Annotated in this window: 52 protein-coding genes (1 of these 52 running past the window's edge); 29 read left to right on the top strand and 23 right to left on the bottom strand. The window is 62.5% G+C overall.

Annotated elements, in window-relative coordinates:
- Positions 1-30: 30 nt before the first annotated feature.
- The 9 genes from C7441_RS02555 to C7441_RS02515 all read right to left on the bottom strand — a co-directional run bounded on the left by C7441_RS02555 (position 31) and on the right by C7441_RS02515 (position 9492).
- Positions 31-1263, bottom strand: a complete 1233-nt coding sequence (locus tag C7441_RS02555; RefSeq protein WP_109611568.1) for an ABC transporter permease — start codon at positions 1261-1263, stop codon at positions 31-33.
- Between the two features lie 12 nt (positions 1264-1275).
- Complete coding sequence (locus tag C7441_RS02550) at positions 1276-1941, bottom strand: ABC transporter ATP-binding protein (RefSeq protein ID WP_109611567.1); 666 nt, start codon at positions 1939-1941, stop codon at positions 1276-1278.
- 2 nt (positions 1942-1943) lie between these two features.
- Positions 1944-2402 carry a hypothetical protein gene (locus C7441_RS02545; RefSeq protein ID WP_109611566.1) on the bottom strand — a complete coding sequence of 153 codons (459 nt, stop codon included), beginning with the start codon at positions 2400-2402 and terminating at the stop codon, positions 1944-1946.
- Between the two features lie 69 nt (positions 2403-2471).
- Positions 2472-4223: an alkaline phosphatase gene (locus C7441_RS02540; protein WP_109611565.1), complete on the bottom strand. Its 1752-nt coding sequence runs from the start codon at positions 4221-4223 to the stop codon at positions 2472-2474.
- A 111-nt stretch (positions 4224-4334) separates the two neighbouring features.
- Positions 4335-5711 carry a UDP-glucose dehydrogenase family protein gene (locus tag C7441_RS02535; protein ID WP_109611564.1) on the bottom strand — a complete coding sequence of 459 codons (1377 nt, stop codon included), beginning with the start codon at positions 5709-5711 and terminating at the stop codon, positions 4335-4337.
- Between the two features lie 41 nt (positions 5712-5752).
- On the bottom strand, positions 5753-6412 hold the full coding sequence (locus tag C7441_RS02530) for a class I SAM-dependent methyltransferase (protein WP_109611563.1): 660 nt from the start codon (positions 6410-6412) through the stop codon (positions 5753-5755).
- Positions 6413-6417: 5 nt separating this feature from the next.
- Entirely contained in the window at positions 6418-7662 is a 1245-nt protein-coding gene (locus C7441_RS02525; protein WP_109611562.1) for a BtaA family protein, read from the bottom strand.
- 4 nt (positions 7663-7666) lie between these two features.
- The gene (locus C7441_RS02520) at positions 7667-8674 is read right to left on the bottom strand and encodes a glycosyltransferase family 4 protein (RefSeq protein ID WP_109611624.1); all 1008 of its coding nucleotides are present in this window, start codon (positions 8672-8674) and stop codon (positions 7667-7669) included.
- Between the two features lie 11 nt (positions 8675-8685).
- Complete coding sequence (locus C7441_RS02515; RefSeq protein WP_109611561.1) at positions 8686-9492, bottom strand: UDP-2,3-diacylglucosamine diphosphatase; 807 nt, start codon at positions 9490-9492, stop codon at positions 8686-8688.
- Between the two features lie 207 nt (positions 9493-9699).
- Here C7441_RS02515 and C7441_RS02510 point away from each other — a divergent pair, with 207 nt between their 5' ends.
- Positions 9700-11061 (top strand): esterase-like activity of phytase family protein, encoded by a 1362-nt coding sequence (locus C7441_RS02510; RefSeq protein WP_109611560.1) that lies wholly within the window; start codon positions 9700-9702, stop codon positions 11059-11061.
- Between the two features lie 61 nt (positions 11062-11122).
- Here the strand turns inward: C7441_RS02510 and C7441_RS02505 are convergent, their stop codons facing one another.
- The 4 genes from C7441_RS02505 to C7441_RS02490 form a co-directional block, all read right to left on the bottom strand.
- On the bottom strand, positions 11123-12145 hold the full coding sequence (locus tag C7441_RS02505; RefSeq protein ID WP_109611559.1) for a histone deacetylase family protein: 1023 nt from the start codon (positions 12143-12145) through the stop codon (positions 11123-11125).
- Between the two features lie 21 nt (positions 12146-12166).
- Positions 12167-12610 (bottom strand): GNAT family N-acetyltransferase, encoded by a 444-nt coding sequence (locus tag C7441_RS02500; protein ID WP_109611558.1) that lies wholly within the window; start codon positions 12608-12610, stop codon positions 12167-12169.
- An 86-nt stretch (positions 12611-12696) separates the two neighbouring features.
- Positions 12697-13647, bottom strand: a complete 951-nt coding sequence (kce, locus tag C7441_RS02495; RefSeq protein ID WP_109611557.1) for a 3,5-dioxohexanoate:acetyl-CoA acetone transferase — start codon at positions 13645-13647, stop codon at positions 12697-12699.
- Positions 13648-13655: 8 nt separating this feature from the next.
- Positions 13656-15026, bottom strand: coding sequence for an aminotransferase family protein (locus C7441_RS02490; RefSeq protein ID WP_109611556.1), 1371 nt, complete (start codon positions 15024-15026; stop codon positions 13656-13658).
- Between the two features lie 343 nt (positions 15027-15369).
- On the opposite strand from C7441_RS02490, the gene C7441_RS02485 reads away from it, so the two are divergent.
- From C7441_RS02485 to C7441_RS02470, 4 genes are read left to right on the top strand one after another with little or no spacing between them, the layout of a single operon-like run.
- Positions 15370-16248: an ABC transporter permease gene (locus C7441_RS02485; protein WP_040692269.1), complete on the top strand. Its 879-nt coding sequence runs from the start codon at positions 15370-15372 to the stop codon at positions 16246-16248.
- Positions 16245-17087 carry an ABC transporter permease gene (locus C7441_RS02480; protein WP_109611555.1) on the top strand — a complete coding sequence of 281 codons (843 nt, stop codon included), beginning with the start codon at positions 16245-16247 and terminating at the stop codon, positions 17085-17087. Before C7441_RS02485 ends, C7441_RS02480 begins: the two co-directional genes overlap by 4 nt.
- Positions 17087-18229, top strand: coding sequence for an extracellular solute-binding protein (locus C7441_RS02475; protein ID WP_109611554.1), 1143 nt, complete (start codon positions 17087-17089; stop codon positions 18227-18229). The genes C7441_RS02480 and C7441_RS02475 overlap by 1 nt, the downstream gene beginning before the upstream one ends.
- On the top strand, positions 18222-19385 hold the full coding sequence (locus C7441_RS02470) for an ABC transporter ATP-binding protein (protein WP_109611553.1): 1164 nt from the start codon (positions 18222-18224) through the stop codon (positions 19383-19385). The genes C7441_RS02475 and C7441_RS02470 overlap by 8 nt, the downstream gene beginning before the upstream one ends.
- Positions 19386-19407: 22 nt before the next feature.
- Here C7441_RS02470 and C7441_RS02465 read toward each other — a convergent pair whose 3' ends face one another.
- Complete coding sequence (locus tag C7441_RS02465; protein ID WP_109611552.1) at positions 19408-20202, bottom strand: helix-turn-helix domain-containing protein; 795 nt, start codon at positions 20200-20202, stop codon at positions 19408-19410.
- 103 nt (positions 20203-20305) lie between these two features.
- On the opposite strand from C7441_RS02465, the gene C7441_RS02460 reads away from it, so the two are divergent.
- Together C7441_RS02460 and C7441_RS02455 are read left to right on the top strand one after the other, a co-directional pair.
- Entirely contained in the window at positions 20306-21868 is a 1563-nt protein-coding gene (locus tag C7441_RS02460) for an ABC transporter substrate-binding protein (protein WP_109611551.1), read from the top strand.
- 97 nt (positions 21869-21965) lie between these two features.
- Positions 21966-23963, top strand: a complete 1998-nt coding sequence (locus tag C7441_RS02455) for a CocE/NonD family hydrolase (RefSeq protein ID WP_109611550.1) — start codon at positions 21966-21968, stop codon at positions 23961-23963.
- 142 nt (positions 23964-24105) lie between these two features.
- Here C7441_RS02455 and C7441_RS02450 read toward each other — a convergent pair whose 3' ends face one another.
- The 3 genes from C7441_RS02450 to C7441_RS02440 all read right to left on the bottom strand — a co-directional run bounded on the left by C7441_RS02450 (position 24106) and on the right by C7441_RS02440 (position 26337).
- Positions 24106-25428 (bottom strand): DUF3422 family protein, encoded by a 1323-nt coding sequence (locus tag C7441_RS02450; protein ID WP_109611549.1) that lies wholly within the window; start codon positions 25426-25428, stop codon positions 24106-24108.
- A 123-nt stretch (positions 25429-25551) separates the two neighbouring features.
- Positions 25552-25947: an MAPEG family protein gene (locus C7441_RS02445; protein WP_109611623.1), complete on the bottom strand. Its 396-nt coding sequence runs from the start codon at positions 25945-25947 to the stop codon at positions 25552-25554.
- 78 nt (positions 25948-26025) lie between these two features.
- Complete coding sequence (locus C7441_RS02440; protein ID WP_109611548.1) at positions 26026-26337, bottom strand: hypothetical protein; 312 nt, start codon at positions 26335-26337, stop codon at positions 26026-26028.
- A gap of 266 nt (positions 26338-26603) precedes the next feature.
- Between C7441_RS02440 and C7441_RS23925 the strand changes: the two genes are divergently transcribed.
- A complete protein-coding gene (locus tag C7441_RS23925; RefSeq protein ID WP_170124980.1) occupies positions 26604-26777 on the top strand; it encodes a hypothetical protein in 174 nt (57 codons plus the stop codon).
- Positions 26778-26990: 213 nt separating this feature from the next.
- Here the strand turns inward: C7441_RS23925 and C7441_RS02430 are convergent, their stop codons facing one another.
- Entirely contained in the window at positions 26991-27395 is a 405-nt protein-coding gene (locus C7441_RS02430) for a DUF1801 domain-containing protein (protein WP_109611546.1), read from the bottom strand.
- Positions 27396-27536: 141 nt separating this feature from the next.
- Between C7441_RS02430 and C7441_RS02425 the strand changes: the two genes are divergently transcribed.
- Positions 27537-27836 (top strand): DUF1236 domain-containing protein, encoded by a 300-nt coding sequence (locus C7441_RS02425; protein ID WP_170124979.1) that lies wholly within the window; start codon positions 27537-27539, stop codon positions 27834-27836.
- Positions 27837-27890: 54 nt separating this feature from the next.
- Here C7441_RS02425 and C7441_RS02420 read toward each other — a convergent pair whose 3' ends face one another.
- The 4 genes from C7441_RS02420 to C7441_RS02405 all read right to left on the bottom strand — a co-directional run bounded on the left by C7441_RS02420 (position 27891) and on the right by C7441_RS02405 (position 30816).
- Positions 27891-28481 carry a DUF1236 domain-containing protein gene (locus tag C7441_RS02420; protein WP_109611544.1) on the bottom strand — a complete coding sequence of 197 codons (591 nt, stop codon included), beginning with the start codon at positions 28479-28481 and terminating at the stop codon, positions 27891-27893.
- Positions 28482-28598: 117 nt separating this feature from the next.
- A complete protein-coding gene (locus C7441_RS24335; protein WP_244916041.1) occupies positions 28599-28739 on the bottom strand; it encodes a hypothetical protein in 141 nt (46 codons plus the stop codon).
- Positions 28740-28838: 99 nt separating this feature from the next.
- Positions 28839-29084 (bottom strand): hypothetical protein, encoded by a 246-nt coding sequence (locus tag C7441_RS02410; RefSeq protein ID WP_109611542.1) that lies wholly within the window; start codon positions 29082-29084, stop codon positions 28839-28841.
- A gap of 319 nt (positions 29085-29403) precedes the next feature.
- A complete protein-coding gene (locus C7441_RS02405; protein WP_109611541.1) occupies positions 29404-30816 on the bottom strand; it encodes a helix-turn-helix domain-containing protein in 1413 nt (470 codons plus the stop codon).
- Positions 30817-31014: 198 nt separating this feature from the next.
- Between C7441_RS02405 and C7441_RS02400 the strand changes: the two genes are divergently transcribed.
- The 18 genes from C7441_RS02400 to C7441_RS02315 all read left to right on the top strand — a co-directional run bounded on the left by C7441_RS02400 (position 31015) and on the right by C7441_RS02315 (position 55340).
- A complete protein-coding gene (locus C7441_RS02400; protein WP_109611540.1) occupies positions 31015-32547 on the top strand; it encodes an acyl-CoA carboxylase subunit beta in 1533 nt (510 codons plus the stop codon).
- A gap of 8 nt (positions 32548-32555) precedes the next feature.
- Positions 32556-34559: an acetyl-CoA carboxylase biotin carboxylase subunit gene (locus C7441_RS02395; RefSeq protein ID WP_109611539.1), complete on the top strand. Its 2004-nt coding sequence runs from the start codon at positions 32556-32558 to the stop codon at positions 34557-34559.
- Between the two features lie 88 nt (positions 34560-34647).
- Positions 34648-36786 carry a methylmalonyl-CoA mutase gene (gene scpA / locus C7441_RS02390; RefSeq protein ID WP_109611538.1) on the top strand — a complete coding sequence of 713 codons (2139 nt, stop codon included), beginning with the start codon at positions 34648-34650 and terminating at the stop codon, positions 36784-36786.
- Positions 36787-36847: 61 nt separating this feature from the next.
- A complete protein-coding gene (gene bktB / locus C7441_RS02385) occupies positions 36848-38029 on the top strand; it encodes a beta-ketothiolase BktB (protein ID WP_109611537.1) in 1182 nt (393 codons plus the stop codon).
- 563 nt (positions 38030-38592) lie between these two features.
- Positions 38593-39300 carry a GntR family transcriptional regulator gene (locus C7441_RS02380; protein ID WP_244916040.1) on the top strand — a complete coding sequence of 236 codons (708 nt, stop codon included), beginning with the start codon at positions 38593-38595 and terminating at the stop codon, positions 39298-39300.
- Positions 39301-39320: 20 nt separating this feature from the next.
- Entirely contained in the window at positions 39321-39740 is a 420-nt protein-coding gene (locus C7441_RS02375; RefSeq protein WP_244916039.1) for a rhodanese-like domain-containing protein, read from the top strand.
- A 3-nt stretch (positions 39741-39743) separates the two neighbouring features.
- A complete protein-coding gene (locus tag C7441_RS02370; protein ID WP_109611535.1) occupies positions 39744-40697 on the top strand; it encodes an ABC transporter permease in 954 nt (317 codons plus the stop codon).
- The gene (locus C7441_RS02365) at positions 40694-41572 is read left to right on the top strand and encodes an ABC transporter permease (RefSeq protein ID WP_109611534.1); all 879 of its coding nucleotides are present in this window, start codon (positions 40694-40696) and stop codon (positions 41570-41572) included. Before C7441_RS02370 ends, C7441_RS02365 begins: the two co-directional genes overlap by 4 nt.
- 82 nt (positions 41573-41654) lie before the next feature.
- A complete protein-coding gene (locus tag C7441_RS02360) occupies positions 41655-43268 on the top strand; it encodes an ABC transporter substrate-binding protein (RefSeq protein WP_109611533.1) in 1614 nt (537 codons plus the stop codon).
- Entirely contained in the window at positions 43265-44299 is a 1035-nt protein-coding gene (locus C7441_RS02355; RefSeq protein WP_244916038.1) for an ABC transporter ATP-binding protein, read from the top strand. The genes C7441_RS02360 and C7441_RS02355 overlap by 4 nt, the downstream gene beginning before the upstream one ends.
- Positions 44292-45296: an ABC transporter ATP-binding protein gene (locus tag C7441_RS02350; RefSeq protein WP_109611532.1), complete on the top strand. Its 1005-nt coding sequence runs from the start codon at positions 44292-44294 to the stop codon at positions 45294-45296. Before C7441_RS02355 ends, C7441_RS02350 begins: the two co-directional genes overlap by 8 nt.
- The gene (locus tag C7441_RS02345) at positions 45293-46153 is read left to right on the top strand and encodes an alpha/beta fold hydrolase (RefSeq protein WP_019170335.1); all 861 of its coding nucleotides are present in this window, start codon (positions 45293-45295) and stop codon (positions 46151-46153) included. Before C7441_RS02350 ends, C7441_RS02345 begins: the two co-directional genes overlap by 4 nt.
- Before the next feature lie 22 nt (positions 46154-46175).
- Complete coding sequence (locus C7441_RS02340; protein ID WP_244916037.1) at positions 46176-47834, top strand: acetate--CoA ligase; 1659 nt, start codon at positions 46176-46178, stop codon at positions 47832-47834.
- Positions 47835-47844: 10 nt separating this feature from the next.
- Positions 47845-49758 carry a CocE/NonD family hydrolase gene (locus C7441_RS02335; RefSeq protein WP_109611620.1) on the top strand — a complete coding sequence of 638 codons (1914 nt, stop codon included), beginning with the start codon at positions 47845-47847 and terminating at the stop codon, positions 49756-49758.
- A 4-nt stretch (positions 49759-49762) separates the two neighbouring features.
- Positions 49763-51196 carry an amidohydrolase gene (locus C7441_RS02330; protein WP_109611530.1) on the top strand — a complete coding sequence of 478 codons (1434 nt, stop codon included), beginning with the start codon at positions 49763-49765 and terminating at the stop codon, positions 51194-51196.
- Positions 51197-51281: 85 nt separating this feature from the next.
- On the top strand, positions 51282-52565 hold the full coding sequence (locus C7441_RS02325; protein ID WP_109611529.1) for a malonyl-CoA decarboxylase domain-containing protein: 1284 nt from the start codon (positions 51282-51284) through the stop codon (positions 52563-52565).
- Complete coding sequence (locus C7441_RS02320) at positions 52558-54069, top strand: malonate--CoA ligase (RefSeq protein ID WP_109611528.1); 1512 nt, start codon at positions 52558-52560, stop codon at positions 54067-54069. Before C7441_RS02325 ends, C7441_RS02320 begins: the two co-directional genes overlap by 8 nt.
- A gap of 98 nt (positions 54070-54167) precedes the next feature.
- Positions 54168-55340 (top strand): MalY/PatB family protein, encoded by a 1173-nt coding sequence (locus tag C7441_RS02315; RefSeq protein ID WP_109611527.1) that lies wholly within the window; start codon positions 54168-54170, stop codon positions 55338-55340.
- 42 nt (positions 55341-55382) lie between these two features.
- Here the strand turns inward: C7441_RS02315 and C7441_RS02310 are convergent, their stop codons facing one another.
- Positions 55383-56081 carry a TetR/AcrR family transcriptional regulator gene (locus tag C7441_RS02310; RefSeq protein ID WP_109611619.1) on the bottom strand — a complete coding sequence of 233 codons (699 nt, stop codon included), beginning with the start codon at positions 56079-56081 and terminating at the stop codon, positions 55383-55385.
- 136 nt (positions 56082-56217) lie between these two features.
- On the opposite strand from C7441_RS02310, the gene C7441_RS02305 reads away from it, so the two are divergent.
- Positions 56218-56973: an SDR family NAD(P)-dependent oxidoreductase gene (locus C7441_RS02305; RefSeq protein WP_109611526.1), complete on the top strand. Its 756-nt coding sequence runs from the start codon at positions 56218-56220 to the stop codon at positions 56971-56973.
- A gap of 8 nt (positions 56974-56981) precedes the next feature.
- Positions 56982-57671, top strand: the 5' portion of a protein-coding gene (locus C7441_RS02300) for an acyl-CoA dehydrogenase family protein (protein ID WP_109611525.1). Its footprint extends 522 nt past the window's final position; 690 of the gene's 1212 nt are visible here — the first part of the coding sequence; it begins with the start codon at positions 56982-56984; its stop codon lies off the right edge, out of view.

Below are 57671 nucleotides of genomic sequence, written 5' to 3'. Positions count from 1 at the left end.
AGGGGATTTCCCGGTCGTTCAACGCGGCTCTTATGAGCGAAGGGCTTGCGCGGGCGTTTGCCGGTAGGCGATGAGGGCCGGCAGGAAAGTGACGAGAGCCGCCGCGATCAGGAACGCGGTGAGCATCCATGCATCGCTCACGTTGAGCTCGACTGGCATGGCAACTCCGCTGGCCTCACCGAGCCGCTGTGAAAGGGCATGGGTTGCGCCATAGCCGATGGCAAAGCCTGTGAGCAGCCCGACAGCCAGCAAGGCAAACGTCTCCAGCCAGACGATGGACAATACCACTGCACGCGGAGCGCCGAAGGCACGCAGTGCCCCGATCTGGCGCCGGCGTTGCAGCACATGCGTGGCGATGACCATGAGGATCGCGGCCGCGACCAGCGCCTGGGCCCCGGTCGCGACAAGCGAAAGCACACGCCGTGCATCCCCAAGCGTCCCGTACAGCCGGGTCAGGACCTCGCCGGGGAAGACCGCGAGCGTGGTGTCGCCACGATATTGCTGACGCAGATTGTAGGCGTCGGAAATACTTTTCGGTTTGATGACGATCGCCGGGACACCGGGATTGGCATCTCCGTCCAGCACCGCGTTGTCGACGGGCTGCGCGGCAAAATCGTCCTCATGGCCGTGTTGGTGCGCGGCCGCTTCGTCGGCATCATGGTGATGGGCCGCATGGGTATCCCAGACCGCCTGGATCGGCACGAGGATTGCGCGGTCCCACGGTGTTCCGGTGCGCGCGAGCCGACCGACGATCCGGTATTGGACTTCCGCATGCACTTCGCCCACATCGCCGGCGTTTCCATGAAACGGGCGGAAGGTGGAGCCGACGGCGCGCTTCACCTCCGCGCCCGCCACCGCATCACCGAGATGATCGAAGGCGGTTCCTTCGGTGAGCCCGCCGAACATGGCGACGGCATCCGCCGTGGTGCCGATGATCGGGTTGCTTTCGACGAAATCTCCGAAGCCGACTGGAACCGCCGCCTCGACGCGCGGATCGGCACGCAATCCGGCAAGTACCTCCGGTGACACTAGCGGCAGCGGTGCCGGCTGGAGAAAGACGGAAGAAAGGACGAGCTGGGTTTCGCTGCCGGGTGCGCCGATCACCAGATCAAATGGAGCGGCCGCCCGCGCGCTGCCGAGCCTCAGCGCGCGCTCCTGCAGCGTGACGGTGACACCCAAAGCGGTCGCCAGCGCCACGAGGATGATGAGAACGACGACGCCAATGCGGTTGCGGACGAGATCGGCAAGGATGAAATGAAACACGATGCGTCTCCGTCAGCCCCTTACCCAGCCGTTTTCAAGCTGCAGGATGCGGTCGAGCCGGCCTGTCAGCCGTGCGTCATGCGTTGCCACGATCAGCGTGGCTTTCGTTTCGCGCGCGAGGTCGAGCAGCAGGCTCGCGACGGCTTCGCCCGAACCGGCATCGAGGCTGGCGGTCGGTTCATCGGCGATGATGACGCCGGGCCGGCCGACCAACGCGCGGGCGACGGCGACCCGTTGCATCTGGCCGCGCGACATGGTTTCCACCGGCTGGTCCGCGCGGTCGATGCCCACGCGCGCAAGCATGTCGAGCGCCCGCGAGCGCATATCGCCGGGCAGCCGGAAACGTGACAGGCGTTGCGGCAGGAGTACGTTGCCAAGTGCGGACAGGCCGGGAAACAGATGGAAGTCCTGCATGACGAGGCCGGCATTGCGCGCGCGCCAGCGGTCGCGCCTGCCCTCGGACATCGCGGCGAGGTTCTCGCCGTCCCACTCCACCTTGCCGGAGCGGACGCGTTCCATGCCGACAGCGATGTTGATGAATGTGGTCTTGCCCGCGCCGGAGGGTCCGGTCAGCGCGATATGGGTGCCAGGCTCGATGAACAGCGCAGGGATATCGAGAGCCGGAGCGGGCAGGCCGGGATATCGAATCTCCAGCTTGTGGACGGCAAGCGAAAGCATGGCTACACGCGGTGAAAGCCTGCTTCGACAATGCGCAGCAGACTGACGAAACCCGATTCCGGATCGGTCCAGGAGCCGACTTCGAGCCTGCCGCGAACTTCGATCAGACCGTTGGCCTGCTCGAAGGTCTGTGCCCGGTCGAGATAGATGACCACGATGTCATCCGGCCAGTCTGCATCCGACGAGCAGAATGGGCACAACGACAATGGTATCTCGGTCAACACGAAGAAATTAGCCTCCGCCTTGAGCGGCGGCGCCATGAACCCGCGCATCGATACGGCCTTGCCACTGAGCTCTTTCACCTTGTCGGAAAAGGTCAGCCCAAGCACGCCGAAACTGGCATAGAGCTGGCCGAAAGCGATGGTGTTGTCGGCTGCGGAGGTTTGACCCGCCTGGAAGGACATTGCCGTTGCGCCCAGCATGGCAAGCATCCGGCGACGATCGAAACACAAGGCTGGCATCGCGGCTTCCTACATGGATTCGGCGAAGGCCCAGGGCTTTGCAGGGGCCTTCGCCTGAACAGGGTGTTCTTACTGCGTCTGTTTCGCGCCGAGCGCGAGCGCTTCGGCAATCACGCGATAGACGTCGCTCTGCTCCATATAGCCTTTGAACTTCTCGGCGCCGGGGCCGCTGGCCTGAAGCACGACGTCATCGACCGCATGGACGCCGGTGTCGCCGCTGGTCGGAATGTTGCCCTGGACGAACACGGCGCCGGGCACGTCCTTGTAAGCCTCGTTGGCGACATATTTTCCATCCTCGTTTCGGATTGCCGGCACGAACGGGCCATCGAGTTTCGGACGGAACGTCTCGTAATGGTCGGGGCCGTTATTGGCGGCCAGGAACAGACGCCGGGAGACATCGATACGGTCGGGGTAGCCGTCTCCGTTCTTGTCCTCATAGTTGGGGAAGCCGGCCTCGGCATAGGTGCCGACCTTCTCGCGCATGCTGTCGGCGTCCTTCTCGTCGTTAACCGTGCCGACGATCGACACGCCATGGGTATGGTCGCCGGTGGCGACGATAAGCGTATCCGGGTTCTTGGCGGCGAATTCGCGCGCCAGGCCGATGGCCTTGTCGAACTCGATGGTGTCGACCACGGCGCGGTCCCAATCCAGCGGATGGGACATCTTGTCGACATTGGCGGCCTCGACGATGAGGACGAAACCTTCGTCGTTGCGCGACAGGACATCGAGCGCGGTCTGCGTCATCTGGACCAGCCCCGGCTGTTCGGGGAATTTGTCGACAGTGCCTTTCTTGAGGAATTCGCGGTCGAGGGTCGTGTCCATATTGCCGGTGTGGAAGAGACCCAGAAGCTTGCCGGTATTGGTGCCGGCCGCCGTCTCAAGCTCGCTTTTCGAGGTTGCCAGCGTATAGCCTGCTTCCTTGTAGAGCGTGATGTGGTCGACATCGTCCTTGCGCTTGGAGCCCGGTTGGGTCTGCGGCAGGAAATAGGCCGAGCCGCCGCCCAGCATCACCTCCGGCTTCAGGTCGAAGATGTGGTTGTTGATCTCGGCCTTCTCGGCGCGGCGGCGTGTATGGGCAAACACCGCTGCCGGTGTTGCGTCCTGCAATTCGGAGGTGGTGACGACGCCGACCGACTTGCCGGTCTGGCGGCGGAGCGCCTCGGCCAGCGTTTCGACCTTGGGATCGTCCATCGGGTCCGCGGTGCGATCGGCATAGACGCCGAGCGCGTTCACGGCCGTCTTGTGACCGGTCATATAGGCCGACATGGTGTTGGCGCTGTCGGTGGCGACCGATTCCGTCGAGGACGTGCCGATAAAGGCGGCGTAGTCGAGGTCGTCCATGTTCAGGCGGCCATTTGCCTTCCCCTCGCTCATGCCCTTTGACATGATGCGCGCGGCGGTGCGGTGCGCGACCGACAGACCATCGGCGACCAGGAAGATCACGTTCTTTGCAACCGGTGCCTCGGGCGTGCCGTAGACTTCCCAGGTCACGGTCTTTTCCTCGCTGCCGGCCTTGGCCACGACGGTGTAAGTGCCGGGGGAGGGGAGCGTCACCTCGTTGATGCGCACGGCCGATGCGTCAACGCCATCTTCCTTTTCGATGAAGGTGAAGGACTTGCCGAGCACTTCGGCGGCAGGCTGGCCGTTCACCGTCACGCTTACATCGCCTTCGGCGACAACGCCGTCGAACTCGACCTTCACATCGAAGGGTGAAGAAACGAGAATCGTCGCGCGATCGAGCGGGAAGACAGTGGCGGCAGAGGCCACAACCGGTGAAAACAGGACCGTCGACGTGATCAATGTAGCGAGCAATTTTCGCATCTCTGCTTCTCCATGCGATTGAGATACGTCCCGCTTAGAACAGGCCTATAACGCCTGTGTGACAGTTGCTCCGAAGCCTGCTCCATTGATGAAGATCGATTGCTGGGTCTGTCAGGCGCTCATCGCGATCGGGAGCGACCAGTCCGATGCGCCTGACACCGCTGGACGGCCTATGCTGTAATAGGTCCATCCCTCGCCCCTCAATCGCTCCGGGACGTAGAGATTGCGTCCGTCAAAGATGGTTCGCGAAGACATGCGCGACCCCATCTCACGGAAGTCCGGGGCTCGGAATTCGCGCCATTCCGTACACAGTACAAGAGCGTCGGCGCCATCCAGCGCGGCATATTTGTCCGGCGCGATCACCAGATCGGATCGGCCACCATAGAGGCGGATTGCGGCGGCATGGGCGACCGGATCGAACAGCCTCACCGTCGCACCGGCGTTCCAAAGCGCCTCGATTATCGCCCGCGCGGGTGCTTCGCGGATGTCGTCGGTATTGGGCTTGAAAGACAAGCCCCAAACGGCAAAGGTTTTGCCCCGAAGCTTGTGCGCCCCGCCATAGTGACTGGTGATCTTGGCGACAAATCGGGATTTCTGGCGCTGGTTGATATCCTCGACCGCCTCGATGAGAGACGCCTTGCAGCCCAGTTGCCCGGCCGTGTGGAGCAGCGCGCGAATATCCTTCGGAAAGCAACTGCCGCCGTAGCCGAGACCGGCATAGATGAAGTCATATCCTATGCGTGGGTCGCTGCCGATCCCCTTACGGACCTGTTCGATGTCCGCTCCGAGATGCTCGGCCAGATCGGCCACCTCGTTGATGAAGCTGATCCGCGTCGCCAGCATGGCGTTGGCCGCGTATTTGGTGAGTTCGGCGGACCGCACATCCATGAAGAGGAGGCGGTCATGGTTGCGGTTGAAGGGTTCATAGATCTCGGACATGACCGACCGCACCCTGGGCGAGATGGTGCCCACGACGATCCGGTCCGGTCGCTGAAAGTCGGTTACGGCAGCCCCTTCCTTGAGGAATTCCGGGTTGGAGGCGACGTCGAAATCGAGATCGGAACCATGCCGGTCAAGGACGGCCCGTATCCGTTGGGCGACCTGGTCGCACGTTCCTACGGGAACGGTCGATTTCACCACCACGACCTTTGGCGCCGCCATATGGCGCCCCACACTCTCGGCCACCGACAACACATGCTGCAGGTCGGCCGCACCGGTTTCGTCCGGCGGCGTGCCGACGGCGATGATCTGCACCGCGCCATGGGCAACCGCCCTGAAGGGGTCGCAGGTGAATTGCAGGTTTCCCAAGGCACTGGTGCGTTGGACGATGGCTGCCAGGCCCGGCTCGTAGATAGGGAGCTCGCCGCGTTCGAGGCTCTCGATCTTGTCGCGGTCGACGTCCATGCACATGACGTCGTGCCCGACATCGGCAAGGCATGCGCCGGTCACAAGTCCTACATATCCCGTTCCGAAGATAGTGATATGCACTGATCGATCCTCTTCCTTGCCGGAGTGCCGACCCTTGTCGATCAGGGTCGCTTGATAACCGCGATCCAGGAAAAGCCCCGGTGAAGCCGCCGGTGGTCACTGGTGCCGCCGAGTTCGGACGCGATCTCCGTTGCCGCTTCGAACAGGTCCCGACGAGGCGTGACGTGATACCAGTGGAACCACTTGTACATCGCGGTCTTTGACCATGCGGGAAGGTCCGCCATGTCGCCGAAGTCCGCGATGTGAAGCTCTCCACCCGGCGCGAGGTGGCGTGCGGCATCGCACATCACGGCTCGCCATTGCGGGATCATCGACACCGCGTAGGATATGAAGATGCGGTCGTAGCTTTCATGTCCGAAGGTCCTGGCCGGGTCGAAGCCGGCGGCATCGGCCCGGGCAAGACGGACCCTGCCGACCAGGCTGTTGCGTGCTACCGCGGCGCTGGCTGCCGAGAGCATTTCCCGCGAAATATCCACGCCGTGAAACCGGGCACCCGGATATTTCCGTGCGGCCTCGACGAGATTGCGCCCCGTGCCGCAGCCGATCTCCAATACTGTGGCGTCCCTGGGCGGCTGCAAGCCGGCAATCATCGGGTCACGGGCAAGCAGATAGTATTTGCGCGTTGAATCGTAGAAGCCGAAGCGCCGTTGCCAGCGGTAGACCCGGTCCATCAGCGCGCCATGGTCGACGGTTTCGCCCATCCTGTTCAGCCCTTGAGAACCTGCAGGTGGAACCCGCCATAGATCGAGGAACGATCACGGCGGTGGAACTCCCTGGACGCGACTTCGCGATAATCCCATCGCCGCAGAAGTGAAGCATCGACACGGCCGAACAGCAGATTTTCCTCGGCCGCGGTGCGGAAGATCGCGCGAGCGCCGGGCGCGGCCGTTCGTGTGATCTCGCGCCAGAGCGCATTCAGCTGGGCGTCCGACATCCAGTCCTGTGCATCGAGCAGGACGAAGCGGTCCACCGAGGCGTCCGGCTTTTCCGCAAGCAAGTCAGTGATGGATATGTTCTCGACGGAAATACGACCGACACGCGCGCGTATGGTCTCGTAATGGCCACGCAGCAGGTAGGGAGGCAGAGATGCATCTTCTCCATCGCTGTAGGTCCGCCCAAACGCCTGCCAGGCAAAATAATTTTCCGAAAACGGGAATTCGCAGGCAAGCCGCTCAAGCCGCTCCCGCAGGACAGTTGCCATGCCGCCGCTTCCGTTCCCCGACAGTGCCTCATATTGCCGGGGCGGGATGCCAAGACCGAACAGTGACGATTTGCGGCTGGTCAACCATCGCACCAGCCGTTTGTCGAACAGGGGCGCGATGGTCTCCTCGAACAGATGCCGCTGCTCCTCCATAGTGCGCGCCTGCAGCAATTGTCGCGGATCAATGCCGTAGAGACGCGCCACGAGATGGCCGCAGCCGATAAACTGCCCAAGAAGGCCGTGACGATAAAGGTGCCGATGGAACATCGAGATCCGGCGGCGGCCTGAAAGCGTTCGCCCTTCCCAGTAGGAACGTGTTTCACGGTCGAGAACGGGACGAATGAAGTGCTCGTATGCATCGACATTCATCGTGTCGTCAGCTCTGCCGTAGAAGCGATAGAACGTCTCGTAATCCGGCAATGCGGAGAGTGCCGCAAGCTTCAGGCGATTGAAGGCGACATGGGCGGGATTGAGATCCACTGCTTCGATACGGGCAGGATCGGCGATGAGATAGGACAGTGCGTTGCAGCCGCCCGAGGCGATCGTGACGATGCGCTGTCCCGGCTCGATCTCCAGCGCCTCCATGTCGACATTCGGGTCTTCCCAGATCTGGGTATAGACGAGCTTCCTGAACAAGCTCGCAAATACATACTCCGCCATGCCTGCCCGCGAGAGCAGCGGGTTTTGGCGCACGGCGTTTTGAAGCCTGCTGGTTGCGTCCGCAGCAGTGAAAGTGGCTGTTTGCGTCATTTCGTTACCGCCTGCCGTGTTTGGGTAAACTGTAATCGACGAACTGCCGGGCGCAATTGACCCAGCTGAATTCCAGGGCCCTCTTCCTCGCGGCTTCGCGAGACAGTTGGAGAGTGGCCATTGCCGCTTCGCGCAGATCCTGTGAGAGGACGCCTTCCTCATGGCCCGCGATAATGTCCAGCGGACCAGTCACCGGAAATGCGGCAACCGGACAGCCGCTGGCCAACGCTTCCAGAATGACGTTGCCGAAGGTGTCGGTCCTGCTTGGGAACACGAAGACATCGGCGGAGGCGTAGATGGTCGCCAATTCCTCGCCCTTGCGGACGCCGAGGAAATGAACTTGCGGGTAGCGCGCCTTAAGCCGCGCAAGGTCCGGCCCATCGCCGACCACCACCTTGCTGCCGGGCAGGTCGAGATCGAGGAAGGCGGGGAGGTTTTTCTCCACGGCAACCCGGCCGACATTCAGAAACACCGGCCGGGGAAAGCCGAGGTCCTGCCGGCGGGCCGGGTTGAACAGTTCCGTGTCCACCCCGCGCGACCACATCCGGATATTCTTGAAACCGCGAGCAGCCAGTTCCTCGCCCATTGACGGGGTGGCGACAAGCACTGCCTGTCCGGCGTTGTGGAAACGCCGCAGCCAGCGATAGCACCAGCTTTCGGGAACCGGAAAGCGCGCGCGGACGAATTCCGGGAAACGCGTATGGTAGCTCGTGGTGAAGCTCCAGCCGTTTGCCAGGCAAACACGCCGCGCCAACATGCCCAATGGCCCTTCGGTGGCGATATGGATTCTGTCCGGCGCGAGCGCGTTCAAGCGGCGCGAAACCATGCGGCGGGTGGCGAGCGTCAGGCGTATTTCGGGATAGGTCGGCAACGGAAGCGTGCGAAAGCCGCTCGGCGTGAGAAATTCAGTATCGACCCCGGTCGTGGCCAATGTCTCGGCAAGCTTTTCGAGAGTATGGACAACGCCGTTTACCTGAGGCCGCCAGGCATCGGTGACGATCAGCATACGCATGGCCGCGACGCCTACGCCACGCGCCGCCACAATGGCGGCTTCGACGGCACACGGTTCGCGTTGAGAACGCGGCTGAAAGCCTGCCAGTGGATGAGTTCCATGCGGCCGTCCTGATGCTCGACAACAGCCGTGCAGCTTTCAACCCAATCGCCCGTATTGATGTAGGTAAAATCGTCGAAGTCGCGCATTGCGGCCGAATGGATGTGCCCGCAGATAACGCCATCGACGCCGTGCCGTTTCGCTTCCGTTGCAAGTGTCTCTTCAAAGTGGCCGATAAAATTCACGGCATTCTTCACCCGGGCCTTTGCCCAGGCTGACAGCGACCAATAGGTGAAGCCCAGCTTGCGGCGCACGATGTTGATGCGCGTCGATAACGCCAGCGCAATCTCGTAGGCCCAGTCCCCAAGGAAGGCGAGCCACCGGGCGTGGCGTATGACCATGTCGAATATATCGCCGTGAATGATGAGATAGCGCTTGCCATCGGCGGCTTCGTGGATAGCCGTCTCGCTGATCTCCACGCCGCCGAAATGGAGGCCGCAGAACTCGCGCAGAAATTCGTCGTGATTGCCCGGCACGTAGACGATGCGAGCGCCCTTGCGCACCTTGCGCAGCAGCTTCTGGACGACGTCGTTATGCGCCTGGGGCCAATACCAGGAGGAGCGCAGACGCCACCCGTCGATGATGTCGCCGACGAGATAGAGTGTCTCGGCGTCATGGTCGTGCAGGAATTCCAGCAGGGCTTCAGCCTGGGCACCCTTGGTGCCCAGATGAACATCGGAGATGAACAGGCTCCGGTAGCGGGCAGGTTGCTCATTCATTCGGGAATCGCCTGGGTGCCACTGGGTCATGGACGCTTTTTCAGCAGCACCCCGTGACACGCTTATGACACCCTTGCGGTGAATCCGCATGGCGCGTCCGCCGGCAGGCTCATGTCACCGTATCATCATCCATTTGAGAATTCCTTGTCACATGCGGCCGCTATGCGCTGCGGGCAGCCTTCAATCACTGCATAAAGGATACTATCAATGCTAAAGACCGTTCTGCTGGCGACCGCTGCCGTTGCCGCCTTCCTGTCCTCGGCCTCGGCCGAAGAAAAGTTTCCGGCGAAGCTCGCAGGTCACAGCTTTCTGCCGGCGCTGACGCTGATAACGCCGCCTGCGGACGCGCCGCACGACGCGTGGGTGTCGGGCAAGTTCACCGGCAAGGAGCGCAACCACAACGTCATGTCGGTGCCGGGCGATGTCGGCGCTGCCTATGGCAGCCATCCGACTGGCATTTCGCTGCCTTTCATCGGCCAGCCCGTTCAGGGGATGTCCGGCTTTGCCATGAACCGGGCCGAGGATGGAAGCATCTTCACACTGACGGACAACGGGTTTGGCGCCAAGGTCAACAGTCCTGATGCGCTGCTGTTCTTCCATCGGATGACGCCGGATTTCACGACCGGCAAGGTGGAGCGCGTCGCTTCGGTCTTCCTGCGCGACCCCGACCGCAAGGTGCCGTTCCGCATTGCCTATGAGGGCACCGAAAGCCGCTATCTGACCGGTGCGGATTTCGATCCCGAAAGCATTCAGTATCTCAATGGCGAGATCTGGATCGGCGATGAATTCGGTCCCTATATCATCCGCGCGACCGAGGATGGCCGTGTCCTTTCCGTCCACCAGACGATGCTCGACGGCAAGGCGCTCACGGGGCCGGATACGCCCGGCACCGTTGTTTCGGCCGCGGCCGGAAAGGATTTCCGCGTCCAGCGTTCGGGCGGCTATGAAGGCATGGCGCTGCAACCGGGCACCGATCTTCTGTGGGGCATGCTGGAAAAGCCGATCCTCGGCGAGAACGGCGAGCCGGAGGGCGACTTCCTGCGCGTCATCACCTTCGACACCAGGAAGGGAGAATGGACCGGCAACAGTTATAAGTTCCGCCTGTCCGATGGAGCCAAGGCGATCGGCGACTTCAACTTCATCGACGACACCCGCGCCCTCGTCATCGAGCGCGACAATGGCGAGGGCGATCCAAGCCTTGCCTGCGCCGACGATGCTGCCGACAAGTCGGCCTGCTACCCGCTTCCCGCGACGGTGAAGAAGATCGTGCTGGTCGATACCGCACAGGTAGACGATGACGGCTTCATCCGCCGTATTGCCCATATCGACCTGATGGACATTGCCGATCCCGATGGCAAGGCCATCCTCGAAACCGACGCCAGGCGCGACCTGACGGGCAAGTTCACCTTCCCATTCTTCACCATCGAGGATGTGATGCGCTACGACGGCACCCACATCCTCGTCGCCAACGACAACAACTTGCCGTTCTCCGCTGGCCGCAAGATAGGTCAGGCCGCCGACAACGAGTTCATCCTGCTCGAAGTCGGTGATTTTCTGGCGCAACGCTAAAAATCAACTGCGGCCGTTTGTAGGGATACAGGCGGCCGCCGTACCGGGCTGGCCCCCGAGATCAACGCGCGCCGAAACCGGTGAGGAATGACGTCAGGTTGTCCGACAGTTCGTCGCACAGATAGCCACCCTCCTGCACGATGACGGTAGGCAGGCGCAGCCTCGCAATCGCCTCGGCAATTCGGGCAAAGCCCGGCGTCGTGACCGACAGGCCGCCGAAGGGATCGCCCTCGAAAGCGTCGAGGCCCAGCGCCACCACCAGCACTTCCGGTGCAAAGGCGCGGATGCGCTGCAAGCCCTTGTCCAGTGCGGCGAGAAACTCCACGTCGCCCGATTTGCGCTCCAGCGGCAGGTTGAGATTGTAGCCGAGCCCCGGACCTTCGCCGCGCTCGTCGGCATGACCCCAGAAGAAGGGATAGAAGCGGATCGGGTCGGCATGGATCGACACGGTCAGCACATCGGGGCGGGCATAGAAGATGCCCTGTGTGCCGTTGCCGTGGTGCAGGTCGACATCGAGGATGGCCACCCGCGCCGCCCGGCTGCGCAGGCGCTGCGCGGCGACCGCCGAATTGTTGATGAAGCAGAAACCGCCGGCGACATCGGCGAATGCGTGATGGCCGGGCGGGCGGCAGAGCGCATAGGCGGCCGGTTCGCCCGACAGCACGGCCTCAGCCGCCTCGACCGCGCTCCAGGCGCTCCACAGCGAGCTTTCCCAGGTTTCGGCCGAGATCGGGCACGACGTGTCGGCCATGTGGTAGCCGGCCTGACCCACGGCGGACGCCGGGTAACTGCCGCCACGCGCTATGGGATGGATGTTGGGGATGACCTCTTGCGACGCGCCTTCGATGCGCTGCCAGCGGTCGTAGATGCGCTCGAGGAAATCGAGATATTCAGGCGTATGAACCGCAGCTATCGGCCCCAGCCCATGCTCGCCCGGCCGCACGATCTCGCAGCCTGCGGCACGCGCCCCGGCAAGCAACCGCTCCACCCGCTCCGGCTGTTCCGGATTGGGTTTTGGCGACCCGCTGGACAAAAAGGCCTTGGGGTCGTGGCGCTTCTGCTCGTCAGCGTAAAAGGCTTTCATGGCTGCTCCTGATTTTCCGGCTCAATTTGTAGTGGTGCGCGCCAGCGCAAGAAAGGCCTCACCGTAGGCGCCGTGGTCGCGGTCGCTGTCGAGCCAGCCGATGCCGAGCCTCTCGTAGAAGCCTTGCGCGGAGACGTTGTCGACATCGACGGCGAGCCTGAGATAGACGCCGCCGCGCTGATGCGACCACCCGGCCACCTCACGCAGCAGACGCTCGCCGATCCTGCGGCCGCGAAACCGCTCGTCGACATACAAATCCTGCACATAGACGCCGGGCCGCCCGAGCCAGGTCGAGAAGATCGGGAAGAACAGGCACAGCCCTGCGAACTCGCCGTCGACTTCCGCGATCAGGCTTGAAAAGGCAGCATCAGTCCCGAAGCCGAAACGGCGGAAATCCTCGACCGTGCTTGCGATCTTGGCTTCCAGACCGGTGAAGCGTCCGAGTTGCAGGATCGCTTCATGCATTGTCTCGGCATCGGCCGGTTCCGCCGGCCTGATGGTGATTTTTGGGGGAGGGGTTAGGGGTGGGGGTGAAAAGCGGGCCGAACTCATCAAAACGCCACCCGGTCGCCGCCCTTGAGGCCCAGCAGGTCGCGCGCTTCGGCGGGCGTCGCCGCGTCCAGTGACAGCGCTTCCAACACCTTGCGGATGCGCCGCACCTGGTCGGCATTGGAGCGGGCAAGCTGACCGCGTCCGTCATAGAGGCTGTCCTCCAGCCCCACCCGCACATTGCCGCCCATGGCGGCGGCCATCGTGATCATCGGCATCTGGTGACGGCCGGCAGCAAGCACGGAGAAGCTGTAGCCGTCGCCGAACAGCTTGTCGGCAATACGTTTCATGTGGGTGAGATTGTCCGGGTCTGCCCCGATGCCGCCCAACACGCCGAACACGAACTGGATGAAGAGGTGGCCCGACACCAGCCCGCGATCGCGGAAATGCGCCAGTGAATAGAGATGGCCGACATCGTAGCATTCGAACTCGAAACGCGTGTCGCAGCCCTTGCCCAGCCGGTCGAGGATCAATTCCATGTCGGCGAAGGTATTCTTGAAGATCGAGCTGCGCGTGGCTTCGAGCAGCTTCGGCTCCCAGTCGTGCCGCCACTCGGTCGGCTTGTCGAGTGCGGGGAACAGCGCGAAGTTCATCGACCCCATGTTGAGTGAGCACATTTCCGGTTCTGCGCGCAGCGAGGCCGCGAGCCGGTCGTCCAGCGTCATCAGCGAGGAGCCGCCGGTGGAGATGTTGATCACCGCCTCGGTCGCCTGCTTGATGCGCGGCAGGAACTGCATGAAAACGTCGGGATCGGCGGTCGGCCGCCCATCTTTCGGATCGCGAGCGTGCAAGTGCAGGATCGAAGCTCCGGCCTCTGCCGCCGCAATCGCCTCCGAAGCGATCTGGTCGGGCGTGATGGGCAGATGAGGCGACATGGTCGGTGTGTGGACCGAACCGGTGACGGCGCAGGTGATGATGACCTTGCGGCGCGATGATTTTGCGGGAGCGGTCATGTCTGGCCTCACCGGTTCACGGGAAGGTCGAGTTCGGCGGCGAGCGCTTCCAGCGTGTCGCCGAGGACGGAAACGATCTCGCCGATCTGCTCGCGCGTGACGATGAGCGGTGGCGCGACCATGAAATTGTCGCTGAACGGTCCGCCGCGTACGCGCCGCGAATAGACGATCAGCCCGCGCTCGAAGGCAAGGTCGATCAGCCGGACATTGGCGTTCAACTCCGGCGGCAGTGGCGTCTTCGTCACCGGGTCGGCGTAGAGTTCGGCGCCCAGCAGCAGGCCCTTGCCGCGCACGTCGCCCACGAAGGGGAAGTGCCTCGTAAGCGCTTCGAGCTCGCCCTTCAGCACCTCGCCCATGGCGGCCGCGTTGCCGATCAGCCCCAGCCGGTCGACTTCGCCCAGCACGGCAAGGCCGGCCGCGCAGGCCACCGGGTTGCCGCCATAGGTATGGCCGTGCAGGAAGCCGCCGGCGGCAACCACCGGGCCGACGATACGCTCGGTGGCGGCCAGAGCGCCGAGCGGCGCATAGCCCGACGAGAGACCCTTGGAGAGCGAGATGATGTCGGGCTTGCAGTTCCAGTGGTCGCCGCCGAGGAATTTCCCGGTGCGGCCGATGCCGGTCATCACCTCGTCGTGGATGAGCAGGATGCCGTAGCGGTCGCAGATTTCGCGGATGCGGGCAAAATAGCTGTCGGGCGGAACGAGGGCGGCCGTGGCAGCGCCCCCGATCGGCTCCATCAGGAAGGCGAGTACGCTTTCGGGGCCTTCCCCGAGTATCTTCGCCTCCAGCATGTCGGCGTAGCGCAGGCCGCGCTCTTCCAGCGAGAGATTGTCGTTGTCGCGATGGACCATCGGCGCGGGGATGAGTGGCATGGGCTGCCCCATCGGCTCGAAGGCTTTGGTCAGCACATCGTCGCCGGTGACGCCGAGCGAGCCGACAGTGATGCCGTGATAGGAAGGCATGCGTCCGATGATCTTCCAGCGCTTCGGCTGGCCTGTCACCACCGCCCATTGCCGGGCGAGTTTCAGGCAGGCTTCCACCGCCTCCGAACCGCCTGACACGAAATAGATGCGCTCGAGCCCATTGGGCAGGCGCGCGGCCAGTCCGCGTGCCAGTTCGACGGCGGGCTCGCTTTCGAAATGGATGGTGTAGGCAAAGCACACCTGGTTCATCTGGCGCTTCATCGCGTCGATGACGGCGCGGTTGCCATGGCCGATATTGACGTTCACCGCCCCGCTCGACCCGTCAATATAGCGGCGACCGGTCCTGTCCCACAGATAGATGCCCTCGGCGCGATCCACCATCGGGCGCGGCGCGCGTGTGAAATGAAAGAGGTTCGGCTTGCGACCAGCCTCGGCCGCTGCGGAATGAACAGTCATGTCAAACCTCCCCCTCATTCGAAGCTTCCAACTTACATGATTGCCTTTGTGTCAGCGTTGCACAACCGGGTAATGGAAATGGAAGTTGTGGATTCCCGGAATGAATTCGCCGCGATCCGAAAGGCTTAAATCGCCTGCACGCCGCCGTTGTGATCAGGGCAGGCTTGCCCTGAGGGTGTTATTGCGGCAGGGCACAACGCTCGAACTTTGCCATCAAGACAAGCGGACGTGATTGGAGAGAAATCTGCATTGCGGCTGTGGACATCGGCTCGCTTATCGCCCAATCTTCATTTCAGGGAACAAACAAGCGCTGCACAGACGGCGCGTCACGATCCGAGTGGGTATGACCAAAGGGTGGAAACTCTACGACCCGCGACTGGCATGGATACTGGTCGCACCGGTATTGCTTCTGCTGCTTCTTTTCCTGCTGCTGCCGATTGCCGTGATGGCGGTCTACACCTTCTTTACTTTCGTCACGGCGGGCGTCGAGACAAGCGAGTTGACGCTTGCCAACTGGACTGAATTCCTGACCGACAGTTACTATCACGGCTTCCTTTTGAAGACCATGCGCGTCGGTGCCATGACCGCGATCATCTGCGCGGTGCTTGGCTATTTCCCGGCCTATTTCATCTGGGCCACCAACTTCCGGCACAAATGGCTGCTGCTTCTGCTGCTCATCGTGCCGTTCTGGATCAGCTTCACCATCCGCACCTTTTCATGGATCCACATCCTCGGCGAGCAGGGGCTCATCAATGTTACGCTGCTGAAGCTCGGCCTGATCGACCAGCCTTTGCAGATGCTCTACACCGAGGGCGCGGTCGTCATGGGGCTCCTGCACTTCCTGCTGCCCTACATGATCCTCAACGTCTATGTGAGCCTTGAAAGCATCGACCGCACGCTGATTTCAGCGGCCCGATCCATGGGCTGCACCAGTGCGCAGGCGTTCCGCGAAGTCACGCTGCCGCTGTCATTGCCCGGCCTCGCAGCAGGTCTGCTGCTCTGCTTCGTGCTCGCCGCCGGCAGTTATGTGACGCCGCAATTGCTCGGCTCGGGTCGCGATGCCTTGTTCGGCAATCTGATCTACGACACCATCATGGGGCAACTGAACTGGCCGATGGGCGCCACGCTCTCAATCGTGCTGTTCGTCGTGCTCGGCTGCTTTGCCGCCACCTATACCCGCTACATGGGCATGTCCCAGATCGTGAAGGGGCTGGGCGGATGAGCGGGGGCCGGTATCAGGACAAGGAAGGCAGATGGGCCTGGCGTCTGACCGGCTTCATCACGCTTTGCGTCTATATCTTCATGTTCGCGCCGATCATTGCCACGGTCGTGCTGTCCTTCAACGCCTCGATGTTCGGCGGCTTTCCGCTCACCGGCTTCAGCCTGCAATGGTATGGCAAGCTCTTGTCCAACGAGCAGGTGCTTGCCGCCTTCAGGACATCGCTGTGGATTGCGCTGGTCACGGCTGCGGTCACGACGCTGCTGGGCATCATCACCGCCTTTGCGCTGGTTCGCTTCGAGTTTCCCGGCAAGGCGACTTTCGGCACGCTGGTGATCCTGCCGGCGCTGGTGCCGGAAACCATTCTGGGCGTCGGGCTGCTGGTTCTCATCAAGGCGGTCGACCAGCCACGCAGTCTGGGGCTGTTGCTGCTTGGCCATATCATGCTGGCGCTGCCCTACGTGGTGCTGATCACGCAGGCGCGCATGGTAGGCATCCGGCGCACCTATGAGGAAGCGGCGCTGTCGCTGGGGGCGTCGCGGCTGTCGTCGTTCCGCGAGATCACGCTGCCGCTGCTTATCCCGGCGGTCGTCGCCAGCGCACTGCTGGCCTTCACCATTTCCTTCGACAACACCTCCGCCAGCCTGTTCTGGCGGCCTGCCGGCGTCGAAACGATGCCGACCCAGATTTTGTCGATGCTCAAGATTTCGATAAGCCCCGAGATCAATGCGCTCGGCACGGTCATGATCGTCGTGACCGTGGGCATTCCGCTGGTTGGCGGGCTTATCCTGCAAAGTCTCACCCGGTTGAGAAAACGTGTCGATGCAAAGGGGAATGCCTGATGAAAATTTCGACGACGAAGAGACTTGAACGGCTGAACGAGCGATATGGGAACGGCGACGTCAGCCGCCGAACCTTTCTGACCCTGACGGCGGCGGCGGCCGCTTCGGCAGGGCTTTCCACGCCATGGATGGGCCGCGCGCTGGCGGCCGCGACGGAAGTGCGCTTCGACGGCTGGGGCGGCGTGGTGCAGGAGGCGATCGATAAATATGCCTTCCAGCCCTACACGCAGAAGACCGGCATCAAGGTGGTGCAGGGCACCTTCGGCGACGAGGACGAGGTCATCACGAAGATCAAGACCTCGAAGCCGGGAGACTTCCAGGTCATCCATTCCTCGGGCGTGAACTACTACATCAAATACGTGAATGCCGGCGTCAACGCCGAAATCAACGAGGCCAACATTCCCAACATGGTGAACGTGCTGGAGCCGATGATCGAACCCTTCCGCAAGATCACGCCCAAGATCGGCGCCGTGCCATACGACTACGGTACCACCGGCATCGCCTACAACAACAAGGTCATCTCGGACGACGAGGCCAGGGAGAAGGGCGTCGGCCTCCTGTTTGACCAGAAATACGCGGGCAAGGTGGGCGGCTATGCCGACATGACCACGCGCGTCTGGTATGCCGCGCTGCAGACCGGTCAGGATCCGAACAACATCCAGGACATGGATGCCGTCTGGGCGAAGGTGCGCGAAAACCGGGATCTCGCCAAGAAATTCTGGAGTTCCGGCGCGGAGCTGATGGACCTGCTTTCCAAGGGCGAGATCGTGGTGACGGACGCCTGGTCGGGCCGTGTTGCCGCGCTGCAGCAGCAGGGTCAACCGATCGGCTATATCGATCCGAAAGGTTCCTATGCCTGGATGGAGGACATGCTCGTCCTCAAGGGCTCGCCCATGGCCGAGTGCGAGGAGATGATCAATTTCATGCTCGAGCCCGCCACCTCCATCGCCGTGGCCGAGGGCCAGAACTATCCGCCTTCGCTGGACCCGACCAAGGTCAAGCTAACCGAGAAGATCGAGAAGCTTCCGGCCTTCGACCCGACTGGCTCGATGAACGCGCTGACCTTCGCAGATCCGGTCTACTGGGCGAACAACGAAGACGCCTGGAGCAAGCAATGGGACAGGATTTCGAAAGGTGCATGACAGCCTCGAAACCCAGACACCCCGGCCGGATGCGGCCGGGGTGCTGCCGGCCACCGCGGGCGGGTATGTCGCACCGCAGCCGGCGGTGGAATTCCGCAATATCGACATCGCCTATGGCAAGTTCGTTGCGGTCCGCAATTTCTCGCTCGCCATCCGCAAGGGCAGCTTTGTCACCCTGCTGGGGCCTTCCGGCTGCGGCAAAACCACGATCCTGCGCTCGATCGCGGGACTGGTCGATATCTCGGCCGGGCAGATTTCCATCGGCGGAAGGCGCGTCGATGACGTGCCGATCTACAAGCGCAATATCGGCCTGGTCTTCCAGAGCTATGCGCTCTTCCCGCACAAGAACGTCTTCGACAATGTCGCCTTCGGGTTGAAATATCGCAATGTGCCGAAGGCGGAGATCGCGCGCAGGGTGGGCAAGGCGCTGGAGATGGTGCGACTGCCGGGCAGCGAAAAGAAGCTGCCCTCGCAGCTCTCGGGCGGTCAGCAGCAGCGCATTGCGCTGGCGCGCGCCATCGTGTTCGAGCCCGAAGTGCTGCTTCTGGACGAGCCGCTTTCGGCGCTCGATGCCAATATGCGCGAGGAGATGCGTGTCGAGATCAAGAAAATCCAGAAGGAGACCGGCATCACCGCCATCTTCGTGACCCACGATCAGGAAGAGGCATTGTCCATGTCCGACCAGATCGTCGTCATGAACGCGGGCACGATGGAGCAGATCGGCACGCCCGAGGAGGTCTATGACACGCCGGCGACCGCCTTCGTGGCCGATTTTCTCGGCAAGGCGAACATGTTGCCGGGCGTCGTTACGGCAATGGACGGATCCAGGGCGACGATCACGCTTCCGGCCGGACAGGTTGTTACCGCCGTTTCGCCGAAGGTTCTTGGGGCAGGTTCTCGCATCACCGTCGTGGTGCGCCCGCAAAAAATGACGGTCGGTGCAGCACTCCCGGTCAATCGTCTGGCCGGGCGCGTTATCTCGACCTCCTATCTCGGCGGCAACGCCATATACGAAGTCGATGTGGGCGGAGGGATGATCATTCGTGCCAACACCCAGATAGAAGGGAGGCTCGCGCGCGAGGGCGATGCCATAGATGTTGGTTTCGACCCGGCAGGCTGCGTCCTCCTGGATGAAAACGGGTTGCGGGTTGCGTAGAAGAGAAGGGCCGTCATCGGCTTCACGGTTGCATGGTTCCAGCCGCAATCAGCGCGGGTTCGGTGAGGAACGATGCGACGACGGATGGTAAGATGGCGGACGTCGGCTTGTAGATGCCGCAAGCGGCGATCAGGCCGCGCCTGTCCGTGCTGGTGCCGAGATGGCGCCAGATCGTGCGCGTAGCGTAGGGCAAATTGTTGTTGCGCCACGATATGCCCATCGTCAGGCCCCGAAGATATCGCCGTTGATGAATCTCGAACGGCATCAGGATCGTTTGCCCGAAGGTTGGCGCCTCGCCACGGGTGAGTTCGGTCAGGAAAATGCGCTGACGCTGGCAGGCGGCAAGGCCGACATAGCGCGAACGCTGCACGACGCCGTTTTCATGGTCCACAATGCGCTCAAGAGACGTCACCTGAACCTGACCGTCCTTCTCCCGCAAATGCGCGCAGGAACACACGATCCGGCCGGGCCAGGAAAGCGATATGTGCCATGTCTGGTAGAAACCCAGATATGCACGCAATGCCCGCAGATCGCCGGGAAATGCGTCATCAAGCGGCCCCCGTCCGGGAGATGCGTGGCGACCCTCCAGCAGCCTTGCCCGAAAGGCATGCGGCGCCAGGTCGAAATCAGCCGGATCGAGACCGAAGGCAGCCGCGATCCGCAAGCGGTTATGTGCGGATGGCAGGGTGCCGGCGTTGAGATAGCGATTGAATTGCTGCCTGTTGACACCGATCGCGCGACACAGATCGGAGATCGACTTCCGCGTACTGCACGCAAATTTCAGATTGCCGTTGAAATTGAGATGTGATCCCTGCATTGCGGTAGCATAAACTTGCTTAAAATAGCGTCAAGCAGCGAAGTTGCGCTGCGCCGATCCGGGCTCATTATCGGCTGCGACAGTTCCGATCGAGAGGATCCAAATGGACGAGTTGGGTAGGGCGTTTAACCTTTCGCGCCGCGGCTTTCTTCAGGGAAGTACGCTGCTGGGGCTCACGGCTGCGACCGGCACGCTGGTTTCGCCGGCCCGGGCGCAAGACCCCGTGCGTGGCGGTGTGTTGCGGATGGGGCTCGAAGGCGGTGCATCCGCCGACACGCTCGATCCGGCGCTGGCGTCGGCGAGCGTTCTCTTCGTGATCGCGCATTGCTGGGGCGATACGCTGGTTGAATCCGATCCCAAGACGGGTGCCCCGCTTCCCTCACTGGCCGAATCCTGGTCGCCCTCGGCCGACGCGAAGGAATGGACCTTCAAGCTTCGCAAGGGCGTGCACTTCCATGACGGAAAGCCGCTGACCGTTGCGGATGCGGTTGCCACGCTGCGCCGCCATGCGGGCGAGAAATCGCAATCGGGCGCGCTCGGCCTGCTGACCGGCATATCGCGCATCGAGGAGAAAGCGGGAGACCTGGTGATCACGCTGAAGGAAGGCAATGCCGACCTGCCGCTCGTGCTCACCGACTATCACCTGCAGATCCAGCCGGGCGGCGGTGTCGATAACCCCAACGCCGCGATCGGCACCGGTCCCTACAAGATGGTGAAGTTCGAACCGGGCGTTCGCGCTACCTTCGAAAGAAACAAGGACGACTGGCGTCAGGATCGCGGCTACGTTGACAGTGTCGAGATCACGGTCATGAATGATCTGACCGCCCGCATCAGCGCCCTGAGATCGGGCGAGGTCGATTTCATCAACACGCTTGCGCCGAAGGTGGTTCCACTGTTGCAGCGGGCGGCGAATGTCGAGGTGTTGCGTACCTCGGGCAAGGGTTTTTACGCCTTTTTGATGCATTGCGACACCGCGCCGTTCGACAATAACGATCTGCGCACGGCACTGAAGCTGGCCATAGACCGCGAGGCTATCCTCAAGCAGGTGGTTGGCGGTTTCGGCACGATCGGGAACGACTATCCGGTCAACGCCAACTACGCGCTTGCGCCGACCGATATCGAGCAGCGCGTCTACGATCCCGACAAGGCAGCATTCCACTACAAGAAATCCGGTCATGAGGGACCGATCCTGCTGCAGACTTCCGAGGCGGCGTTCCCCGGTGCGGTTGATGCCGCGCAGCTTTTCCAGATCAGCGCGGCCAAGGCCGGCATACAGCTCGACGTGCGGCGTGAGCCCAGTGACGGATACTGGACGGAAGTCTGGAACAAGAAGCCGTTCTGCGCTTCTTACTGGGGTGGGCGCCCGACACAGGATGCGCGCTATTCCACCTCCTACGTGTCCGATGCGGAATGGAACGACACGCGCTTCAAGCGTCCGGATTTCGACAAGCTGGCGATGGAGGCCCGAGGCGAGCTCGATGAAGACAAGCGCCGCGTGCTCTATCGGCAGATGGCGCTCATGGTGCACGATGAGGGTGGTTTGATCTTGCCGGTTTTCAACGACTACCTGAACGCGTCGTCGAACAAGCTGAAGGGGTATGTCCACGATATCGGCAACGATCTTTCCAACGGTCGCATTGCGAGCCGGATTTGGCTGGAAGCCTGAGTTTTTCGGGGGGCAGGCATCGCCTGACCTTCATCCATGCGCCTGAGGGCGCCGGCGGCATGCCTGGCATGCCCAGGAATTTTATGTGGTTGGTTTCATGACGAACAATAATTTTCATGTCATCGAGAATGAATGGATTGTGCTGGAAGACGGCACGCGACTGGCTGCGCGCATCTGGATGCCGGATGATGCGGGACAAGCCACGCCGGTTCCCGCGGTGCTGGAATTTCTGCCCTATCGCAAGCGCAACGGCACCGCCCCTCGCGACGAGTCCACCTATCCGGTGTTTGCCGCTGCCGGCATCGCCGGAGTTCGCGTGGACATTCGCGGCAGCGGCGAATCCGATGGCGTGATCGACGGCGAATACACGCCGCGAGAGCTTTCCGATGCGGTCGAGGTGATCGAGTGGATCGCCGCCCAGCCATGGTCGAACGGCAGCGTGGGCATGATGGGCATTTCGTGGGGCGGTTTCAATTGCCTCCAGGTGGCGGCGCTGAAACCGCCGGCACTCAAGGCGGTGATCTCCATCGCCTCGACGGTCGATCGCTATAATGACGATATCCACTACAAGAACGGTACGCACCTGTCGGCCCAGTTTTCCTGGGCGGCAACGATGAGTGCCTACCAGTCACGCTCGCCGGACCCCGAGATCGTGGGTGAGCGCTGGCGCGACATGTGGCTGGAGCGGCTGGAACAAGAGCCTTTCTTCATGGAGGAATGGCTTTCGCACCAGCGCCGCGACGAGTTTTGGCGCCACGGTTCGATCTGCGAGGATTTCGAGGGTTTCCCCATTCCCGCGCTGGTGATAGCAGGCTGGGCGGACGGCTATCGCAACACGCCGCTGAAGGCCGTGAGCGGAATGCCTGGCAAGGCCAAGGCGCTGATAGGGCCGTGGGTGCACAAATATCCGCATTTTGCCTATCCGAAGCCGCGCGCTGACTTTCATGCCGAGGCGATTGCCTGGTGGCGCCGCTGGCTCTGCGATGAAAAGAACGGTGCCGATGCCGCGCCGCAGGTGCGCGCCTACATCCTCGATGGACCCCGCCCGGCTCGCTGGCGCGAGGCGGATCCCGGCTACTGGGTTGCCAAGGATGCATGGAGCGAACCGAAGGCGATGGCCTTGGCGGTCGATGCTTCAGGACGGCTCGAACACAATCCGCGGGATCGTGCCGGCGGCAATGCGCTGCTGCGGTCGCCGCTCGATACGGGCACTGCCGCCGGTGAGTTTTTCACGCTCAAGCCGGATTCCGAAATGGCAAGCGATCAGCGCCCGGATGATGCCGGTTCGCTCACCTTCGACAGCGCGGCGCTCGGCGAAGAATGTGTCATCCTCGGCCAGCCGGTTTTGAGGCTGCGCCTGTCCAGCGATGCGCCGCTCGCCAACCTGGCTGCAAGGCTGGTGGACGTGCATCCCGACGGCACCGCCACGCGCGTCTGCTATGGCGTACTCAACCTTGCCCATCGCAACGGCAATGCCGAGCCTCAGGTGCTGGAGCCGGGCAAGGCAGTCGAGGTGGAACTGGTTCTGGACGCCTGTGGCTATCGTTTCGCGCCGGGGCACCGCATCCGCCTTTCGCTGTCCAGTGCCTATTGGCCGACGGTGTTGCCGCCGCCCTATGACGCCACGCTCGATATTGAACTGGCTTCGGTCGAGGTAAGCTTGCCTCTGCTGGGCGAGCACAGTCGCATCGACCTGCCGGAGCCGGCCAATCCCGATCCCCTCCCGCACTACGAAGAACTGGAAGAAGGCTCATCCGCACGCAGCATCGAACATGACCTGCGCAATGGCGTAACCCGCTACAGGGTCAGCGAGGACACCGGTCTCAATCGCCACCCCGGCAATGGGCTCAGGGCGCGCGACGTCACCGAACAGGTGTGGTCGATCGTGCCGGGAGATCCGCTGTCGATGACAGCCGAGATCACCTCAGTTTGCACTATCGCCCGTGAAGGCTGGGAAACCACGACCCGCAGCACCATGAAACTCTCCTGCACTGAAACGGAATGGATCGTTTCCGAGCATATGCAGGCGTTCCATGACGGAAGCTCGGTGTTCGACCGCGAGCGCAGCGCGCGCATCCCGCGCGATTGCATGTGAAGCAACGCGCGGGCTCGTGGGGGAGGCCCGAACGACATCGTGAAGGGCAGAAGGCCGTTCCACCGGAACAAAGGCAGCGAGAAGCGTGGGGAGCCTGGCTCCTCACGCTGCTATCCATCCGCACTCCTGACCTGGTGCCGGCCTAGTCGTCGGCCTGCGACTTATGTTCCTGATGTGCGTGACGAATCCGCCGGATACCCCACCAGACCAGTAGCACCACCGGCAGGACCGCAAGGGCGGTTGCGGTCTCAGGCGAAAAGGCGTGACTGGCGGCCGACGCGCCCTTGGCGACATAACCGACGAGGCCGACCACGTAATAGGACACAGCCGCCACGGAAAGGCCCTCGACCGTCTGCTGCAGCCGCAGTTGGAGCCGGGCGCGGTTGTTCATCGAGGCAAGCAGGTCGCGGTTCTGCTTTTCGACCTCGACATCCACCCAGGTGCGCAGAAGCGTGGTGGTGCGGGTAAGCTTGCGTGACAGATTGGCCTGCCTTTCCTCGACCGATCGGCAGGTGCGCATTGCGGGAGCCATGCGACGTTGCAGGAAGCCGGCCCAGGTCTGGTGGCCCGGCACCGCCTCCTCCTCCAGCGCTTCCAGGCGTTCGCGCACGATGCCGTCATAGGCGCGACTGGCGCCGAAGCGATAGAGGCTGGCGGCGGCATCGGCCTCGAGTTCGGCCGCCAGTTCCGTGAGGTTGGCAAGCAGGGTCTGGCTGTCGCGCGTTTCACTGCTCTTCATTTCCCGCGTGATCTGGGCAAGACTGTCTTCCATGCGACGCACCTGACCCGACAGCGAGAGCGCCATCGGCAGTCCGAGCAGGGCGAGGGTCCGGTAGGTTTCGATATCGATCAGCCGTTGTGACAGGGCGCCGGCACGGGCTGGGGTCATACCGCGGTCGAGAACCAGGATGCGGGTCAGTCCGTCGGCGTCCTGACGGAAGTCCGTGACGATGGCGGCCGCGCCATTCTCGACCAGGGAATAGCACAGGCTGGCCGGATCGAAGCCGGCAATCAGCTTCTCACTTGCAGGGGTCCATTCGCGGATTTCGACCCGGATTGCCGAAATCACCGTGCCGGGCGGACTGAAACCATTGCCGAAAGGCGAATTTTCCCAAGCGCGGCCGGTTTCGCCAAGCGGGCCTTCCCAGAGATAGGTCGAAAACTCTGTGTGGCGCTCCCAGCGGACCGAACCTTGTCCCCATTTCATGGCATGATGGCGCGCCTGGCGATCTGGCGCAGCGATGCCAAGGCGTCGTGAGAGTTCGCAAAGAACGGCGTGGTCGACGCTGGACCCGGCATCCGTCATGAAGGAAAGCTGGATCAGGGCGCGTGGCGCTTCGACCATAGGATGTGGGCGGGAATGCACTTCACCGAGGGCACCCGCACGCTCGGCATGCGCCGGAAATCCCATGACGCTGCCGGTTGCCCGCGGCAAGAATTCAAGAGACGACGGATTGTCAGTCATCAACCGGGTTCCTCAATGATTGGCTGGATGAGAGGCTGTAGAGAAACTCTCAATCGCATGCCAATGCCAAATCGTTGCGCGCTGATGGGCCGCAGGGCCTCGCCTGGCAGATGGGCCGCCGGCCTAGGAAATCCAGAGGAAGAGAATTCTGCCCAAAGCGCCAAGCAGCAATATGAAAGTCGCCACACTCTGGATGAAGAAACCGGGATATCGCTTCAACGGTGCCGAAAGATACCCGACAAAATAAGCGATCCGGCCAACCAGCCAGATACCACCGAAAATCGCTGCCCATGTCGCGCTCCAGTAGATAGCGAACAGCCACATCGACGGCAGGAAGATCGGTAGCCATTCAAGTGTGTTGGAGTGCGCTCGAATTGCCTGCTCGAGCCGCGGGTCACCGGTCATCCTGGGCGCAAGTATCCCGGTTGCGGAGTGGGTTCTTGCCACGGTAATAGCCATCCCGAAGAGGACAAGACCACATAGCAGGGTGACAATTGCGACGCCGTAATATTGTTCCATAGCCTGCTCCCTCTCTCTGGCCATGCAGACAATCAAACCTTTACACCGGCGGCAACCCGGATTGGCATGCTCCTGACGCTAGTCGCCTTTGGTGGAACCACCGTCCGGGTTGGGCGCTGGCGTTTCTCTCGTGTCGCGCGTCGGATGGTCGGGATCGCCTCGTCCGGTCGAGGTTTCCTTGTCGCCGGGGCGCGGCTCCCTCGATTGTTTGAGCTTCCTGAACTCTTCAGCCGCGCGCTTCTGGCCGTCATCGACGGTTTCGGTCAGACCGGTACCCAGAGGCGGTTTCCGGTTTTTCGCGGCTTCTTGCGAGAAGGCGTCATTCGGATCGGGCCCGGCAGCGGGTACAGGCTTGCGGGCTCCGGTGTGATATTCAGGCTCCCTGGACATGGCCTACTCCATTCCGAAGGATGATCGATGGAGCCACATCGACCTTCGCCGTTTCAGGCGCCATCTTCATCATATCAACAGGTCCTGACCCTAACTGCCGGCGGGGACATCCGTTCCGATAAAAAGAGGTTGCGGGCTCGGGCAGGAATGCCCAAGCCAGGCTCTCGACCCTGAGCTTGGCAACGGCCTTCGTGTCGCAGTTGCGGGATATGGCCTTTCACATGCGAATGGTTAGATTGCGGGAAAAGAAGAAAGGATCGACTCCCATGATCGAAATCATCCGAAAGAGACCGCTTCTGGCGCTGGTAATTGTTGCCGTCGTGGCCGCATTGGTGACTGCGAGCGTCACCATCGGGGTTATTCAAACAGCCACCTTTGTTGCAATGGGCGCCACTGCGGCGGTCATGGGGGCAATCGTCATCGGGTCGGTCGCGAGATAGACGCGCACGATCGGGCTGGCCGCTGCCGGGTTATTCCCCGTGCAGGCCGATAACCGGGGTTCGGGATTTCCCGGTCGCCAGCCCGCCATGTCCGGCAACAGCGTGAAGCGGTTAAACCGGCGCAGTCTCGAAGACTGAATTCCCGAACGACGAAAACGGCATACGGATACCACGCCGTCCCGGACTGCCGGCTTTTTCGTGCTGCCCGGTGGTTCACATCTTTTCGCCGGGCAGAGCGGCCGCCTGCTTCACCCAGTCGGTAAACTGCGCTTCGTCGAACTGGCCCTCGTGAACGTCGAGGTAGCGGACTTGCGGATGCTTTGATGTGCCCAGCGGCATCGGGTCCAGGGATGTGCCCCGAAAAAAGGTCACTTTCACGTATTTCGTGAAGCAATGGAGGCTCAGGAACCAGGTCCCATCCGCGACGCCATAGAAAGGCGAGTTCCATTTGACGGCCTTGCAAACGCCGGGAACGGTACGCGCGATGATGCCGTCGATGCGTTTCCCGAGATCGCTTTTCCAGCCTGGCATGGCGGTGATGTAGGCTTGCACGGGCTCGTCTCCGTAGCCCTTGGCAATCTGCGGATTGCCGCCTGAAAGAAGCTTCGGCTTCATCATGTGGACCCTCTCCGGTTATGCGCAACAGCCGGTCCGCGATGACCGGCCGCGCCGCTCCAGTTCACGTTTCGGAACGAAAGCCACGCACTTCCGTTGGTTTCCTGCGGCCCGGCAAGCCGCTACGAACGAAAGGAGTTCGTCATGAAACCCCGAATTTTGAGTGTCATTGCAGGGGTTATGCTTCTCGGTGGTACCGGGATTGCAGCCGCGCAGGACGTAATTGTCACTCCTGAACAGCAGACGGTGATCAGAGAATATGTGCAAAAGAAGCCGCTTGCGTCGATCAGTTTGCTTGGCGTGGAATTGAATGTCGGCTCTCCTCTCCCTGACACGGTTGAGCTTCACGAGATTCCGGATGTCCAGTATCGGTATGTTGTGGTCAACGATCATACTGTGGTCGTCGACCCCGCAACCAGGAGAATTGTCGCGGTGATCAATTAGCGCGTCCTGTATAAGACGGCGCCCGCCCCGGTTATCCAGGGCGGGCGTTTTGGGCTATGCGAGGATCAGCACGATTTCCAGGGTTTCCGGGTCGACAATGATGATGCGACCGTCAGCGAGTACGAAATACTCGTAGCCTTCATACTCAGGCACGATCTCCACAATCCTGGGTGGAAGCCGGTAAAGGTGGACTTCCCTGGGCACACGCACGCCCAAATCGACCGAAAAGTTGATGTTCGGCGCGGGTTCGACATGCCCCTCGCGCAGTGCTTTCCTGAGCTCTCCGCGCTGCTCCTCGCTGACATGCCCTTTCTCCGCGCGTTTCCCTTGTGAACCACTCTGTTCTTCGGTTTTCTTACTGGTGGCCTTGCCCTGTTCCTTCGATTGCGCTTTTGGTTTCTCCGCTTCCTTGCCCTCTGACTTCATAGGGGGTTTTTCCATGGGCTGACCACCCTTCTCCTCCATCTTCATGGTGCCGCCCTCGGCGCCTTCTTTCTTCATCCCGCCCTTGCCGTATTCACCATCCCCTTTGCCCCCGGATTGTTCCGGAGGCTTCTTGATCGGCGCTTCTGTCTGTGCGGCGGCAAGGCCTGGTGCGATGCCGATGGCCAGCACGATTGCACTTTTGATGAGGATCTGTCTCATGGTCGTTCTCCCATAGACTGATCGCAGCCAACGTCAGGCGTAAGCCCCCGTTCCATCACATTGTGCTTGCGCCACGTTCCGTCTCAGTTCGCCGGGGCCGTCTTTCCGGTTTGACGGTCACGGGAAACGCCTGCCTGTGAGCCCTTTCGGCTTTGTCTCCTCGAATGCGACGTGATGCTCGGCCATCATCTCGATCCAGACAGCCACATTCATCGGGATTTCAGCTTTTCCGGCCAGCCAGGCGTGAACCACGGACACGTCACACCCCAGGCATTGCGCCAGGGTCTCAGGTGTCCAACGGATCACCGACAAGCATTGGTCAAGCCGGTCTGGCATCATTTGTAATGACCGTCGTGTTCAGTGTGCGCGCTTGTCCTTTGCGCTGCCGTTCACAAACTGCCAGTCGTGGCGCTTCGCGAGATAATTGTCGAGCGCATCGGCTAAGGCGGGCTCCTCTGTCGTGCCTTCCAGATATCGCTGCATCAGAAAGCGAGCGGCCTCACGCTCCATTCGCAGCTCGGACAAGGCTGACCGGGCGTTGACAAGGACGCGCTTGATCTTTTCGAGATCCCTGGAAGTCAGAAATTGATGGGTCGTTGGCACGGATGCCTCCTCGTTTCCCCATCTCCGCGAGAGACTCTACCCCTTAATCGACCCCGGATGCTATTAACTTTGACGTACCATCCGGCTTCGGTGGATGGGGTTGAGAAGAGAGGCTCGATCGTGACTACGGGGGTATGGCGCTCGACCGAGCCTCATGCTGCCTCATACGAAGGAAGCCCAGGAAAAGTGCCATATCGACGGCAACCCACAAGCCGGAAGAAACCCGGCTTGTGTAGGGATTGCCCGCAATGATAGGCCGCGCCTGGCGTAATTTTCTTGCGTTCTCGCTGCGGGCAGTCCTGCGTTTCCGGACCGCTGCTTACGCGATCGCATAGGGCACTGCGCCGCGCCTGTTGTGTTCGATGACCAGCCGGCTCTTGAGCGGCGGCACGGCGCGCTGGTGACAATTGGTGCGCTCGCAGATGCGGCAGGAAATGCCGATGGGATCGAAGGCGGCGCGATTGCCGAGGTCGAGCCCGTCGGCGTAGACGAAGTGCTCGGCATGGGCGATTTCACAGCCAAGCGCGATGGCATAGCGTCGCTGTGGCGCGTGGAAGCCGCCGCCGCCCTTGGTAAGTTCGGTGGCGATGCACAGATAGCGCACGCCATCGGGAGTTTCGGCAAGCTGGCGGATGATCCGGCCGGGCGTCTCGAACGCCTGATGGGCGTTCCAGAGCGGGCAGGCAGCGCCGAAGCGGGCGAATTGCAGCTTCGCGGCGCTGTGGCGCTTGGTGATGTTTCCGGCACGGTCCATACGGGCAAAGAAGATCGGCACGCCTTTCGCGCCCGGCCGCTGCAGCGTGCTGAGGCGGTGCGAAACCTGCTCGACGCTCGCGCCGAAGCGGGCGGCAAGCAATTCCAGATCATGGCGCAATTCCTTCGCGGCGGCGAGAAACGACCGGTAGGGCAGGGTGAGCGCGCCGGCAAAATAGTTGCGCAGGCCCATCTTGCAGATCTCCAGCGCCTCCGCGCTACGAAAGTCCGCACGTTCGGCTATTTGCGAAACCGTGGTTTCCACCTCGAGTTCGGCGATCTGGAAGGCGATCTGGAAATTGCGGGTCGAAACCGGCGAATAAGGGCTGAGGAACAGCACGCGCGACTTGGGGTCGAACTGACGGATGATGTCCTCATTTGATCCGCTTTTGGCGATGCGCACATTGTGCCTTTCCTCGATATAGGCGGAAAGGGCGGTGCCGGCTTCGCCTTCCGGCAGGCCGATGCCGGTCGCCAGCTTTTCGGCGGCGACATCGAGATCGTGGATATAATTGTCCACGAAATGGAAGAAGTCGCGCACTTCTTCATAGGGCGTCGGCTCGACCAGATGGGCGCTCCGGCCCAGCGTGTCGTCCAGGCTGGCAAGCTGCTCGCTGTTGTGGCGATAGGCCTGATGTGCCGAGATCAACGCGCGGGCAAAGCCCGGCGCATTCTGCGTCACCAGCTTCAGTTCCTGCAGATTGGGCGCATAGTTTTCGAAGATCGGATCGGACAGCGCTTCGGTGAGCGCCGATAGCAGGCGGTCGCTGTCGCCCTGCGAAATCTCGGCGATGTCGATCTGGAATTTTTCCGCGAGCGCCAGCAGGACCGAGGCCGAAACCGGCCGCTGGTTGTTCTCGATCTGGTTGAGATAGCTGGTCGAGATGCCGATCTGTTCGGCGAAGACCTGCTGCGTGGCCTTGTTGGCCTGGCGCAGCTCGCGCACCTTGCGGCCGATATAGAGTTTGCGAGGTGCCATATTTGCAATTTCACATTTTACAATTTGCATATTTGTATATTACGCCTTTGCGCATTTTCAACCGTTTTCTCGCCCGCGCCTCAAGCGTAAGCCGCTCCCTGCGCTCCATTCCACCGGTTCGGCTGGAGCGATTGCGTTGCAATTCGTGGTGCGGGAGAAACCCATGACGCTCTACCAAGCCGCCTCGGGCATGAACTGATGCGCGCCGTTCTGGAACAGTTGGAGGCGCGCCGCGCCGAAGCCCGCCTTGGCGGCGGCCAGCGGCGCATCGACGCCCAGCACGCCAAGGGCAAGCTCACCGCGCGCGAGCGTCTCGAAGTGCTTCTCGATGAGGGTTCGTTCGAGGAATACGACATGTATGTCACCCACCGCGCCACCGATTTTGGCATGGCGAGCCAGAAGGTGGCGGGCGACGGCGTCGTCACCGGCTGGGGCACCATCAACGGCCGCATGGTCTATGTCTTTTCGCAGGATTTCACTGTGCTGGGCGGCTCGCTCTCCGAGACGCATGCGCAGAAGATCTGCAAGATCATGGACATGGCCGTGAAAAACGGCGCGCCGGTCATCGGCGTCAACGACAGCGGCGGTGCGCGCATCCAGGAGGGCGTGGCATCGCTCGCCGGCTATGCCGACGTCTTCAAGCGCAATGTCGATGCCTCGGGCGTGGTGCCGCAGATTTCGCTCATCATGGGGCCGTGCGCGGGCGGCGCGGTCTATTCGCCGGCCATGACCGATTTCATCTTCATGGTGCGCGACAGTTCCTACATGTTCGTGACCGGCCCGGACGTCGTGAAGACCGTCACCAACGAGGTCGTCACCGCCGAGGAGCTGGGTGGCGCGCGCACGCATACACAAAAATCGTCGGTCGCGGATGGCGCCTACGAAAACGACATCGAGGCGCTGGAGCAGGTGCGTCGGCTGTTCGATTTCCTGCCGCTCAACAATCGCGACGCGTCGCCGGTGCGGCCGTTCCACGACGATCCCGCCCGCGTCGAGATGCGGCTCGACACGTTGGTGCCTGACAGCGCCAACAAGCCCTATGACATGAAGGAACTGATCCTGGCGATTGCCGACGAGGGCGACTTCTTCGAAATCCAGGAAGCCTTTGCGAAAAACATCATCACCGGTTTCATGCGCATCGAAGGTCAGACGGTGGGCGTGGTCGCCAACCAGCCGATGGTGCTGGCCGGCTGCCTCGACATCGATTCCTCGCGCAAGGCCGCGCGCTTCGTGCGCTTCTGCGACGCCTTTTCCATCCCGCTCCTGACGCTGGTGGATGTTCCGGGCTTCCTGCCCGGAACGAGCCAGGAATATGGCGGCGTCATCAAGCACGGTGCCAAGCTTTTGTTCGCCTATGCGCAGGCGAACGTGCCGATGGTGACGCTGATCACGCGAAAAGCCTATGGCGGCGCCTATGACGTCATGGCCTCCAAGCATATCGGCGCCGATGTCAACTACGCCTGGCCCACCGCCGAGATTGCGGTGATGGGCGCCAAGGGCGCTACCGAAATCCTCTACCGATCGGAACTCGACGATCCGGCGAAGATCGCCGAGCGCACGCGCGAGTATGAGGAGCGTTTCGCCAATCCCTTCATCGCGGCCGAGCGCGGTTTCATCGACGAGGTGATCATGCCGCATTCCTCGCGCCGGCGCATCGCCCGCGCCTTCGCCTCGCTGCGCGGCAAGAACGTCGACACGCGCTGGAAGAAACACGACACGATGCCGCTCTGAGGTCCGAGATGTTCAAGAAAATCCTGATCGCCAATCGCGGCGAGATCGCCTGCCGTGTCATCAAGACCGCGCGCAAGCTTGGCATCGCCACGGTCGCCGTCTATTCCGACGCCGACCGCGAGGCGCTGCATGTGAAGATGGCGGATGAGGCGGTGCATATCGGCCCGCCGCCGTCGAGCCAGTCCTATATCGTGATCGACAAAATCCTCGATGCGATCCGTCAGACCGGGGCGGACGCCGTTCATCCCGGCTACGGCTTCCTGTCGGAAAACGCGCATTTCGCCGAGGTCCTGAAAGCCGAAGGCGTCGCCTTCATCGGCCCGCCGCCGGTTGCGATCGAGGCGATGGGCGACAAGATCACTTCCAAGCGTATCGCCGCCGGCGCCGGCGTGTCGACCGTACCCGGCCATATGGGCTTGATCGAAAATGCCGACGAAGCGGTCAGGATCGCCTCCGAGATCGGCTATCCGGTGATGATCAAGGCCTCCGCCGGCGGCGGCGGCAAGGGCATGCGCATCGCCTGGAACGACGCCGACGCCCGCGAAGGGTTCCAATCGTCGCGCAACGAGGCCAGATCGTCCTTCGGCGACGACCGCATCTTCATCGAAAAGTTCGTCACCCAGCCGCGCCACATCGAGATTCAGGTGCTGGGCGACAGCCAGGGCAACCTGATCTATCTCGGCGAGCGCGAATGCTCGATCCAGCGCCGCAACCAGAAGGTCATCGAGGAGGCGCCGTCGCCCTTCCTCGACGCCGCCACCCGCAAGGCGATGGGCGAACAGGCGGTCGCTCTGGCAAGGGCCGTGGGCTATTTCTCCGCCGGTACGGTCGAGTTCATCGTCGATGCGGACAAGAAATTCTATTTCCTCGAAATGAACACCCGCCTGCAGGTGGAGCATCCGGTGACGGAGCTCATCACCGGCATCGACCTGGTGGAGGAAATGATCCGCGTCGCGGCCGGCGAAAAGCTGCGCTTCGCGCAAAACGATGTGAAGCTGAACGGCTGGGCCATCGAAAGCCGACTCTATGCCGAGGACCCGTATCGCAACTTCCTGCCATCGATCGGCCGGCTCACGCGCTATCGCCCGCCGGTCGAAGGTACGCGCGACGATGGTACCGTGGTGCGCAACGACACCGGCGTCTTCGAGGGCGGCGAAATCTCGATGTATTACGACCCGATGATCGCCAAGCTGTGCACCTGGGCCGCCGACCGGGCCACGGCCGTCGAGGCGATGGGCCGCGCGCTCGACGATTTCGAGGTGGAAGGCATCGGTCACAATTTGCCGTTCCTGTCGGCCGTCATGGAGCATCCGCGCTTCCGTGCCGGCGCGCTGACGACCGCCTTCATCGCCGAGGAATATCCGGACGGATTTGGCGGCGTCGAGCCCTCCTCGGAAGATGTCAGGCTGCTCGCCGCCGTCGCCGCGCATGTCCATCTGTGCCGCGAAAAGCGCAACGTCCGGATTTCCGGCGCGCTCGCAAATCATCGGCGCGCGATCGGAGAAGACTGGGTGGTGACCCTTCCCGAGCACGGACTGGCTGTGAAAGTTTGCGAACAGGACGGCGGCTCACTGGTCGAATTCTCCGATGGCAGCACGCTTGCCGTGGCAAGCGACTGGCTGCCAGGCGCAAGCCACGCGATCTTCGCCGTCGGCGCGGCGCGGATGGGCGTGAAGGTCTCGCCGGCGAATTCGGCCTGCCGTCTGCGCTGGCGCGGCATTGATGTTCTGGCTTATGTGCGCTCGCCGCGCGTCGCCGAACTCGCACGACTGATGCCGCAGAAGCTGCCGCCGGACACATCGAAAATGCTGCTCTGCCCGATGCCGGGCGTGATCACGTCCATCGCCGTTGAGGTCGGCGATCAGGTCGAGGCGGGTCAGGCGCTGGCCACGGTGGAGGCCATGAAGATGGAGAACGTGCTGCGCGCCGAGCGTCGCGGCACGGTCGCGCGCATCGCGGCGGCGGCGGGTGCGAGCCTCGCCGTGGACGAACTGATCATGGAATTCGAGTAGGTTTAATCGGAATGCTCGTACTCCTTCGCACCTCTCTGTCCGGCAAGACAGCGGGCAACGCGGCGGGGTAAGCTCAAAGGAGGTCTGCATGACCAATCGCGATCTCTCCCAATGGCGGGATCTCGCCGGGCGCGAAACCAAGACTTCGGCGGACACCCTTGTCTGGAACACGCCCGAGGGTATTGCGGTCAAGCCGCTCTACACGGCGGCCGACCTCGAAGGCGTCGAGCATCTGGACAGCCTGCCGGGCTTCGCGCCCTTCGTGCGCGGGCCGCGCGCCACCATGTATGCCGGCCGTCCCTGGACGATCCGGCAATATGCCGGTTTCTCGACCGCGGAAGAATCCAACGCGTTCTACCGTAAGGCGCTGGCCGCCGGGCAGCAGGGCGTGTCGGTGGCCTTCGACCTTGCCACTCATCGCGGCTATGACAGCGACCATCCGCGTGTGGTGGGCGATGTCGGCAAGGCTGGCGTTGCGATCGATTCCGTCGAGGACATGAAGATACTGTTCGACGGCATCCCGCTCGACAAGGTATCGGTGTCGATGACCATGAACGGCGCGGTGATCCCGATCCTCGCCAATTTCATCGTGGCCGGCGAGGAGCAGGGCGTATCGCGCGGCAAGCTTAGCGGCACCATCCAGAACGACATCCTGAAGGAGTTCATGGTCCGCAACACCTATATCTATCCGCCCGAACCCTCGATGCGGATCATCGCCGACATCATCGAATACACGGCAAGCGAGATGCCGAAGTTCAATTCCATCTCGATCTCCGGCTATCATATGCAGGAGGCGGGTGCGACGCTGGTGCAGGAGCTTGCCTTCACGCTGGCCGACGGACGCGAATATGTGCGCGCGGCGCTGAAGCAGGGGCTCAATGTCGACGACTTCGCCGGGCGGCTGTCCTTTTTCTTCGCGATCGGCATGAATTTCTTCATGGAAGCCGCGAAGCTGCGCGCCGCGCGGCTGCTGTGGTCGCGCATCATGACGGAATTCGAGCCGAAAAAGCCATCGTCGCTGATGTTGCGCACCCACTGCCAGACATCGGGCGTGTCGCTGCAGGAGCAGGACCCTTACAACAACGTCGTGCGCACGGCCTTCGAGGCGATGTCGGCCGCGCTCGGCGGTACGCAGTCGCTGCACACCAACTCCTTCGACGAGGCGATTGCGCTGCCGACCGAGTTCTCGGCCCGCATCGCCCGCAACACCCAGCTCATTCTCCAGCACGAGACGGGCGTCACCAGGGTCGTCGATCCGCTGGCCGGCTCCTACTATGTCGAGAGCCTCACCGACGAACTGGCCAACAAGGCCTGGGCGCTGATCGAGGAGGTCGAGGCGCTGGGGGGGATGACCAAAGCGGTCGATTCCGGCCTGCCGAAACGGTTGATCGAGGAGGCCGCCACGCGCCGGCAGGCGGCCGTCGACAAGGGCGAGGACGTCATTGTCGGTGTCAACAGGTACCGGCTCGAGCAGGAAGACGAGATCGACATTCTGGAGATCGACAATTCCGTCGTCCGGACCGCGCAGATCGCCCGCATCGAGCGCACGCGCCGTCAGCGCGATCCGAATCGCGTGCAGGAAACACTTGCGGCGCTCGAAAAGGTCGCACGCGCCGGCGAGGGGAACCTGTTGGCTGCAGCCGTGGAGGCGGCGCGCGCGCGCGCCACGGTGGGCGAGATTTCCGATGCCATGCGCCGCGCCTTCGGCGACCACGCGGCCGTGCCCAGGGTGGTCGGCAATGTCTACGGCAAGGCCTATGACGGCGAGCCGGAATTCAAGACGCTGGTCGAGCGGCTGGACGAGTTTGCCGGCTCGCTCGGGGTAAAGCCGCGCATCATGGTGGCCAAGCTCGGTCAGGACGGTCATGATCGCGGCGCCAAGGTGATCGCTTCGGCCTTTGGCGACATCGGTTTCGAGATCGTCGCCGGGCCGCTGTTCCAGACGCCGGAGGAGGCGGCGGACACCGCTATTGCCGCAAAGGTCCATGTGGTGGGCATGTCGTCGCTTGCGGCTGGCCACAAGACGCTCGCGCCGCAACTGGTCGCGGCGCTGAAGGAGAGGGGCGCGGAAAACGTCATCGTCGTCGTCGGTGGCGTCATTCCACGCCAGGATTACCAGTATCTCATCGACCATGGCGTGGCGGCGGTCTTCGGCCCGGGCACCAATGTGCTCGATGCGGCCCGCGCCGTGCTCGATCTTCTGGAAGGACGTCGCCGCAACCGGTAATGGTTCGGCCGGACACATGATGAATTGCGCGGCTATTGCAGCCGCTTTGGAGGGCTCAACAATGTCAAATCAGGTCGTCTTCGTTTCCGCCGCCCGCACGGCCATCGGCTCTTTCGGCCGTTCGCTGAAGGATGTGCCGGCCACGCGACTGGCAACGACGGTGCTGCAGGCGGCCGTCTCGCGCGCGGGCATCGAGACCGCGCGGGTTGGCCACGTGGTGTTCGGCAATGTCATTCACGGCGAGCCGCGCGATGCTTATCTCGCCCGTGTCGCGGCGCTTGAGGGCGGTCTCGGCCACGGGGTTCCGTGCCTGACGCTCAACCGGCTTTGCGGCTCGGGCCTGCAGGCAATCGTGTCGGCGGCTCAGTCGATCATGCTTGGCGACACCGATTGCGCGGTCGCCGGCGGTGCCGAGAGCATGAGCCGTGGCGGTTATCTGATGCCCGCGCTGCGCGATGGCCAGCGCCTGGGAGACGCCATGGCCATCGACATGGTGGTGGGCGTGCTGACCGATCCGTTCGGAAACGGGCATATGGGCATCACCGCCGAGAATGTCGCGACGCGCTGCGGCATCGCGCGGGAGGAGCAGGACGGCTTTGCCGTGGTGAGTCATCGTCGCGCGGCGGCCGCGATCGCCGAGGGCCGCTTCCGGTCGCAGATCGTGCCGGTGGAGATCAAGGGTCGCAAGGGAACGGTTGTCTTCGATCAGGACGAGCATGTGCGGGCGGATGTGTCGGTGGAGAATTTGGCGGGGCTGCGCCCGGCCTTCGCCAGGGACGGCAGCGTCACGGCGGGCAATGCCTCCGGCATCAATGACGGCGCGGCCGCGCTGGTGTTGATGGAAGAGGACGTGGCCCGCGCCGAGGGGCGCGAAGTCCTTGGCCGGCTTGTGTCCTACGCCCATTCCGGCCTCGATCCGGCGGTGATGGGGCTCGGCCCCGTAGAGGCGACGCGCAAGGCGCTGGCGCGCGCCAGCATCGGTATCGACGACCTGAAAGTCATCGAATCCAATGAGGCTTTCGCCGCACAGGCCTGCGCGGTGTCGAAGGAACTCGGCTTCCCGGCGGAGATCACCAACCCCAATGGCGGCGCCATCGCACTCGGCCATCCTGTCGGGGCGACGGGCGCGATCCTGACGGTCAAGGCGCTCTATGAACTCCAGCGTCTCGGCGGCGGCTATGGTTTGATCACCATGTGCATCGGCGGCGGGCAGGGCATTGCCATGGTGGTGAAGGCCGGATAACGGGCAGTGCAGCCCTTCAATGCCGCATGAGGAAACGTCCGCCTGCGGTCGCTCAGTGCGATGGCCCGACACCTCAGATTGCAGGGTCGCCTCGCCGCCAGGCACCTCTATAGAGCTTGATGACATTTTCCCGATTTGTCGTCAGGCTCTATCTATCTGTTTGAGCGCGATCTTTTCCGAAAGCCGGCTTCCCGTTAAGGGTATGCCGGCTTCTTCTTTTTCTGACCGACCGTCTCCATATGGTGGTGTGCGGATCGCGCTCCGGCCGATCTCTTCACAGGGCATGGTGCGCGCAAGGCTGTCGGGCACGTCGAGGACCAGATCAGGCGCGTGAAGCGCGCAATGCGTATCCGACAGCCTCGCTAGGGCCTGCCGGCTGGCCCTATGGCGCCTCCTGGCGCCCTTTATCCGGCTTGCGCCAGACCAATTCGTCCCGGGAGCAGCGACTTCACAGCGCACCTTTTTCGCAAACTGGCGGTTCGCGATGCAAGGCGAGAATTTTTCGGTTGCAATCCCGTGAAAATCTTGCATTCATGCCTTGCATACAAGAGGAGGTGGGTGCCGTGAGTCTGGCAGCCAGTATCAGCAGCCGCATAATCGAGGCGGCTCTGAGTAGAAAGCTTGAGCCAAATGCGCGGCTTGGCGAGCAGGATATTGCGTCCTTGTTCGGCTGCAGCCGCACCATAGTGCGCGAGGCGATGGTCGAGTTGGCCGTGCGTGGCATCGTCGTTGTCAGTCCCCGCAAAGGCTGGTTTTTGCCAGAGGTTGACGTCGCCAAGGCGCGTGAACTCTATGAGGCTCGCGAGGTCATCGAAACCGGTCTTCTGCGCAACCTGGCACGGCATGGACGTGTCCTCGAAGCCGAACCTCTCGATCGGCTGCGTGAGCATCTTTCGCAGCAGAAGGAAGCTATCGAAGGCGACGACGTTAGCCGGCGAAGCTATCTTCTCGGCGATTTTCACGTGTGTCTGGCGGAATGTCTCGGCAGCAGCATACTCGCTGAGAAGCTTCGCGATCTGACGGTCCTGACCACGCTCTTTACCATGCGCCATCAAACGCCGGGCGATGCGCGCATGTCCTATGCCGAGCACGTCGCTGTCATCGAAGCGCTGGCAAATAACGACATTGCCACGGCGGAGCGGCTGATGTGCGAGCATCTCGGCACCTGGGAAACCAAGGTTCATCTCATCGACCAAATTGACCCGCTGGAAGGGTTGCGTCGGGCCCTGAGCGGACAAGGCGGTCCGCACGTGGACCGAGCAAAAAGCTAACCAGCGCGGAGGGAGGACAAATGGCAATTCGAAACACCATGACGTGGGTGGATAGCCTGCGCGCGCAGGTTCCAACGCTGTCCGCGGTCGAGTTGGCGGAACGGATCGGGCGCAGCGAGCCGCTGACGCTGGTCGATATTCGCGAGCTTCAGGAGCGGATCGACAGCGGGGCGATCCCCAATTCGCACCACGTGCCGCGCGGCATGCTGGAATTCTGGGCTGATCCGGCCATGGGCTACCATCGGAGCTTTTTCACCGAGGGCGCGGAGTATGTCGTTTACTGCGCCGGTGGCGGGCGTTCGGTGTTGGCGGCATTGGCGCTGATGGATATGGGCTACGACAAGGTCTGGCACCTGGATCACGGCTTCGGCGGCTGGAACAAGGAAGGGCGTCCTGTCGAGGATGTTGCGGCGACCTCGCGCTGGCAGCGGAAGTACTGAGCCATGCTGACCTTCGCCTTGCGTCGCGCGGTCCTGGGCCTGCTTGTTCTGGCCACGGTGGCGCTGCTTGTTTTCGTGGCCATTCGCTTTGTCCCTGGCGACATCGTGAACCAGCAACTGTCGGAGGCCGGCGCGGTGACGCCGGAACTGCTCGAACAGAAGCGGGCGCAGCTCGGCCTCGACAAGCCGATTGCCACCCAGTTCGTTCTGTGGGCCAGGGATGTGCTTGCCGGGGATCTTGGCAATTCGCTCTGGACCGGCCGGCCTGTAGCCAGCCAGATTGGCGCAGCCCTCATCCCGACGATGCAGTTGTCGATCCTGGCCATCGCCCTTGGCGCTGTCCTGGGGATCGGGGCGGGGGTCGCCTCCGCTCTGTGGCGTGGCACGCCGGGCGATATGGTGCTGCGCGTCAGCTCCACCGTGTTTCTGGCTATCCCGCAACTGTGGATGGGACTGCTGATGCTGACGGGTCTGGCTGCCATCGGCTATTTCATTCCGCTGCCCTACCGGAGCTTTTCCGATGCGCCGTTCGTCAACCTGCAGCAGGTGGTGTTTCCCGCGATTGCACTTGCGCTGGGCGTCGCCGCTGCGCTGTCTCGCCTCACGAGATCCGCCATGCTGGAGATCATCGGGGCGGATTTCATCCGGGCCGCCCGGGCGCGTGGGGTATCTTCCGCCGGCATCTATATCGGTCACGGTCTCAAGAACGCGCTGATCCCAGTCATCACGCTGGTTGGCACGCAATTCGGCCACCTTCTGTCGGGCACGGTCATCATCGAGCGAATTTTCAACGTACCGGGGCTCGGAAACATGCTGTTCGAGGCCGTTGCGACACGAGACTACCCGGTCTTACAGGCAGCCGTTCTGACCTACGGCCTTATCACCATCACCGTCAATCTGCTGGTCGACCTGTCCTATGGAATGGTTGATCCGCGTGTCCGGGAGGCCCGGTCATGACCCTCGTCATCGAAGCCGTCGAGGCCCCCCGACGCAGCAGCCGCATTGCCGCCATCCTGCGCGCCATGCTGCGCGATCCGGTGGGGTGCAGCGCGCTGGTGATATTGACGCTTGTGCTCCTGGTGGCGCTGTTCGCGCCGTGGATCGCGCAGTTCGACCCGCTGCATCAGGACAGGCGGGCCGTCCTGAAGGTTCCGTCCGTGTTACACTGGTTCGGCACCGACGATATCGGCCGCGACGTCTTTTCGCGTGTCCTGCACGGCACCCGCATTTCGCTGTTCGTCGGCCTGATGGTTGTGACCCTCACGATGATCGCGGGTGGATTGATCGGAATGATCTCGGGCTATTTCGGTGGGTGGGTCGATACCATCATCCAGCGCGTGGTCGAGGCGCTCGATACGCTGCCGTCGCTGGTCCTGTCGCTGTTCATCGCGGCGATGCTGGGACCAAGCGTCCGCAACGTCGTCATTGCGGTAACGCTTGCGCAGATACCGCGTTTCGTTCGCGTCGTACGCTCCGAGATGATGAAGATTCGCGGGCAGGACTTCATCTCGGCCGCGCGGGTCATCGGGGCATCGCCGCTCAGGATCATGATCACACACGGCGTCCCCAATCTCATGCCCACCATGCTCGTGCTGGGGTCGCTGGCATTTGGCGTGGCCATCATGACGGAGGCGGCACTCAGCTTTCTGGGCGTCGGTACACCGCCCCCGCACCCTTCGCTGGGAACGATGCTGTCCCACGGAACCCGGTTCATCACCACCGCACCGTGGTTGATCGTCTTCCCCGGATTGATGCTGACCATCAGCGTGCTGGCGCTGAACCTTGTCGGCGATGCCTTGCGTGACGTGCTGGATCCCAGGAACCAGCAGTAATTTCCAGAACGCCTGCCGGGCCGGCAGTGCACATCCACCGCCAGAAACACTCAGCCCGAGAACAGAACCAGAGGGAACTATAGTGCTCGAACGACTGTTGCATCACGGAAGCAAGCTGGGCGTCATCGCCCCGGCAATCGCGCTTTTTGCCTCTCTTGCATTGCCGGGGATGGCCGGCGCGCAAGAAAAACCACGCCATGGCGGCAAGGTGACGATCAATGTCCATGCCGACGCTCCGAACTTCGATCCTCTGGCCAGTACCGAGTTCGGCGTACATTCCCGGCTTGGTCTGGCGTTGAACCGGCTCGTCGAATGGAAGACCGGGCCGGATATCGCCTATGGGCAATTCGTTCCCAAGCCCGCCTTGGCCGAAAGCTGGGAAATCTCGGAAGATGGTCTCACCTATACGTTCCATCTGCGTCGAGGTGTGGTGTGGCAGGACATTGCGCCCGTATCCGGTCGTCCTTTCGTCGCGGCGGATGTGATGGCTACCTATGAGGCCATCCGCCAATCCGGTGTCCAGAAGGGGCAGTTATCCACGGTCGACAGCATTGCCGCACCTGACGACCACACGCTCGTCATTACGCTGAAACGGCCCAACGTCGTGCTGCTGCAGGCACTTGCCCATCAGAATATGTGGATCTTGCCGAAGGAGGCATTCGACGGCGGCTATGATCGCAAGTCGGTGGTGATCGGCACCGGGCCGTGGATGCTGAAGGAGAACGAAGCGGGCGTTGCAACGCGCTTCACCAGGAACCCGGCCTATTTCGGCAGGAGTGATGCAGGCGACCAGCTTCCCTATCTCGACGAGGTCGAGATTCTGCCGATGAAGGACCTCAACGCCCGTATCATGGCTTTCCGTTCCGGCCAGATCGACATCTGGTTCGGCCCCCTCAACCACACCCAGATGGAGGGGCTGAAGCAGTCCGTGCCGGGTATCAAGGATATCCAGACGGTCGCCAATACGCAGAGCGAGCTGTACCTCAATCCCGCCTTCGAGCCCTTCGCCGATGTGCGCGTGCGCCAGGCCGTCAACCTCGCCATCGACCGGCAGGGCCTGGGAGAGGTCATTCGCGGAGGCGGCGCGATCGGCGGCGTGGTTGGTGCGGCTCTTGTCGCGCAAACCCTGCCAATGGACGAGCGGATCGCGCTCTACGGTACGCCCGATCATGAAAAAGCCAAGGCGCTGCTTGCCGAAGCCGGCTATGCGGACGGCTTTTCCTTCGAGTTGACCGTCCTGAATTATGGCGAGGAATTCGTTCGCGAAGCCGAATGGATTCAGCAGGACCTCGCCGAGATCGGTGTCACGGCCGAGATCAAGATGGTCGACATGGTGGCCGGACAGGCGCTTGGGAAGGAAGGAAACTTCCAGGCCATGTTCCTGATGATGAGCCCGTTCGCGGAGGCCAACGAGTATTTCACCACCCACTTCCTGAAGGACGGCAACCGAAATTATACCGGCATCGACGATCCGGTACTTGCGGACATGATCCGCGATCAGCAGGGCATCGTTGACGAGGCAGCCCGGCAGCAGAAGGTCTGGGAAATCCAGCGCTACATCTACGAGAATGTTCAGAATCCGCTGCCGATCTGGGCAGCGGTGCTCCTGCATCCTGCCCAGACGCGGGTCGAGGGCTGGCACCCGATGCTGACGCAAGGCTTCCCGAGCCTGCCGGAAGTCTGGGTCACGAAATGAGCGCCAGCCCAGCGATATCCGCGTCGCGGGAGACTGAGTACAGCACCCGCGCAGACGACCGTCCGCCTGTGCTTCAGGTGGAGGAGCTTGCCATCTGCTACGGCAAGCTCGAAGTCTGCTCCGATGTTTCGTTGCATGTGCGGCGCGGCGAAGCGCTGGCCCTGATCGGTGAATCGGGTTCGGGCAAGTCGGTGACGGTTCTCGCCGTCACCGGGTTGCTGGGGCGTGGCGGAGCGGTCTCACGCGGTCGCGTCATGCTGGATGGCGAGGAAATCTCCCATCTCAACATTCGCGAGCGTCGCCGACGCGGGCTTCTCGGGCGGCGCATCGGTCTGATTTTCCAGAATCCGTCGCGGGCGCTCGATCCGGTCTTCACCATTGGCCAGCAGTTGAATGAGGCGCTCGGCCTCACCGGGCTGAGCGGAAAGGAAGCGTTGCGCCGCAAGGGGGCGGAGTGGTTGCGCCATGTCGGCTTGCCCGATCCGGAAGAAGCGCTGGATCGCTATCCGCACCAGCTGTCCGGCGGGCAGCGGCAACGTGCCATGATAGCGATCGCGCTGGCCTCCGAGCCGGAACTCCTGATCGCGGACGAGCCGACCACGGCACTGGACGTCACCATCCAGGCGCAAGTGCTCAACCTGATCCGTCGCCTTCAGCGCGAGCTCAATCTTGCCCTTGTCGTCGTCACCCATGATTTCGGTGTGGTCGCGGCGATGGCCGATCGTGTCGCGGTCATGTATGCCGGACAGGTCGTCGAGACAGGGACGGTTGCCGAAATCATAAACGCTCCGCGCCATCCCTATACCCGCGCCCTGCTGGCAAGTCTGCCGACCGGGGAGCCGGGCGCACGGATCGCGGCTTTGCCTGGTTCGGTGCCATCGGCCGTGGCGATGCCGGCGGGGTGCCGGTTCCACCCGCGCTGCCCGATGGCCATAGGGCGTTGTTCCCGCGAAGCGCCTCAATTGCAGCCAGCCGCCGACGGCTACTTGCTGCGGTGCCTGAGGGCCGAGGAGATCGCGCGCCATGTCTGATACGGGAACCAACCTGCTATCGCTGCAGGATGTGAGCGTCCGCTACCCGATACGACGCGGGTTCTTCCAGCGGGTTGTCGGTCATGTCGGCGCAGTGGAGCGGGTGAGCTTTGACGTGAAGCGCGGTGAGACTCTGGCGCTGGTGGGGGAATCCGGGTGCGGAAAGAGCACGCTCGGGCGCGCCATCCTGCGACTGGAGGACGTGGCCGAAGGCAGGATTTCCACCTCCTTTGGCGGCCGGTCTTCCAGCCGTCGGGACAACGCCCGGCACGCGCAGGTCGTGTTTCAGGACCCGTTGGGCTCGCTCGACCCGCGCTGGACGGTCGGCGATTTGATCGGCGAGGGGCTCGACGTGCACCGGATCGCGCGCGGAGCGGAGCGGGATGCACGGGTGCGAGAACTGCTGGCGCAGGTTGAGCTTCCGGCAAGCGCCTTCTTCAAGTTTCCGCATCAGCTTTCAGGTGGTCAGCAACAACGCGTGGCGATCGCCCGCGCGCTGGCTCTGCGGCCGGAACTCATCGTTCTGGACGAGGCGACATCGGCGCTCGACGTTTCCGTCCAGGCGCAGATACTGAATCTGATGAAAGACCTGCAGGCAGAATATGGCCTGACCTATCTGTTCATCTCCCATGATCTGACTGTGGTAGGACAGTTCGCCGACCGGGTCGCGGTGATGTATCTGGGCCGGATCATGGAGATCGGTCGGGTCGAAGACGTCCTGATCAGGCCGCGGCATCCTTACACGAAAGCGTTGCTGGCAGCGTCGCTGAAGGTCGATCCCGAAGCGCGTATCGAGACGATCGCCCTGCTCAGGGGCGATGTGCCGAGCCCGCGCAATCCTCCGAGCGGCTGCCGCTTTCGCAGTCGCTGTCCCCTCGCACAGCCCGCTTGCGCCGAGCTTGTTCACCACATGGCTGGGAAGCCGGATGGTCGCCAGACGGCCGCCTGCCTGGCCAACGACGACAATTACCAACTCTCTCAAGGCAAAACCAAATGAACCAGATTCCAACATCCGCAGACCCGAGCTGGAATTCGGCCATCGTTGATCTTGACGGCGTGAAGATACGCTATCTCGACAATGGCGGCACCGGCCCGGCGTTGATCTGCCTGCACGGCACCTCGATGACGGCACATGCCTGGGGGCATCTTGGCGCCAGCCTGAAGGACGCATACCGCGTCATCGCCGTGGACATGCGTGGTCATGGCGCGTCGGACCGGCCGAACACGACCTATACGATTGCCGAATTGGCGGGTGACATCGCAAGGCTGGCGGAAAAGCTGAATCTGAAGGATATCACCCTCATCGGCAGCTCGGTCGGCAATCAGGTCGCGGTTTCGTTCGCCGCCGCCAACCCCCATCGTGTCGCGGGCTTGATCCTCTCGGACCCGAGCTTCTTCGTCTCCGACACCGAAATCGTCAAATATCTGCGCTCGCATCACACGCGTCGTCGCAACTATCCGACACGGGCCGAGGCCGAAGCCTTTGCGCGCGCGCTTCCGCAGCGGGCGGGCCTGAGCGACCAGATGCATCGTCTCGCCATGGAAGGCGACTTTCGCCAGGAAGCCGATGGCAGCTGGAGCTGGGCTTACGATCTGCTTGCGATCACCAAGCTGTTCTTCAATCTCTCGACCGATCAGGCGGCCGATATCGCGGCGATCGAGGTGCCGGTGCTGGTGCTCAACGCAGACCGCTCCAATGTCTTGAGCGGCAATCAGGCGGAGCAACTGACCCGCGCGTTCCCGAATGCCCGTCTGGAAGTCGTGGCCGACAGCAATCACACGATCTGGGGCGATCAACCCGTCGTTCTGGCCAGTAAGGCCCGTGCCTTTTTGAGGGACCTGCATAGCGCCTGACCAGCGCCTGCAGGAGAATATCATGGATAGATACCAAAGATTGCGGGCCGAATACCGGCTCGCAACTCCGGAGACTTTTAACTTCGGCACGGATGTCGTCGATACATGGGCGGCGGACGAAACGCGCAACGCGGCCGCACCGGCGTTGATCTGGTGCGATGCCTCCGGTGGTGCGCGTACTTACAGCTTTGCGGAAATCGCGGCGCTGACGGATCGGCTGGCCGCGGCGCTGGGCCGTCGTGGCGTCGGACCCGGCGACCGGGTTATGGTCATGTTGCCGCGTATTCCCGCATGGCAACTGGCGATGGTCGCGGTGCTCAAGCTCGGCGCTGTCGCCATTCCCTGCGTCACGATGCTGACGGCCAAGGATATCGACTACCGTCTGGCCAATTCGGATGCGTCGGCGGTGATCACCACGGTCTCCGAAATCGACAAGTTCGCGTCTGCCCCAACGAACACGCTGCGAATTGCAGTCGAACCGGCAGGCGCGGAACCTGACGTGTGGTCCCCTGACGGGTGGCTTGCTTTCGATCGCCTGCTCACCGAGGACGCAGCCGAATTCCGCGCGGCAACCGTGCGGGCCGAAGACCCGGCCCTGATCTTCTACACGTCCGGGTCAACCGGCTTGCCCAAGGGTGTCACCCACGCATCGCGCGCGCTCCACGCCTGGCGCGGATCGGCCGAACACTGGCTGGATCTGGCGCAGGACGACGTGATGTTCTGCACCGCCGACACGGGATGGTCCAAGGCAGGAACATCAATCCTCTTCGGACCCTGGAGCCGTGGTTCGACGGTACTTTTCTATGATGGGCCGTTCGATCCCGAATATCGTCTGGAGCTGATCGCCCGCCACGGCGTTACCGTCTACTGCGCCGCCGCGACTGAGCTTCGTCGCCTTGTCGCGCTGGATTTGACGGGCAGGGCCTTGCCGAAGCTGCGGCTTACGGTTTCGGCAGGCGAGTCCCTGAACCCGCCCGTGCTGGAAGCGTGGAAGGCCATGACGGGAAAGCCCGTGCTCGAGGCATATGGGCTGACCGAAACGCTGATGCTTGTTGCCAACTACCGCGACACTGAAGTGCGCTCCGGAGCGATGGGGCGGGCGCTGCCGGGCGTCGAGCTGGACCTGATCACCAGCGACGGCCAACTCGCTGCGCCAGGGCAGACCGGGCAGATCGCCCTTCGCCTGCCCAGCGACCATCTCATGCTGGGTTACTGGCGGGATCCCGAGCGCACGGCCTCCACCCGCATGTCCGTGAACGGTCAGGACTATTTCCTGACCGGCGACAATGCCCGGGCCGATGACGACGGCTACCTCTATTACGAGGGGCGGGCTGACGATGTCATCAACTCCGCGGGCTATCGCATCGGTCCGCAGGAAGTCGAGAACGCTCTGATTGAGCATCCGATGGTGCGCGAGGCAGCTGCAGTCCCGAGCCCGGACGAAGAACGTGGCGAGGTGGTCAAGGCCTTTGTGGTGCTACACGAGGGATTTGAAGGCAGCGACGCACTTGCCCGCGAGCTTCAGGACTTCGTCAAGCGCCTGACGGCTCCCTACAAATATCCGAGACGGATCGAGTTCATCGCAGATTTGCCGAAGAACCCGGTGGGTAAAATTCAGCGTCGCGAATTGCGCTTGCGTGAATTCGCAGCCCGGCAGGGCGAGCCCCGGACGCAAGCGTGAGGAGGAAACAATGGACGTGACCAGCAGCAAAGACGCGCTCTATGACGTGGTGATCGCGCGTTCGGTGAAATGCACCGCCCGCGACGGCGTGAAACTTTCAGTCGATATCTACCGACCGTCCCGAAATGGCGAGCCGCTGACGGGGCCGTTTCCGGCCATCGTCACCCGTTCGCCCTACGATACCCGCTCGGGCAAGGGGCCGTCGGGGCAGGCCAGGAACGGTGAGTATTTCGCCCGCCGTGGCTATATCTACGTCGTTCAGGACGCGCGCGGCCGTTTCGAGTCCGAAGGCGACTTCATCCTGCTCGACGCCAAGGAGGGCGAGGACGGCCATGACGTCATCGAATGGCTCGCCGCCTTGCCATATTGCAATGGCATGATTGGAACCCAGGGCAGCTCGCTGCGCGCCTGGAACCAGAGCGCTACGGCGATCCAGCGTCCCCCGCACCTGAAGGCGATGTGGGTCAACCAGGCCGGTTCCAACGCATTCATGCATGCGCTGCGCCATCATGGAACGCTCGAACTGCGCTGGCTGGCCTGGCTGATGACAAACAGCATCCATTCGCAGGAAGCGCACGCAGATCCGGCGTTGCAGGCTGAGCTGGTGCGACATTCCGAGAAAATGCTGGAATGGCTCACCCGCCTGCCATGGAGCGAAGGCAACAGCCCGCTGTCCTCGCTGCCGAAATGGGAAAAGCTTGCGCTGGAATATTATCGCAACGCCGATTTCAGCGACTACTGGATGAACCCCACCCTCAATTTCGAGGCTTACCGCAACCAGACGGCGGATATTCCCACAGTCTATTCGGGTGCCTGGTACGACAGCTATCCCCGCGCAACGATCAAGAATTTCACGGACCTCGCCGGCAAGCTCTCGCATCAGTATCTGCTCATGGGCGGCGGCGTTCACGGCGGCCCCAATCTCGACAATCCTTTGGCGGGCGATGTCGACATGGGTCCGACGGCGCCGATCAAGGGCAACCTCGCCAAGGACAGGCTGGAACTGATGCTTCAGTTCTTCGATCGCTTCCTGAAAGGCGATGAAAGCGCCTGGGCGGATCGGCCGAAGGTCCAGTATTTCCACATGGGCGGGAACGGCGGCAAGAACCCGGCCGGCAGACTTGTTCATGGCGGTGAATGGCGAAGCTGCACGCAGTGGCCGCCGCTGGGGGTGGTGTTCGAAGACTGGTATCTGCATGCAGATGGTTCGCTGTCAAAGACGCAGCCGGGCGCTTCCGAGCCCAGCCGCTTCACCTTCGATCCGGCCAAACCCATGCCGACCGTCGCTTCCAACGTGTCGTCCATGACGCAGAACCTGCCGCCGTTCCCCCGCATGATGCGCACCGGCGATCCGATCACCCTGCGCGAAAGCGTCGTGCTGCAAGGCGCGGCCGACCAGGTGACCCATCCGGGTGTTCGCGGGGCTGAGGCCCCTTATGGCGACCTGGCCGACCGGCCAGACGTCCTGTCCTTCACGACACCGCCCTTCGCCGAGGATACCGATGTCGTCGGCGGTCCCGAGGTGGAAATCCATCTCTCCTCGGATGCGCCGGACACCGACATCTTCGTACAGTTGCAGGACGTCTATCCGCAAAGCGAGGCCTGGCCCGACGGCTACCGCATGAACCTGTGCGAGAGCATCTTCCGGGTCCGCTATCGCGACAGTTTCGTGAAGCCGAGCTTGATGAAGGAGGGCGAAGTGGTGAAGGTGCGCTTCGAACTTTATCCGACGTCGAATGTCTTCAAGGCGGGTCATCGTTTGCGGGTGCTGGTATCATCCTCGTCGTTCCCGCGCTTCGACGTGAACCCGAATACCGGCGAGCCGATCGGCTATCACACCCACATGCGCAAGGCCGTGAACGCGGTTCACCACGACCCGGAACACCCCTCCAGGGTGATCTTGCCGGTCCTGCGCAGGAACTGAGCGGGTGGCACAGGACGTCTGCGCCCTTCTTGATGCCGCGATCGTCGGCCTCGCGCCGGTTTTCACGGCGGTGGCCGATGATATCTGGGCAACGCCGGAGTTGTGTTTTGGCGAACACCGCTCCGCCGCGCGGCAGATCGAGGCAATGGAGGCGCAAGGGTTCCGGATCACCCGGCGGCCGGCAGGGCTCGATACCGCCTTCATGGCGGACTGGGGCGAGGAGGGGCCGGTCATCGCCTTCCTGGGCGAGTTCGACGCCCTTCCGGGGTTAAGCCAGGTCGCCGGTCTGGCCTGCCAGCAGCCGGTCGTGCAGGGCGGCAACGGTCATGGCTGCGGCCACAACCTGCTCGGCGCCGGTTCGATGCTGGCGGCGTCGGCGCTGGCGGGGGTGCTGAAGCGGGCCGGGATGCGCGCACGGGTCCGCTACTATGGTTGCCCAGCCGAGGAAGGCGGCTGGGGCAAGGCCTATTTGGTTCGGGCGGGAGCCTTCAACGACGCCGCCATAGCCATCGGATGGCACCCGGGTACCTTCAACGGGGTTCGCGCCCGTTCGACACTCGCGGTTGTCAACCGCGCCTACCGGTTTCGCGGCACGGCTGCGCACGCAGCCATGTCCCCTCATCTGGGCCGCAGCGCGCTCGATGCGGTGGAACTGATGAACATAGGCGCAAACTTCCTGCGCGAGCATGTGCTCCCCGATGTCCGCCTCCATTATGCGATCACCGATGCCGGCGGTGCGGCGCCAGCGGTGGTGCAGGCAAGGGCGGAGGTCCTCTACATGATCCGTGCTCCCGAGCTCGATATGGTCCATGATCTGGTCGCGCGGGTCGACGACATCGCCCGTGGCGCGGCGCTGATGACGGGCACGGAGGTGGATTTCCTGCCGCAGGGGGGCGCTTCGAACGTGTTGCCCAATGCCGCGCTTTGCCATGTCATGCATGGCGTGATGCGCAGGCTTGGCCGCCTGTCCTTCACCCCCGACGAGCGTGCTTTCGCCGAGGAGATTCGCGAAACGTTGCCGGATCGCGACAAGCCGGATCGCCGGGCAGTATCCGAACCGGATGAGCTTCTGCCGACGGGCGAAGGGCGGGCGCCGCTGCATGAGGGGCTGCGGCCGTTCGACGGGCGCATGAGCCAGGGACTGGGGTCTACGGATGTGGGCGACGTCACCTGGACCGTTCCCACGGTCGAGTGCGCGACCGCAACCTGGGCTGTCGGAACGCCGAGCCATAGCTGGCAGGTCGTGGCCCAGGGTTGCACCCCTGCCGCCCACCGGGCCATGGTGCGGGCGGCAGTCGTCATGGCAGGCACGGCGCTGGAGGCGATTGCCAGCCCGTCCCTTATCCGGGAAGCTCGCAAGGAATATGAAGAGCGTCGCGGCGGTCGGCCATATCGGTCGCTCGTGGAAGGGGATACGCCGGGCTCTGCCCCGGCCTAGAAGCAACAAGGTGCGAAACGTGACAGGCTCGTGTCATTGGCGGTCAGGTTGGGAGTGACGACACTTGGCAAAGTTCTTCGCAGATATGATGGCGACGCTGTTTGAAATTCGTTCGGCGCGCTTGCTGCAGGCTTCGCCCGACGCCGGCACGATGGCCGATCGGATCGAGGCACTCCTCTCAGGTGAGGGCGAAGTCTCGGGTATGATGCTCGCCAAGGAAATCCTGTCGCGTTATCAGGCAATGGACGATGCGGCCAAATGCGAGTTCTTCGCCTATCTGGCGGAGCATCTGGACCTTGATCCCGACAACGTGAACGCAGCAATAGAAGCCTACCGTGCCGGACGCAGCGTGGAGACGCTGCACCGGTTGTCACGCGCAGCCGAACCGCGCCGGCAGGGACTGCTGCGCCGTCTCAATCAGGCCCCGGGAGCTACCGTCTGGCTGGTTCGGATGCGCCGCGACCTGTTGCGGCTCATGCCTCAGATGACGGAACTTGGTGTGATCGACGCCGATTTCCAGCATCTGTTCTCCAGCTGGTTCAACCGCGGCTTTCTGGTTCTTCGACAGATCGACTGGTCGACCCCCGCGAATATCCTTGAAAAGATAATCGAATACGAAGCGGTGCATGCCATCAACGATTGGCAGGAGCTTCGGCGCAGGCTGTTGCCGCGTGACCGGCGCTGCTTCGCCTTTTTCCATCCCGCGATGCCGGAAGAGCCGCTGATATTCGTCGAAGTGGCTCTCTGCCGCGGTATACCCGGCTCGGTGCAGGTCCTTCTGGGTGAGGATCGCGAACCGTTGCATGATAGCGAGATCGACACGGCAGTGTTCTATTCGATTTCGAACTGTCAGGAAGGGTTGAAAGGGATTTCCTTTGGCAACCTTCTCATCAAGCAGGTCGTCGAGGAACTTGCTCGCGACCTGCCGGGCCTGAAGTCGTTCGTGACCCTCTCGCCCCTGCCGGGACTGAACCGCTGGCTAAAAGAAATTTCGTCCGATCACCCCGAGCTTGCCACTCTTCTGTCGCGCATCGAAAATGGCGATACGCAGGCCATCACGGACAACCGGGATTGGTTGCGGCGACTTTGTGTGGAATACCTCCTGGAAGGAAAGCGGTCGGACGGACTGCCTTATGACCCGGTTGCTCGTTTCCATCTCGCCAATGGCGCGTTGGTGCATGATGTCCACACATTGGCGGATGTGTCGGCCAATGGCTGGAAACAGTCCTCGACGATGATGGTGAATTATCTCTATGACCTGCCGTCGGTCAGTCGCAACAGCGAGCGCTATAGCGCCGCCAAAGCGGTTTCGGCATCCCGGCAGCTCGAACAGCTTTTACGCAAAGACAGGAACAGACGCCGTGCCTAATCCGCTTTACGACCATCTGGTGGCCCCGCTTGCAACGCGCGGCAGCACATTTCTGACCGATGCACGCGGGAATGAAATCACGGGCGAAAGCCTGCATCGGACAGCCATGTCGTTTGCCGCGGCGCTGTCCGGACTCGGTTTGCAGGCCGGCGACAGGATGGCGGTGCAGGTGGAAAAGACGCCCGAGGCGCTGGCGCTCTACTGCGCGGCCATCGCGACGGGCATCATCTTCCTGCCGCTGAATACCGCCTACACGGCCGCGGAAGTGGAATATTTCGTCGAGGACGCTGAAGCATCCCTGCTGGTGGGAGACCCCTCAAGGAAGGATCTGCTGTCGCAGGTTGCCCAGCGCCATGGCGCGCGTTTCGAAACGCTCGATGCGGGTGGTGAAGGCAGCCTGAGAGACCGCGCGAAGGCTGCGGGGATAGGGTTCGTGCCTGTCGCGCGATCGGGCGACGACCTTGCCGCCATTCTCTATACGTCCGGCACAACCGGACGCTCGAAAGGTGCGATGCTCAGCCACGAGAACCTGTTGTCGAACGCCCGGGTGCTCGTCGACGAATGGCGCTTCGACGAAAATGACGTGCTGCTGCACGCACTCCCGATCTTTCATACCCACGGCCTTTTCGTTGCGATCAATGTGGTGCTGCTGTCGGGTGGCTCCATGATCTTTCTGCCGGGCTTCAAGGCTGATGATGTGATTTCTTGGTTGCCGCGCGCCACGACGATGATGGGCGTGCCGACCTTTTATACACGGCTTCTCGATACGCCCGCCTTCACCCGTGATCTGACGCGTCACATGCGCCTGTTCACCTCCGGCTCGGCCCCGCTTCTGGCCGAGACACATCAAAGTTTCGAAGCGCGTACAGGCCATCGCATCCTCGAACGCTATGGCATGACGGAAACCAACATGAATACGTCGAACCCGTATGACGGCGAGCGCCGGGCGGGAACGGTGGGCCATGCCCTGCCTGGGATAGACGTGAAGATCACCGACCCCGAAACCGGTGAAGCCGTGCGGCAGGGCGACCCCGGCATGATCGAGGTGCGTGGCCCCAACGTCTTCAAGGGCTATTGGCGCATGCCTGAAAAGACCCGCGAGGAACTGCGCGAGAACGGCTTCTTTATCACCGGCGACATCGGAACCATCGACGCTGACGGCTACGTCACCATCGTCGGGCGTCAGAAGGATCTCATCATCACCGGCGGCTACAACGTGTATCCCAAGGAGATCGAACTTATCCTGGATGAGTTGCCGGGGGTCCTGGAAAGCGCGGTTGTGGGCGTGCCGCATCCTGACTTTGGCGAAGCCGTGGTAGCGGTCCTCGTGGCGCGGCCCGGCGCAACCATAGACGCTGCCGGCGTGATCGCGGCGCTGGCCGAACGGCTGGCAAGGTTCAAGCAGCCGAAGCATGTCGCTATCCTTGCGGACCTGCCGCGAAACACGATGGGCAAGGTGCAGAAGAACCTGCTTCGTCAGGAGTTCGTGTCCCTTTTCGCCTGAGTCCTTCCACATGGCGGCAGAACCGGGAAGCCGGCAAACCGGAATGTCTTGCCGCCCCTTCGACGAGAACGATCAAGCTGCCACAGCCGGAGAACACCATGAATTTTGACGAGACTATCGACCGTCGCGGAACGCATTGCTCGAAATGGGACATGATGGAGCCGCTGTATGGCTTGTCCGGCAAAGACGCGTTGCCGATGTGGGTGGCCGACATGGACTTCCGCCCTCCCGCACCGGTGCAGGCGGCGCTGGAGCGGATGCTCGGTCACGGCATTTATGGTTATTTCGGCGATGAAGGTCCGTATCGCGAAGCGATCTGCTGGTGGATGGCCAGGCGCCATGGCTGGCACGTGGACCCTGCCTCGATCTTCACCACCAACGGACTGGTGAACGGCACCGCATTATGTGTCGATACCTGGACCGAGCCGGGTGACGCCGTGGTTCTGATGACGCCGGTTTATCATGCATTCGCCCGTGTGGTGCGTGCGGCCGGGCGTGAAGTGTGCGAGCTCCCGCTGATCCGGCAGGACGGCTCCTATCGGATGGACTTCGACAATTGGGACCGGCGCATGACCGGTAGGGAGAAGATGCTGATCCTGTGTTCGCCGCACAACCCCGGCGGACGCGTCTGGACGCTGGAGGAACTGCGCGGAGTGGCCGATTTTGCCGCGCGCCACAACCTCGTCCTGGTGTCGGACGAAATCCATCAGGATCTGGTGTTTCCGGGGCAGCGGCACATCCCGATGGCGGTGGCGGCGCCTGAAGCCGCGCAACGTCTGGTCATGATGACCGCCGCGACCAAGACGTTCAATATCGCCGGAGCCCATGTCGGCAATGTCATCGTCGCCGACGAAAAGCTGCGAAGCGCCTTCGCAAGGCGGCATGTCGCACTTGGCATCGGCCCGAATTCCTTTGGAATGCACATGGTCACGGCCGCCTATTCGCCCGAGGGCGCGGAGTGGCTGGACAATCTGATCCGATATCTGGACGGAAACCGGCAAGCCTTCGATGCCGGCATCGCCGCGATTCCGGGCTTGCGCTCCATGCCGCTTGAGGCGACCTATCTGGCCTGGGTGGACGGGTCCGGCGCGGGGCTGAGCAGCGAGGAATTCATCACCCGCGTGGAAAAGGAAGCGCGCATCGCAACGAACCATGGCCACACCTTCGGGGCGGGTGGCGACGGTTTCCTGCGCTTCAATTTCGCCTGTTCCCGCAAGATGGTCGATGAAGCGGTCTCCCGCCTGCAGGCAGCGTTTTCAGATCTGCAATAAGCTGCGTGATCCGGTCGAAAGAGCGTGATCGAGTTCGGAAGATCACGCTCCGCCGGTGCGTCCGACAGCGGCTTCGATGAAGGCCGAGACGGCCGCGATGTACTGATCTATGCTGGTCTTGCGGCGGCGGTACTTGGCGCGCTTGACGTACCAGTCCTGCAGAAGCGGTTTGATGAGTGAGGCCGTAAGCTCGATGTCGGCAATGGCAAAGGTGCCGTTTCCGACGCCGCGCCGCAGCACTCCGGCGAAAATCTCCTGGGTCGCCGCCTCACTGTCGATCACCAGGCGGCGTTCGGCGCTGGGGAAGGATTTCGCTTCCATATAGGCGAAGACGAACCAGGGCTGCATCACCTCGGTGAGGCGGATATGCGTCTCGATCAGCCATCTCAGATGCGTGGCCGGATCATCGACGACCGGTTTGGGCGCATCGCCGAGAACCTCGGTTGCCGTGATCGCAACCTCGCCCAGGATCATCGACAGCAGCGTGGTCTTGTTGTCGAAGTAGGAGTAGAGGCCGCCCATGCTCAGGCCGGAAGCCTGGGCCAGGTCGCGCAGGCTGGTGGCGTGGAACCCCTGTCTGTTGGACAGTTTCAGCGTCGCCTCGATAATGCGGACGAGATTGGCGACCGCTACATGCGGCTTTTGCACACGCACGGAATCGCGGTGGCGTTCCAGGATGCGCGTGCACAGCGCCTCCGTCGAAAAGTCGCTCGACCACTGCCTCTGCTTGACAAAATCCAAATGAGCTCCGTTGCGATCGACCCGGCGTGCGTGCAGCGCGCCGCAAGGCTGCAATAGCAGCAATCGGCCTATTGCAAAAGGGGGCGGGAATGAATAAGAAAAGCGAGCGCTCGCTCGATTTTTTGAGGTAAGGCCGATGATGTTCGACGATCTGAAGGGTAAAAAAGCCCTGATAACCGGGGCTTCTGGCGGCCTCGGCCTGCATTTCGCCGAATTGCTGGCGCGTCGCGGCGCACTCGTCACGCTGTCTGCGCGCCGCAAGCAGGCTTTGGACGAAGCCTGCGCGAGGATCGAGGCGGCCGGGGGTAGTGCCCGGACTGTCCAGATGGACGTGACCGACAGTGCTTCGGTGGTCGCGGCGCTCGCCGAGGTCGGCACGAGCTTCGACATTCTTGTCAACAACGCCGGCATTTCGGGAGCCGCACGGGCGCTCGACCTGAAGGAGGCGGAGTGGGATCGCGTGCTCGACACCAACCTGAAAGGGGTGTTCGTCGTCGCGCAAGCAGTTGCGCGTGGCATGAAGGCGGCCGGTCATGGCGGCGCGATCGTCAACATCGCTTCGATCCTCGGCCACCGCGTCGCCGGCAATCTCAGCGCCTATGCAACGTCCAAGGCGGGCGTGATCCAGCTCACCAGGGCGCTGGCGCTGGAGTGGGCGCGTGAAGGCATCCGCGTCAACGCGTTGTGCCCCGGCTATATCGAGACAGACATCAATCGCGAGTTCTTCTCCTCCGAGGCGGGCGACCAGCTTGTCAGGCGCATCCCGCAGCGCCGGCTGGGCAAGCCCGAGGAACTCGACGGCGCTCTGCTCCTGCTCGCTTCCTCGGCCGGCAGCTATATCACCGGCTCGTCGATCGAGGTCGACGGTGGCCATCTCGTTTCCTCGTTGTGAGGTCCGTCATGAATTTTGAGATCTCCGCGCGCGTCGAAGATTATCGCGCCCGCATCGCCGACTTCATCGACCGCGAAGTCCTGCCGCTGGAGGCCAGCAGGGCCTCGTACGATGCCCATGGCAATATCGCTCTTCCGCTGCTCGCGACACTGCGCGCCAAGGCGCGCGCGCAAGGGCTCTGGTGCCTCCAGTTGAAGCCCGAAACGGGCGGCCAAGGGTTGGGTAAGACGGGGATGGCCGTCTGCTATGAGGAGATGAACCGCTCCATCTTCGGCCCGGTCGTGTTCAATTCGGCGGCGCCCGACGATGGCAACATGATGGTGCTGGAGGCGCTCGGCACGCCTGAACAGAAGGAGCGGTGGCTGAAGCCTATCGTCGAGGGCGAGGTGCGTTCGGCCTTCGCCATGACCGAGCCGCATCCCGGTGGTGGCTCCGATCCTTCGATGATCGCCACGCGCGCTGAAAAAAGCGGCGACAAATATGTGATCAACGGTCGCAAATGGTTCATCACCGGCGCGCAGGATGCCAGCCACTTCATCCTGATTGCGCGCACCTCCGACGACCCGAAGCGCGGTCTTTCGGCGCTGATGTTTCACAAGGACCAGCCCGGCTGGCGCATCAAGCGTCGCATCGAGATCATGGGGCCGGAAGAGCACGGCGGCCATTGCGAGCTCGAATTCGACGGGCTTGAAATTCCA

The sequence above is a fragment of the Pseudaminobacter salicylatoxidans genome (assembly GCF_003148475.1).
GTDB classification, from domain to species: Bacteria; Pseudomonadota; Alphaproteobacteria; order Rhizobiales; family Rhizobiaceae; genus Pseudaminobacter; species Pseudaminobacter salicylatoxidans.
This window is presented reverse-complemented; position numbering and strand designations above follow the sequence as displayed.

Bases quoted from the DNA above. Each gene is read 5' to 3' on its own strand.
- C7441_RS02550 (WP_109611567.1), bottom strand. From the start codon at position 1,941: ATGCTTTCGCTTGCCGTCCACAAGCTGGAGATTCGATATCCCGGCCTG.
- C7441_RS02545 (WP_109611566.1), bottom strand. From the start codon at position 2,402: ATGCCAGCCTTGTGTTTCGATCGTCGCCGGATGCTTGCCATGCTGGGC.
- C7441_RS02540 (WP_109611565.1), bottom strand. From the start codon at position 4,223: ATGCGAAAATTGCTCGCTACATTGATCACGTCGACGGTCCTGTTTTCA.
- C7441_RS02530 (WP_109611563.1), bottom strand. From the start codon at position 6,412: ATGGGCGAAACCGTCGACCATGGCGCGCTGATGGACCGGGTCTACCGC.
- C7441_RS02525 (WP_109611562.1), bottom strand. From the start codon at position 7,662: ATGACGCAAACAGCCACTTTCACTGCTGCGGACGCAACCAGCAGGCTT.
- C7441_RS02520 (WP_109611624.1), bottom strand. From the start codon at position 8,674: ATGCGTATGCTGATCGTCACCGATGCCTGGCGGCCTCAGGTAAACGGC.
- C7441_RS02515 (WP_109611561.1), bottom strand. From the start codon at position 9,492: ATGAATGAGCAACCTGCCCGCTACCGGAGCCTGTTCATCTCCGATGTT.
- C7441_RS02510 (WP_109611560.1), top strand. From the start codon at position 9,700: ATGCTAAAGACCGTTCTGCTGGCGACCGCTGCCGTTGCCGCCTTCCTG.
- C7441_RS02505 (WP_109611559.1), bottom strand. From the start codon at position 12,145: ATGAAAGCCTTTTACGCTGACGAGCAGAAGCGCCACGACCCCAAGGCC.
- C7441_RS02500 (WP_109611558.1), bottom strand. From the start codon at position 12,610: ATGCATGAAGCGATCCTGCAACTCGGACGCTTCACCGGTCTGGAAGCC.
- kce (WP_109611557.1), bottom strand. From the start codon at position 13,647: ATGACCGCTCCCGCAAAATCATCGCGCCGCAAGGTCATCATCACCTGC.
- C7441_RS02490 (WP_109611556.1), bottom strand. From the start codon at position 15,026: ATGACTGTTCATTCCGCAGCGGCCGAGGCTGGTCGCAAGCCGAACCTC.
- C7441_RS02485 (WP_040692269.1), top strand. From the start codon at position 15,370: ATGACCAAAGGGTGGAAACTCTACGACCCGCGACTGGCATGGATACTG.
- C7441_RS02480 (WP_109611555.1), top strand. From the start codon at position 16,245: ATGAGCGGGGGCCGGTATCAGGACAAGGAAGGCAGATGGGCCTGGCGT.
- C7441_RS02475 (WP_109611554.1), top strand. From the start codon at position 17,087: ATGAAAATTTCGACGACGAAGAGACTTGAACGGCTGAACGAGCGATAT.
- C7441_RS02465 (WP_109611552.1), bottom strand. From the start codon at position 20,202: ATGCAGGGATCACATCTCAATTTCAACGGCAATCTGAAATTTGCGTGC.
- C7441_RS02460 (WP_109611551.1), top strand. From the start codon at position 20,306: ATGGACGAGTTGGGTAGGGCGTTTAACCTTTCGCGCCGCGGCTTTCTT.
- C7441_RS02455 (WP_109611550.1), top strand. From the start codon at position 21,966: ATGACGAACAATAATTTTCATGTCATCGAGAATGAATGGATTGTGCTG.
- C7441_RS02450 (WP_109611549.1), bottom strand. From the start codon at position 25,428: ATGACTGACAATCCGTCGTCTCTTGAATTCTTGCCGCGGGCAACCGGC.
- C7441_RS02445 (WP_109611623.1), bottom strand. From the start codon at position 25,947: ATGGAACAATATTACGGCGTCGCAATTGTCACCCTGCTATGTGGTCTT.
- C7441_RS02440 (WP_109611548.1), bottom strand. From the start codon at position 26,337: ATGTCCAGGGAGCCTGAATATCACACCGGAGCCCGCAAGCCTGTACCC.
- C7441_RS23925 (WP_170124980.1), top strand. From the start codon at position 26,604: ATGATCGAAATCATCCGAAAGAGACCGCTTCTGGCGCTGGTAATTGTT.
- C7441_RS02430 (WP_109611546.1), bottom strand. From the start codon at position 27,395: ATGATGAAGCCGAAGCTTCTTTCAGGCGGCAATCCGCAGATTGCCAAG.
- C7441_RS02425 (WP_170124979.1), top strand. From the start codon at position 27,537: ATGAAACCCCGAATTTTGAGTGTCATTGCAGGGGTTATGCTTCTCGGT.
- C7441_RS02420 (WP_109611544.1), bottom strand. From the start codon at position 28,481: ATGAGACAGATCCTCATCAAAAGTGCAATCGTGCTGGCCATCGGCATC.
- C7441_RS02405 (WP_109611541.1), bottom strand. From the start codon at position 30,816: ATGGCACCTCGCAAACTCTATATCGGCCGCAAGGTGCGCGAGCTGCGC.
- C7441_RS02400 (WP_109611540.1), top strand. From the start codon at position 31,015: ATGCGCGCCGTTCTGGAACAGTTGGAGGCGCGCCGCGCCGAAGCCCGC.
- C7441_RS02395 (WP_109611539.1), top strand. From the start codon at position 32,556: ATGTTCAAGAAAATCCTGATCGCCAATCGCGGCGAGATCGCCTGCCGT.
- scpA (WP_109611538.1), top strand. From the start codon at position 34,648: ATGACCAATCGCGATCTCTCCCAATGGCGGGATCTCGCCGGGCGCGAA.
- bktB (WP_109611537.1), top strand. From the start codon at position 36,848: ATGTCAAATCAGGTCGTCTTCGTTTCCGCCGCCCGCACGGCCATCGGC.
- C7441_RS02375 (WP_244916039.1), top strand. From the start codon at position 39,321: ATGGCAATTCGAAACACCATGACGTGGGTGGATAGCCTGCGCGCGCAG.
- C7441_RS02370 (WP_109611535.1), top strand. From the start codon at position 39,744: ATGCTGACCTTCGCCTTGCGTCGCGCGGTCCTGGGCCTGCTTGTTCTG.
- C7441_RS02365 (WP_109611534.1), top strand. From the start codon at position 40,694: ATGACCCTCGTCATCGAAGCCGTCGAGGCCCCCCGACGCAGCAGCCGC.
- C7441_RS02355 (WP_244916038.1), top strand. From the start codon at position 43,265: ATGAGCGCCAGCCCAGCGATATCCGCGTCGCGGGAGACTGAGTACAGC.
- C7441_RS02350 (WP_109611532.1), top strand. From the start codon at position 44,292: ATGTCTGATACGGGAACCAACCTGCTATCGCTGCAGGATGTGAGCGTC.
- C7441_RS02345 (WP_019170335.1), top strand. From the start codon at position 45,293: ATGAACCAGATTCCAACATCCGCAGACCCGAGCTGGAATTCGGCCATC.
- C7441_RS02340 (WP_244916037.1), top strand. From the start codon at position 46,176: ATGGATAGATACCAAAGATTGCGGGCCGAATACCGGCTCGCAACTCCG.
- C7441_RS02335 (WP_109611620.1), top strand. From the start codon at position 47,845: ATGGACGTGACCAGCAGCAAAGACGCGCTCTATGACGTGGTGATCGCG.
- C7441_RS02325 (WP_109611529.1), top strand. From the start codon at position 51,282: ATGATGGCGACGCTGTTTGAAATTCGTTCGGCGCGCTTGCTGCAGGCT.
- C7441_RS02315 (WP_109611527.1), top strand. From the start codon at position 54,168: ATGAATTTTGACGAGACTATCGACCGTCGCGGAACGCATTGCTCGAAA.
- C7441_RS02305 (WP_109611526.1), top strand. From the start codon at position 56,218: ATGATGTTCGACGATCTGAAGGGTAAAAAAGCCCTGATAACCGGGGCT.